Annotated in this window: 35 protein-coding genes, 1 tRNA gene and 1 riboswitch; of the genes, 22 read left to right on the forward strand and 14 right to left on the reverse strand. The window is 72.4% G+C overall.

Annotated features, from left to right (window positions below; translation table 11 throughout):
* The first annotated feature begins 344 nt into the window (after positions 1-344).
* Together ACFWGN_RS15180 and ACFWGN_RS15185 are read left to right on the forward strand one after the other, a co-directional pair.
* The gene (locus tag ACFWGN_RS15180; protein WP_377617907.1) at positions 345-5,813 is read left to right on the forward strand and encodes a GH92 family glycosyl hydrolase; all 5,469 of its coding nucleotides are present in this window, start codon (positions 345-347) and stop codon (positions 5,811-5,813) included.
* A 99-nt stretch (positions 5,814-5,912) separates the two neighbouring features.
* Positions 5,913-7,163: an AGE family epimerase/isomerase gene (locus ACFWGN_RS15185; RefSeq protein ID WP_377617908.1), complete on the forward strand. Its 1,251-nt coding sequence runs from the start codon at positions 5,913-5,915 to the stop codon at positions 7,161-7,163.
* Positions 7,164-7,213: 50 nt separating this feature from the next.
* Here the strand turns inward: ACFWGN_RS15185 and ACFWGN_RS15190 are convergent, their stop codons facing one another.
* The 3 genes from ACFWGN_RS15190 to ACFWGN_RS15200 all read right to left on the reverse strand — a co-directional run bounded on the left by ACFWGN_RS15190 (position 7,214) and on the right by ACFWGN_RS15200 (position 10,714).
* Positions 7,214-9,367 carry an ABC transporter permease gene (locus ACFWGN_RS15190; protein WP_377617910.1) on the reverse strand — a complete coding sequence of 718 codons (2,154 nt, stop codon included), beginning with the start codon at positions 9,365-9,367 and terminating at the stop codon, positions 7,214-7,216.
* Positions 9,368-9,455: 88 nt separating this feature from the next.
* On the reverse strand, positions 9,456-10,310 hold the full coding sequence (gene modA, locus ACFWGN_RS15195; RefSeq protein WP_377617912.1) for a molybdate ABC transporter substrate-binding protein: 855 nt from the start codon (positions 10,308-10,310) through the stop codon (positions 9,456-9,458).
* Positions 10,307-10,714 carry a molybdopterin-binding protein gene (locus ACFWGN_RS15200; protein ID WP_377618150.1) on the reverse strand — a complete coding sequence of 136 codons (408 nt, stop codon included), beginning with the start codon at positions 10,712-10,714 and terminating at the stop codon, positions 10,307-10,309. The genes modA and ACFWGN_RS15200 overlap by 4 nt, the downstream gene beginning before the upstream one ends.
* 154 nt (positions 10,715-10,868) lie before the next feature.
* Between ACFWGN_RS15200 and ACFWGN_RS15205 the strand changes: the two genes are divergently transcribed.
* Positions 10,869-11,054, forward strand: a complete 186-nt coding sequence (locus tag ACFWGN_RS15205; RefSeq protein WP_377617914.1) for a hypothetical protein — start codon at positions 10,869-10,871, stop codon at positions 11,052-11,054.
* Between the two features lie 60 nt (positions 11,055-11,114).
* Here the strand turns inward: ACFWGN_RS15205 and ACFWGN_RS15210 are convergent.
* A tRNA-Gly gene (locus tag ACFWGN_RS15210) sits at positions 11,115-11,188 on the reverse strand.
* A 135-nt stretch (positions 11,189-11,323) separates the two neighbouring features.
* On the opposite strand from ACFWGN_RS15210, the gene ACFWGN_RS15215 reads away from it, so the two are divergent.
* The 11 genes from ACFWGN_RS15215 to ACFWGN_RS15265 all read left to right on the forward strand — a co-directional run bounded on the left by ACFWGN_RS15215 (position 11,324) and on the right by ACFWGN_RS15265 (position 22,863).
* Positions 11,324-11,998 carry an NINE protein gene (locus ACFWGN_RS15215; RefSeq protein WP_377617915.1) on the forward strand — a complete coding sequence of 225 codons (675 nt, stop codon included), beginning with the start codon at positions 11,324-11,326 and terminating at the stop codon, positions 11,996-11,998.
* A 164-nt stretch (positions 11,999-12,162) separates the two neighbouring features.
* Entirely contained in the window at positions 12,163-12,738 is a 576-nt protein-coding gene (gene dcd / locus ACFWGN_RS15220; RefSeq protein ID WP_056652708.1) for a dCTP deaminase, read from the forward strand.
* A 65-nt stretch (positions 12,739-12,803) separates the two neighbouring features.
* Positions 12,804-13,895 carry a hypothetical protein gene (locus tag ACFWGN_RS15225; protein WP_377617916.1) on the forward strand — a complete coding sequence of 364 codons (1,092 nt, stop codon included), beginning with the start codon at positions 12,804-12,806 and terminating at the stop codon, positions 13,893-13,895.
* A 150-nt stretch (positions 13,896-14,045) separates the two neighbouring features.
* The gene (locus ACFWGN_RS15230) at positions 14,046-14,681 is read left to right on the forward strand and encodes a PadR family transcriptional regulator (protein WP_377617918.1); all 636 of its coding nucleotides are present in this window, start codon (positions 14,046-14,048) and stop codon (positions 14,679-14,681) included.
* A gap of 288 nt (positions 14,682-14,969) precedes the next feature.
* A complete protein-coding gene (locus ACFWGN_RS15235; RefSeq protein ID WP_377617920.1) occupies positions 14,970-18,008 on the forward strand; it encodes a Na+/H+ antiporter subunit A in 3,039 nt (1,012 codons plus the stop codon).
* Positions 18,009-18,097: 89 nt separating this feature from the next.
* Complete coding sequence (locus ACFWGN_RS15240) at positions 18,098-18,649, forward strand: Na(+)/H(+) antiporter subunit C (protein WP_377618152.1); 552 nt, start codon at positions 18,098-18,100, stop codon at positions 18,647-18,649.
* On the forward strand, positions 18,646-20,223 hold the full coding sequence (locus ACFWGN_RS15245; RefSeq protein WP_377617922.1) for a Na+/H+ antiporter subunit D: 1,578 nt from the start codon (positions 18,646-18,648) through the stop codon (positions 20,221-20,223). The genes ACFWGN_RS15240 and ACFWGN_RS15245 overlap by 4 nt, the downstream gene beginning before the upstream one ends.
* A complete protein-coding gene (locus ACFWGN_RS15250; RefSeq protein WP_377617923.1) occupies positions 20,220-20,903 on the forward strand; it encodes a Na+/H+ antiporter subunit E in 684 nt (227 codons plus the stop codon). The genes ACFWGN_RS15245 and ACFWGN_RS15250 overlap by 4 nt, the downstream gene beginning before the upstream one ends.
* Positions 20,900-21,355: a monovalent cation/H+ antiporter complex subunit F gene (locus tag ACFWGN_RS15255; RefSeq protein ID WP_377617925.1), complete on the forward strand. Its 456-nt coding sequence runs from the start codon at positions 20,900-20,902 to the stop codon at positions 21,353-21,355. Before ACFWGN_RS15250 ends, ACFWGN_RS15255 begins: the two co-directional genes overlap by 4 nt.
* Positions 21,352-21,786, forward strand: coding sequence for a monovalent cation/H(+) antiporter subunit G (gene mnhG, locus ACFWGN_RS15260; RefSeq protein WP_377617927.1), 435 nt, complete (start codon positions 21,352-21,354; stop codon positions 21,784-21,786). Before ACFWGN_RS15255 ends, mnhG begins: the two co-directional genes overlap by 4 nt.
* 66 nt (positions 21,787-21,852) lie before the next feature.
* Positions 21,853-22,863, forward strand: a complete 1,011-nt coding sequence (locus ACFWGN_RS15265) for a cation diffusion facilitator family transporter (protein WP_377617928.1) — start codon at positions 21,853-21,855, stop codon at positions 22,861-22,863.
* Between the two features lie 25 nt (positions 22,864-22,888).
* On the opposite strand, the gene ACFWGN_RS15270 is transcribed toward ACFWGN_RS15265, so the two are convergent.
* Complete coding sequence (locus ACFWGN_RS15270) at positions 22,889-23,848, reverse strand: alpha/beta hydrolase (RefSeq protein ID WP_377617930.1); 960 nt, start codon at positions 23,846-23,848, stop codon at positions 22,889-22,891.
* Positions 23,849-24,037: 189 nt separating this feature from the next.
* Entirely contained in the window at positions 24,038-24,628 is a 591-nt protein-coding gene (locus ACFWGN_RS15275; RefSeq protein ID WP_377617932.1) for a hypothetical protein, read from the reverse strand.
* A 285-nt stretch (positions 24,629-24,913) separates the two neighbouring features.
* Between ACFWGN_RS15275 and clpB the strand changes: the two genes are divergently transcribed.
* Positions 24,914-27,529 (forward strand): ATP-dependent chaperone ClpB, encoded by a 2,616-nt coding sequence (gene clpB, locus ACFWGN_RS15280; protein WP_377617934.1) that lies wholly within the window; start codon positions 24,914-24,916, stop codon positions 27,527-27,529.
* 158 nt (positions 27,530-27,687) lie between these two features.
* Here the strand turns inward: clpB and ACFWGN_RS15285 are convergent, their stop codons facing one another.
* Positions 27,688-28,293 carry a TetR/AcrR family transcriptional regulator gene (locus tag ACFWGN_RS15285; RefSeq protein ID WP_377617936.1) on the reverse strand — a complete coding sequence of 202 codons (606 nt, stop codon included), beginning with the start codon at positions 28,291-28,293 and terminating at the stop codon, positions 27,688-27,690.
* A gap of 94 nt (positions 28,294-28,387) precedes the next feature.
* Here ACFWGN_RS15285 and ACFWGN_RS15290 point away from each other — a divergent pair, with 94 nt between their 5' ends.
* From ACFWGN_RS15290 to thiC, 4 genes are all read left to right on the forward strand, one after another.
* On the forward strand, positions 28,388-29,497 hold the full coding sequence (locus tag ACFWGN_RS15290) for a YhgE/Pip domain-containing protein (protein ID WP_377617938.1): 1,110 nt from the start codon (positions 28,388-28,390) through the stop codon (positions 29,495-29,497).
* A gap of 170 nt (positions 29,498-29,667) precedes the next feature.
* Entirely contained in the window at positions 29,668-30,750 is a 1,083-nt protein-coding gene (locus tag ACFWGN_RS15295; RefSeq protein ID WP_377617940.1) for a CAP domain-containing protein, read from the forward strand.
* A 68-nt stretch (positions 30,751-30,818) separates the two neighbouring features.
* A complete protein-coding gene (locus ACFWGN_RS15300; protein WP_377617941.1) occupies positions 30,819-31,802 on the forward strand; it encodes a diacylglycerol/lipid kinase family protein in 984 nt (327 codons plus the stop codon).
* Between the two features lie 184 nt (positions 31,803-31,986).
* A riboswitch (TPP riboswitch) is annotated at positions 31,987-32,096 on the forward strand.
* Positions 32,087-33,799: a phosphomethylpyrimidine synthase ThiC gene (thiC, locus tag ACFWGN_RS15305; protein ID WP_377617942.1), complete on the forward strand. Its 1,713-nt coding sequence runs from the start codon at positions 32,087-32,089 to the stop codon at positions 33,797-33,799. It overlaps the preceding riboswitch by 10 nt.
* 65 nt (positions 33,800-33,864) lie before the next feature.
* Here the strand turns inward: thiC and ACFWGN_RS15310 are convergent, their stop codons facing one another.
* The 4 genes from ACFWGN_RS15310 to ACFWGN_RS15325 all read right to left on the reverse strand — a co-directional run bounded on the left by ACFWGN_RS15310 (position 33,865) and on the right by ACFWGN_RS15325 (position 37,729).
* Positions 33,865-34,527, reverse strand: a complete 663-nt coding sequence (locus ACFWGN_RS15310; RefSeq protein ID WP_191800991.1) for a response regulator transcription factor — start codon at positions 34,525-34,527, stop codon at positions 33,865-33,867.
* Entirely contained in the window at positions 34,524-35,930 is a 1,407-nt protein-coding gene (locus tag ACFWGN_RS15315; protein ID WP_377617944.1) for a sensor histidine kinase, read from the reverse strand. Before ACFWGN_RS15315 ends, ACFWGN_RS15310 begins: the two co-directional genes overlap by 4 nt.
* A 192-nt stretch (positions 35,931-36,122) precedes the next feature.
* Positions 36,123-37,016, reverse strand: coding sequence for a hypothetical protein (locus tag ACFWGN_RS15320; protein ID WP_377617945.1), 894 nt, complete (start codon positions 37,014-37,016; stop codon positions 36,123-36,125).
* Positions 37,016-37,729, reverse strand: a complete 714-nt coding sequence (locus ACFWGN_RS15325) for an ABC transporter ATP-binding protein (RefSeq protein WP_377617946.1) — start codon at positions 37,727-37,729, stop codon at positions 37,016-37,018. Before ACFWGN_RS15325 ends, ACFWGN_RS15320 begins: the two co-directional genes overlap by 1 nt.
* 317 nt (positions 37,730-38,046) lie before the next feature.
* Between ACFWGN_RS15325 and ACFWGN_RS15330 the strand changes: the two genes are divergently transcribed.
* Positions 38,047-38,796: a TetR/AcrR family transcriptional regulator gene (locus ACFWGN_RS15330; protein WP_377617947.1), complete on the forward strand. Its 750-nt coding sequence runs from the start codon at positions 38,047-38,049 to the stop codon at positions 38,794-38,796.
* 51 nt (positions 38,797-38,847) lie between these two features.
* Here the strand turns inward: ACFWGN_RS15330 and ACFWGN_RS15335 are convergent, their stop codons facing one another.
* The 3 genes from ACFWGN_RS15335 to ACFWGN_RS15345 all read right to left on the reverse strand — a co-directional run bounded on the left by ACFWGN_RS15335 (position 38,848) and on the right by ACFWGN_RS15345 (position 42,604).
* Positions 38,848-41,178 (reverse strand): glycoside hydrolase family 3 C-terminal domain-containing protein, encoded by a 2,331-nt coding sequence (locus tag ACFWGN_RS15335; protein ID WP_377617948.1) that lies wholly within the window; start codon positions 41,176-41,178, stop codon positions 38,848-38,850.
* Positions 41,179-41,288: 110 nt separating this feature from the next.
* Entirely contained in the window at positions 41,289-41,942 is a 654-nt protein-coding gene (locus ACFWGN_RS15340) for a septum formation family protein (RefSeq protein WP_377617950.1), read from the reverse strand.
* Positions 41,939-42,604, reverse strand: coding sequence for a DUF4190 domain-containing protein (locus tag ACFWGN_RS15345; RefSeq protein WP_377617952.1), 666 nt, complete (start codon positions 42,602-42,604; stop codon positions 41,939-41,941). Before ACFWGN_RS15345 ends, ACFWGN_RS15340 begins: the two co-directional genes overlap by 4 nt.
* Before the next feature lie 303 nt (positions 42,605-42,907).
* Between ACFWGN_RS15345 and ACFWGN_RS15350 the strand changes: the two genes are divergently transcribed.
* Complete coding sequence (locus tag ACFWGN_RS15350; RefSeq protein ID WP_377617954.1) at positions 42,908-45,130, forward strand: NTP transferase domain-containing protein; 2,223 nt, start codon at positions 42,908-42,910, stop codon at positions 45,128-45,130.
* 126 nt (positions 45,131-45,256) lie between these two features.
* A complete protein-coding gene (locus tag ACFWGN_RS15355) occupies positions 45,257-47,713 on the forward strand; it encodes a GH36-type glycosyl hydrolase domain-containing protein (protein ID WP_377617956.1) in 2,457 nt (818 codons plus the stop codon).
* Positions 47,714-47,835 lie beyond the last annotated feature (122 nt).

Here is a 47,835-nt window from a genome sequence, read left to right on the forward strand (position 1 = left end):
AACTCTGGGTCTCATTTTCTTTGTGGGGGGGCTTCTCGCCGGCCTGGTGTGGGGGCGCCCGCCGGGGGCCCCCCCCCCCCGGGCCCCCCCCGGGGCGGGCCGGCAGCCGCGCCGAGCCCCAGACTTCCGGTGTCCGACGCTGTGCACCGGGGAACGGCGCTCCCTCGTCGACCCTCTGAGAAGGGTCGACGAGGGAGTTGCTTGCACCAACCTGACAGCGCTGTCGGTTTCCCGGGGGGACGGGAGACCGAGACCCGCGGACCGCCACCCGGCGGCCCGCACCGCACGGAAGAAGACCCCGCTGCACCAACTGTGGCCGGAACGATCGAAGGAGATCGCACGACATGAGCTGGTACCCACCCACGCACGAACGCCCGACGGCGGATGCGCCGTCGGGCAGCAAGCCCACCTCTCCCGGCACACCCGCGGGCAAGGGCCGACGCCGCATCGCGGGCGTCCTCGCGGCCGGCCTCGCCCTGCCCATGCTCCCGCTGGGCGTCGGGACGGCCTCGGCCGCACCCGAGCCCGGCGACTTCTCGACGTCGTTCGAGACCGGTGACGCCGCAGCCCTCGACACGACCGTCGCCCAGCGCGACGGCGCGCCCTGGCAGTCCAACGTCACCGGACCCGTCTCCACGCTGCCCGGCAGCGCGCTCGGCAAGCTCGCGGGAGTGACCGCGAGCGGCGAGAACCTCCCCAACGAGGGCGCGGCCAAGCTCGCCGACGACAACTCGGGCACCAAGTGGCTCACCCGGACCACGACCGGCTGGGTCGCCTACGCGTTCACCGAGCCCGTACGGATCACGGGCTACTCGATGACGTCGGGCGACGACGCCGAGGGACGCGACCCCAAGAGCTGGACCCTCGAAGGGTCCACCGACGGCACCACGTGGGTCCCGCTCGACCAGCGGAGCAACGAGGACTTCCCCCAGCGCAAGCAGGCGCGGGTCTTCGAGGTCGCGACGCCCGGCACCTACCAGCACTACCGCCTCAACGTCACCGCCAACTCGGGCGAGTCGCTCACCCAGCTCGCGGACTGGAACCTCTCGACCGACCTGAACGCCGCCCCCGCGCAGACGCCCATGGTCACCAAGGTCGGCGCCGGCCCGTCGAGCGGCCCGACCATCAAGACCAACGTCGGCTTCACGGGCACCAAGGCCCTGCGCTACGCGGGCAGCCAGCTCGCCGACGGGCCGTCGAGCGCGACCAACCTCCTGTACGACGACGTCGACGTCGCCGTGGGCGAGGACACGCGCCTGAGCTACACGATCTTCCCCGAGCTGCTCAACGACCTCGCGTACCCCTCGACGTACGCGTCGGTCGACGTGAAGTTCACCGACGGCACGTACCTGTCCGAGCTCGGTGCGCGCGACCAGCACGACACCCCGTTCTCGCCCGAGGGCCAGGGCACGGGCAAGATCCTCTACGCCAACCAGTGGAACTCGATCCAGGTGGACCTGGGCGGCGTCGCGACCGGCAAGACGGTCGACGAGGTCCTGCTCGGTTACGACAACCCCACGGGCAAGGCCGGCACGCGCTTCCAGGGCTGGGTCGACGACATCGCTTTCACCGCGAGCCCCGAGCGGATCGACGGGTCGAGCCTGACCAACTACGTCGACACGCGCCGCGGCACGTTCGCGACCGGCGGGTTCTCGCGCGGCAACAACATCCCCGCGTCCGCGGTGCCCAACGGCTTCAACTTCTGGACGCCCATGACCGACGCGGCGTCCCAGAGCTGGCTCTACGCGTACCAGCAGCAGAACAACGCGAACAACAAGCCCCAGCTCCAGGGCATCGGGGTCTCGCACGAGCCCAGCCCCTGGATGGGGGACCGCAACCAGCTCGCGTTCCTGCCCGCGGCCGGCGGCGGCACGCCCAACGCCACGCTCGGCACGCGCGCGCTCGAGTTCACGCACGACGACGAGACCGCGCAGCCCGACTACTACGGGGTGCGGTTCACCAACGGCATCCAGGCCGAGGTCACCCCGACCGATCACGGCGCGGTGCTCCGCTTCTCCTACGCGACCGACCAGGGCCAGGTCCTCGTCGACAGCGTGAGCGGCGACGCCAAGCTGGCCTACGACGCCGCGAGCGGCACGCTCTCCGGCTGGGTCGACGGCGGCAGCGGCCTCTCGGCCGGACGGTCGCGCATGTTCATCTCCGGGACGTTCGACCGCCTGCCCAGCGCGGTCGGGACCGCCGCGGGCAACCGCGCCAACGCACGGTTCGCGACGTTCGACACCTCGTCGGACAAGACCGTCGAGCTCCGCGTGGCCACGTCCTTCATCAGCCAGGCGCAGGCCCGCAAGAACCTCGACCTCGAGGTCACGGGCCGGTCCTTCGAGGACGTGCGCTCCGCGGCGCAGTCCGCCTGGAACGACCGCCTGGAGGTCATCGAGGTCGAGGGCGCCAACGAGGACAAGCTCACGACGCTCTACTCCAACCTCTACCGCCTCAACCTGTACCCCAACTCGCAGTTCGAGAACACGGGCACGGCCGAGGCGCCGAAGTTCCAGTACGCGAGCCCCGTCGCGGCCAAGACCGGCAGCGCGAGCGACACCACGACGAACGCCAAGATCGTCGACGGCAAGATCTACGTCAACAACGGCTTCTGGGACACCTACCGCACGGCCTGGCCCGCCTACTCGCTCCTGTACCCGGAGCTGGCGGCCGAGCTCGTCGACGGGTTCGTCCAGCAGTACCGTGACGGTGGCTGGGTCGCTCGCTGGTCCTCCCCGGGCTACGCGGACCTCATGACCGGCACCAGCTCGGACGTGGCCTTCGCCGACGCGTACCTCAAGGGCGTCCCGCTCGCGGACCCGCTCGCGACGTACGACGCCGCGCTCAAGAACGCGACGGTCCTGCCGCCGAACAACGCCGTGGGCCGCAAGGGCCTCGACACGTCGCAGTTCCTCGGCTACACCCAGGCGTCCACGCACGAGTCCGTGTCGTGGGGCCTCGAGGGGCTCATCAACGACTTCGGCATCGGCAACATGGCCGCGGCCCTCGCCGAGGACCCCGCCACGCCCGACGAGCGCCGCGAGCAGCTGCGCGAGGAGTCCGAGTACTTCCTCGAGCGTGCGACGCACTACGTCAACCTGTTCGACCCGGCCACGGGCTTCTTCCAGGGCCGCAACGCCGACGGGACGTTCGAGAAGTCTCCCGAGACGTTCAACCCCGAGGACTGGGGCGGTCCCTACACCGAGACCAGCGGCTGGAACTTCGCGTTCCACGCCCCCCAGGACGGTCAGGGCCTCGCCAACCTCTACGGCGGGCAGGACGGCCTCGAGGCCAAGCTCGACCTCTTCTTCAGCACCCCGGAGAAGGCACCCAACGGCGGCATCCACGAGCGTCTCGAAGCACGTGACGTCCGCATGGGCCAGTGGGGCATGAGCAACCAGGTCTCGCACCACATCCCCTACCTCTACGACGCGGCCGGAGCCCCGGCCAAGGCGCAGGAGAAGGTCCGCGAGTCGCTGCGCCGCCTGTTCGTGGGGAGCGACATCGGCCAGGGCTACCCCGGTGACGAGGACAACGGCGAGATGTCGTCGTGGTGGATCCTGTCCTCGCTCGGCATCTACCCCCTGCAGGTCGGCTCGGAGGAGTACGCGATCGGCTCGCCGCAGTTCACCAAGGCGACCGTGCACCTCGAGAGCGGCGACCTGGTCGTCAACGCCCCGCAGAACAGCGTCGACAACGTCTACGTCCAGTCGCTCACGGTCGACGGCGAGGCGCACACCTCGACGTCGATCAAGCACTCCGACCTGGTCGGCGGCACCACGCTCGACTTCGAGATGGGCCCCGAGCCCTCCGCGTGGGGCACGGGCGAGGACGACGCACCGCCGTCCCTGACCACCGGTGACGAGGCGCCCGAGTCCGACACGGACGTGACGACGTCGGGCCTGGGGACGGTGACCGTCTCCGACGGCACGCCGGCCGCCCAGCTCGCGTCGCTCACCGACAACACGTCGCAGACCCGCACCACCTTCACGACGGGCACGCCTGTCGTCACCTGGAAGGCCGCAGGCCTCCAGCCGACGGTCACGTCCTACACGCTGACCTCGGGCGCGACCGGCACGGCAGCACCCAAGGCCTGGAAGGTCGAGGGGTCGAACGACGGCCAGACCTGGACGACGCTCGACGAGCGCACCGACCAGCAGTTCCGCTGGGCCGTCCAGACCCGGCCGTTCACGCTCGCCGAGCCCGCCGCGTACTCGCAGTACCGCGTGGCGGTCACGGCGACCTCGGGCGAGGGGGCGCTCGCGCTCGCCGAGCTCGAGCTGCTCGCCGACCCCAAGGCCTCGACCGGCGCCGAGCTCACGCTCACGGCCGGCCAGGACGTGGCGACCACGACCGGCACCGAGGTCAAGGCGTCGCTCGCGACGCTCGTCGGGGTCACGCCGGAGGAGGTCGCCGCAGGCGACGTCAGCGCGACCGTGACCTTCGGGGACGGCAGCGAGCCCGCCGCCGGGACCCTCACCAAGGTCCAGCTCGGCGGCTACACCGTCACCGCGCCGCACACCTTCGCCGCACCGGGCGTCTACCCGGTCACGGTCACGGTCACGCGCGGCGACAAGACGGTCACGGCCTCGCTCGACGTGTCCGTCGAGCTGGTCCGTGAGGGCTCGCTCGTCGCGGCCTACGACAACGTGTGCATCGGCGACGTCGGGACCACGTCCGGGAGCTGTGACGGCCAGGGCGTGTTCTTCGACCGGGCACAGCTCGCGGCCAAGGGCTTCGTGCAGGGCCAGCGCGGCACGGTGCCGGGCACGGACCTCGGGTTCGACGTCCCGGCGATCCCCGCCGGGCAGCCCGACAACGCGACGGGCGACGGCCAGACCATCGAGGTCGACGTCCCCGCGGACGCGCAGCAGCTCTCGGTGATCGGCACGGGCACGGAGAAGAACCAGGTGGCCTCCGGGACGCTGACGTTCGACGACGGCTCGTCGCAGCCCATCGACCTGAGCTTCGGCGACTGGTCGGGCGCGGCCCGCAACCCGGTGTCCGGCAACATCGCGGTCGCGGTGACCGACCACCGTCTGCGCGGCGGCAGCCCGCAGACCGGCACCCCCGCAGCGATCTTCGCGACGGCGCCGGTCACGCTCCCCGAGGGCAAGCGGCCCGTGAGCCTCACGCTCCCGGACCAGCCGGGTTCCCTCGCGAGCGACGGACGCATCCACGTCTTCGCGATCGCCTCCGACGGCACCCCGGTGGAGCACGCTCCGCTGGCCGCCGAGGCGGCAGCGGGCGTGAGCGTCGCCGCCGGGACCTCGCTCGAGGCCACGCTCGCCACCGTGACCGGTGGACGCGCGACGGCCGAGGCGCCGCTGCGGGCGGCGATCACGTGGGGAGACGGCAGCGACGTGGCCCCGGGGACGGTCGTCCCCGGTGGAACCTCGGTCACGGTCCAGGGGGCGCACACCTACGCGCAGCCCGGGACCTACACCGCGCACGTGACGGTCGACGACGGGTACGCGAGCACGAGCGTCCCCGTGACCGTCACGGTCACCGAGGCCGCTCCGGCTCTCGACGTCGCCACGACCGTCAAGACGCAGTGCACGGCCAAGAAGGTCACGCTGTCCGTCACGGCGGTCAACGGGGAGTCCTTCCCCGTGACGATCAAGGTCGTCACCCCGTTCGGCACCAAGACGTTCACGAACGTCGGGCCGGGCAAGAGCGCGCACCAGTCGTTCGCGACGCGTGCGGGCTCGATCGAGGCCGGCACCACGACGGTGACCGCCACCGCGACGGTCGACGGTGAGGAGGTCGTCGTGACCAGCGAGGTCGCGTACGGGGCCGCCACCTGCGGCTAGCCGCCAGAGGTACCTGATCGGGTGTCCCGCCGTCGGACGACCGGCCGCGGGGCACCCGCCCAGGGGAGCATCATCGACAGGTACGAGGAACGGGGAACCATGACCACCAGGGACGACGCAGCCGGAGCACCGGACGCTGCCACGTGGCGCCGGAGCCAGCTCGACGGGCTGCTCACCTTCGCGGAGGCGTCGCTGGGAGCGGACGGCGGGGCTCGCTGGCTCGACGACAAGGGCGCGCCGGACCCCCGCGAGCCCGTGCACACGTGGATCACGGCGCGCATGGCGCACATGTACTCGCTCGGTTCGCTGCTGGGCGTCCCGGGCGCCGACGAGCACGCCGACCTGGCGCTCGAGGGGCTGCGGACCTACCTCGCCGACCCCGCGGACGGCGGCTGGTTCGCGTCGCGAGGGCCGGGGGACGCGGTCGACGACACCAAGAGCGCCTACGCGCACGCGTTCGTCGTCCTCGCCGCGTCGAGCGGGACCGTGGCCGGACGGCCCGGAGCGCGCGAGCTGCTCGACGAGGCGCTGCGGGTCCTGGACCAGGAGTTCTGGGAGGCAGACCAGCAGATGCTGTGCGACGAGTGGGACCGCGCCTGGACGAGGTGCGTCCGCTACCGCGGTGCGAACGCGAACATGCACGGCGTCGAGGCGATGCTCGCCGCGCACTCGGCGACCGGCGACCCGCTCTGGCTCGAACGCGCGACGGCCGTCGCCGACCGGGTCGTGGCGGGGGCGGCCGAGCGCGAGTGGCGCGTCGTCGAGCACTTCGACGCGTCCTGGAACCCGGAGCCCGAGCTCAACGCCGAGCGCCCCAACGACCAGTTCAAGCCGTACGGCTCGACCCCGGGGCACGGGTTCGAGTGGGCGCGGCTCCTGCTGCAGCTCGACGCCGCGAGCGACTCCTCGGGGTCGGGGGCGTCCGCGGGCATCCCGGGGCCGAGGCTCGACGCGGCACGCCACCTGTTCGACCGGGCGCTCGACGACGGCTGGGACCCGGTCGAGGGCGGCTTCGTCTACACGGTCAACTGGCACGGCCGACCGATCGAGCAGCGCCGCTTCCACTGGGTCGCGGCCGAGGCGATCGGGGCCGCGGAGGTCCTCGCCAAGGTCACGGGCGAGGAGCGGTACGCGCGGCTCGCCCAGGAGTGGTGGGCGTACGCGCGGGCTCAACTGGTCGACGTCGAGCACGGCTCGTGGCACCACGAGCTCGACGTCCACAACCGCCCGTCGGGGGCCGTGTGGGACGGCAAGCCGGACATCTACCACGCGGGTCAGGCGCTGCTCCTGGCCGACGTGCCCGTGACGGGGAGCCTCGCGGAGTCGGTCGAGGCAGTGACGTCCCGCTGAGTGCGGACCCTCGTGCGACATGCCCGGCGCGTCGCACGAGGGCCCCGCGCTCAGCGGGTGCCGTAGACCTGCACCTCGGCCGCCTTGACGGCGAACCACACGTGCTCGCCCGGGGCGAGGCGCAGGTCGGCGACAGAGCGGGGGGTCAGGTCGGCGGCCAGGTGCCCGACGGCGTCCCGCACCTCGCGCGGACCCGTCACCTCTCCCCAGGCCCGGAAGAGCTGGCCGTGCGGCTCGATCGAGGTGATGGTCACCGCGAACGCGTTCCGCGGGCTGCCCGACGGCGCGTCGCGGTGGATCGCGACCGCACGGGGCTCGAACACCGCGACCGCGGGATCGCCGGCGACGAGGCTCGTCGCGTCGGCGACGACGCCCGCGACGGCGAGCCCCGGTCCGTCGAGCAGCAACCCACCGTCCTCGGCAGCGACGCCCGCGAGGAGGTTGATGCCCGCGAGCCGTGCCGCGAAGCGGGACCGGGGGCGGGTCAGGACCTCGCGCGCGGGCCCGTCCTCCACGACCCGGCCGCCCTCGAGCACGACCGCCCGGTCGGCGAGCAGGAGGACGTCGAGCAGGTCGTGCGTCACGAGCAGGGTCGTGCGGGGTCGGTCGCGCTGGGCGTCGTGCAGGACCCGGCGCACCTGCTGCGCGACCCCGACGTCGAGCGAGGCGAGCGGCTCGTCGAGCAGCAGGACGCGCGGGTCGGTCGCGAGCGCACGGGTGATCGAGACCCGTTGGGCCTGCCCGCCGGAGAGCGCCCCGGGCCGTCGCGCCATGAGCGGGCCGGCACCGAGCTCGTCGAGGCGCTCGCGGGCCTCGGCCCGGGCTGCGCGCCGGGGCACGCCACGGGCGCGCAGGCCGAACGCGACGTTGTCCGCCGCGTCGAGGTGCCCGAACAGCAGCGGACGTTGGGTCAGCCAACCGACCCCGCGCCGGCGCGGAGGGACCGAGAGGCCGCGCGACGTGTCGGTCAGGACCTCGCCGTCGACCGTGACACGGAGCTCGTCCTGCGCTGTGCCCGGCCGAGGCACGGGCGCAGGTGTGCTCGTCCGCGAACCGTGAGCGGCGCCGTCGGGTCCGGGGATCCCTGCGTCGCGGCGGGACCTCCCGCGACGCGAGGGGTGCCCGCGGTGGGGGAGCAGGCCCGTGACGGCCTGGAGGACGGTCGACTTCCCGGCGCCGTTGGGCCCGAGGATGGCGACGACCTGGCCGGGCTCGACCGTGAGGTCGAGGTCGACGCCGCGCTCGGCGAGGCGGACGCGCACGCCGAGCGTGACGGGCTCGCTCGCCGAGGGGGATGCACGTGTCGCTCGAGGGGGGCCGACGTCGTCGCTTCCGACGGGTCCCCGGACCCGGTCGGCGACCTCGGCGACCTCTCGGCGCCCCTCGGCCGACGACCCCGCACCCCGGACCTGAGGGTCCGCGCTCCCGAACGGCCCCCCGTGCACGGCCGCCGTGACGATCACGGCCACGACCACCAGCAGGAGCGAGAGCGCCACCGCGGCGTCGGGGTCGGCGCTGCGCTGCAGGTAGATCTCGAGCGGCAGGGTCTGGGTGACGCCCTGGAGCGCCCCGGCGAACGTGATGGTCGCGCCGAACTCCCCGAGGGCGCGCGCGAACGCGAGCACCGCCCCGGACACGAGCCCGGGCAGGACGAGCGGCAGGGTCACGCGACGCAGCACGGTCGTGGGGGAGGCGCCGAGCGTCGCGGCGACCTCCTCGTAGCGCGCGTCGTGCGTCCGCAGCGACCCCTCGAGGCTCAGCACGAGGAACGGCAGCGCGACGAAGGTCTGCGCCATGACCACCGCGGTGGTCGTGAACGCGACCTCGATCCCCAGGACGGACAGGTGCTGGCCGATCAGCCCGCGCCGGCCGAACGTGTAGAGCAGCGCGATGCCCCCCACGACGGGCGGCAGGACGAGCGGGAGCAGCACGAGCGCACGGGCGACACGCTGCCCGGGGAACGTGGTCCGTGCGAGGACCAGGGCCATGGGCGCGCCGAGCAGCACGCAGCACACGGTCGCGACGAGCGAGGTCCGCACCGAGAGCCACAGGGCGTCGGTCGCGGTGGGCGAGGTGAGCAGGTCCCAGATCCCGCCGAGCCCCCCGGACACGTCGAGTCGCGCGACCATCGCGACCACGGGCACGACGACGAACAGGGCGCCGAGCAGCGCGGGCGCGAGCACCCAGCGGGGGAGGCCGCGCATCAGATGGTTGTCCGAGGCGCACCGGGGCTGCGGTCCCGGGCGCGGTCGACGTCCGACCCGAGAACGGTTCCGCCCCCGCGTCCCGGCCTCACGGTGCCCCGAAGCCCGCCTTCGCGAGCGCTGCCTGGCCGACGGGCCCGGTCACGAGGTCGAGCCACTCCTGGGCCAGCGCGGCGTCCGCGGCTCCCGACGTCACCGCGATCGGGTAGGTGTTCACGACGGTCTTGGTCTCGGGGACGTCGATCACCTCGACGTCGTCGCCCGCGAGGGTCGCGTCGGTCACGTAGACGAGCCCGGCGTCGGCCTCCCCGGCGGTGACCTTGGCGAGGACGTCGGTCACGCTCGCCTCCTCGCTCACGCGGTGGACGGTGGTGCCGGCGGCGGCCTCGACCTTGGCGGTCGCGGACCCGCAGGGCACCTCGGCCGCGCACACGACGACCTTGAGGTCCTCGCGCGAGAGGTCGGCGAACGACGTGACGCCACCGGGGTTCCCGGCGGGGACGACGACCGTGAGCGTGTTGGTCGCGAAGACCACGGGGTCGGCCGCGTCGCCGCCCTCGACGACGCGGTCCATGTTCTTGGTGTCGGCCGAGGCGAACACGTCGCCCGGGCTCCCGGCGAGGAGCTGGTCGGCGAGGTCGGCCGACCCGGCGAACGACAGCGCGACGGTCACGCCGTCGTGCTCGGCCTCGAAGCCCTCGGCGAGCTCGGCGAACACGTCGCGCAGCGACGCGGCGGCGAGGACCGTGAGGGTCTGCTCCTCGACGGCCGCGTCCGGTGCGGAGGAGGCGGCGGGGGTCTCGCTGCCCGACGACGTCCCGCAGGCCGCGAGGGCGACCGTCAGCAGGGCCGTGGTCATCACGGCGACCGTGCGCCTCGCGGCTCGGGTGCGGGACGCGGGGGACGACGGTGCGGTCCGGGGAGCGGGGGTGGTGCTGTTCACGCGATGCCTCCTGGCGTCTCGACGATCACGGTGGTGGCCTTGACGACGGCGACGGCGAGGCTGCCGGGCTCGAGCCCGAGCTCACGGACCGCCTCGGTGCTCATGAGCGACACGACGCGCTGGCCGCCGCACAGCATCTCGACCTGGGACATGACGGTGTCGCTCACGACGTGGGTCACGATCCCGACGAACCGGTTCCGGGCCGAGCGGGCGACGCCGGACGGGTCGCTCGTGGGGGACTGGGCGTTCTGGGTCGCGAAGCGCGCGAGCTGCGCGCCGTCGACGACCTTGCGGCCCGAGTCGTCGAGGGCGACGTCGAGGTCGCCCGCGTCGACCCAGCGGCGGACGGTGTCGTCACTGACGCCGAGCAGGTCGGCGGCTTCGCGTATCCGATAGTGCGGCATGAGAGCGAGCATAGTGCCGCAGATGCGGAACTGTTGCGACACGATGTCATGATACGGGCCGGTTGGCGGCGATATGCCTGATTCCGTGTCGCGGGCGTGGCATGCTCCGAGAGGCGTGCGGCGCGTGCGCCGAGGACGGGGAGGAGGACGTGTCGTGAGTCGCTACTGGAGCTCGCTGGCCCTGGTCGTGATCGGGGTGATCTGGGCCGTCGGAGGAGTCGTCACTGCGATCACAGGAGGGGACGAGCCCGGGTCGCCGATGCTCTGGGCCGTGCTCGGCCTGGTCGCGGTCGTCGCCGGTGTCGCGAGCTACGTGGTGCGGTCGCGACGGGACGCCTGACGGCCCCGCACATCGGGGGACGCGAGAGGCCCCGCACCAGCTGGTGCGGGGCCTCTCGGGTGGAGCGGATGACGGGAATCGAACCCGCGCTATCAGCTTGGGAAGCTGAAGTTCTACCATTGAACTACATCCGCATGACGTGGATCCTTGCGGTTCGCAGGCCGTCTCCGGCGGTGCGAGCCGATCAGGAACCGGTGTGCGTCCACGATCATACCCAACGCGGGCCATGATGCCAGCATCGAAGCCCGCGCTACGCCTGAGGAGGCGCCTTGTCCGAGAACCCGTACCAGCAGCAGCCCACTGATCCTGCGGCTGGAGCGGACCCGTACGCGGCGCAGCAGCCCGCGTACGGCCAGCCTGCCCAGCCGGGTTACGGCACACCGGATGCTGCCGGTGCGCAGGGCTACCCGCCGGTCGACCCGGCTGCGGGCCGGCAGGGCGGCTACGGCTACGGCGCCCCGACGGACCCTTACGGCCAGCAGCCCGGCTACGGCCAGCCTGCCCAGCCCGGCTACGGCGCGCCCGCGGACCCGTACGGTCAGCAGGCCCAGCCCGGCTACGGCGCGCCCGCGGACCCGTACGGTCAGCAGACGCAGCCCGGCTACGGCTACGGGGCCCCGACGGACCCGTACGGCCAGCAGCCCGGCTACCAGCAGCCCTACGGCGCGTACGGTGCCCAGCAGACCGGCTACTACGAGGACCCGAACGCCAAGTCGCGTCTCGCGGCGGGTCTGCTCGGGATCTTCCTGGGCAGCCTCGGGATCCACCGCTTCTACCTCGGGTACACCGGGGTCGGCGTGACCATGCTGCTCATCTCGGTGCTGTCGCTGGGCTTCCTCAGCTGGGCCGTCGCGATCTGGGGCCTGGTCGAGGGCATCCTCTACCTGACGTCCAAGTCGGGGCAGTACTCGGTCGACTCGACGGGCCGACCGCTGCGGAGCTGATGCCGTGCCCACCCGAGGTCGGTCAGGCTCAGCCCGTCTGACCGGCCGGCCTCGGGTCCGGCGTCCGGGGCGCCGGCCCACACCGGCCCGACCCTCGGCCGTGTCCGCGATGACCTCGCCGGACCATCTCTCGGCGCCCGCCCGGCGCGGAGTACCGTTGCCCCGTGCTCCTCTCCGACCGCGACATCACTGCCGAGATCGACGCCCAGCGGGTCCGCCTCGACCCCTACGACCCCGCGATGCTCCAGCCGTCGAGCATCGACGTGCGGCTGGACAAGTTCTTCCGGCTGTTCGACAACCACAAGTACCCGTTCATCGACCCGTCGACGGACCAGCCGGACCTGACGCGCCTCGTCGAGGTCGAGCCGGGCGAGCCGTTCATCCTGCACCCGGGCGAGTTCGTCCTGGGCGCGACCTACGAGCAGGTGTCCCTGCCCGACGACGTCGCGGCCCGCCTCGAGGGCAAGTCCTCCCTGGGCCGCCTCGGGCTCCTCACGCACTCCACGGCCGGTTTCATCGACCCTGGTTTCAGCGGTCACGTGACGCTCGAGCTGAGCAACGTCGCGACGCTCCCCATCACGTTGTGGCCGGGCATGAAGATCGGCCAGCTGTGCTTCTTCCGGCTGTCGTCGGCGTCGGAGCACCCGTACGGCTCGTCGATCTATGGTTCTCGGTACCAGGGTCAGCGGGGCCCCACGGCCTCGCGTTCCTGGCAGAACTTCCACCGCACCGACGTGTGATCCCCAGCCGGCTCACCCGAGCCCGCCAGATCGGACGTTCTCACCGCAGAGAGGCTGACACCACCGTGTCCCAGGCGCCCAGCTCGACCCTCCAACCGTTCCCCGCGTCGTCGGCGCAGGGCCACCAGGCGCGGCACCTGCTCGCGCTGCCGGGGGACGTCGAGATCGACGAGGTCGAGACCCTTGCCGTGTCCAGGTTCGCCGGGGCGCGGTGGGACGTGGCGCCGTCGGGCACGGATCCTCTGACGCCGGCGCCCCGCACGGCCAAGCCGGGGGAGCCCGGGGTCCTGCGCACCTCGCGGCACTCGACGCTCACGGGGCCCTACTCCCCGTGGTCGGCGGACGGGAGCAACCCGGGTCTGCCGCCCGGCACGGAGCAGGTGTACGACGTCGTGTGCCCGCGCGAGCGCGGCGACGTCCCGTTCCCCGGTGGTGGGGACCGCGACGGCGTCGGGCGTGCTTTCCCCGCGGGCCTGCCCACCCGCGAGGAGGAGCGCGTCATCGCGTGGCTCGTCGAGGTCGCGCGCCGCCTGGGCGGCTCGATCCGGGTGGACGCCGGCAACCCGGCGGCGCCCGCGGTCGTGCTGACCCCCGACCCGGGGGTCGCTGTCGACATGTCCGTGTTCTCGGACGTGTGGCTCGACCCGGAGGCCGCGCTCGCGGTCGTCTCGAACGTCCACCCGCGCGTGGTGCTCGCGACCGAGGGGCGCTCGTACGGGGGCCCGCCCCAGGGCATCGGCGAGCTGCCGCTGTACCGGGGCGAGAAGATGGACCCCGAGCTGCGGCGCGCGCTGCACGCCCAGGCCGACGACATCGACATCGCGGCGCTGACGAGCGGCAAGGTGCTCGACGGCTACGGCCTGATCATCGACATGGGGGTCGACGGCCTGGTGGCCGTGGAGATCGGCGGCGAGGAGCAGCTCCCGCTCCTGCTGCGCAACCTCCCGTGGGCCTCGCAGGGCGCGGTCGCCTACCGGTTGCGCTGGGAGCCGCGCGACCTGGTCGAGGCGCAGACGGAGTCGCCGTCGTTCGAGCTGAAGATCGCGCGCAAGCGCGCGGCCGAGCTGATCGCGAACGTGACGCGTGCGCTCTATGCCGCGGTCGGTGGCGAGATCGCCGACGAGGCCGACTTCCTCGTGGACCCGCAGGACATCTGAGCAGGGGGTGCGGGCCGGGTGGGCCCGCACCCGCCACCGACCCGCCCGCTCGCGGGCCCGGAGCGTGGTTGCGCTCCCAGAGGGGCCGCGAATACTCTGTGCCGAGTAGTCGAAGACGGGCGAGAACGGGCGAGAACGGGCGAGGCGGACATGGCAGACGACGCAGCGTCCGGCGACGCCGCCACGGCACGGCGCCGTGCGAACGCCCTGGCGCTCGCGGTCCTCGCGCAGCTCGCGGAGCGCCCCATGCACCCGTACGAGATCGCGCGCACGCTCAAGGACCGTCGCAAGGACGAGTCCGTGCGACTCAACTACGGCTCGCTCTACTCGGTCATCACGGCGCTCGTGCGCGACGGGTTCATCGAGCCGGCGGGCACCGAGCAGGACGGGAACCGTCCGCAGCGCACCGTCTACCGGTTGACCGGCGCGGGGCGCACCGAGGTCGACGACTGGATGCGCGCCCTCCTGGGCACGCCCGTCAAGGAGTACCCGCAGTTCATGGCGGCGCTCAGCTTCCTCCCGCTCCTGGGGCCCGACGACGTCACGGACCTCCTGCGCACCCGTCTGGTCGCGCTGCGGGTCAAGGTCCGCAGGATCGAGGACGACCTGGAGGACCTCGACCTCTCCGGCGCGGACCGGCCCGAGGTGTCCGAGCTCGCCGTCGCGGACTCGCGCTACGAGCTGGCGATCCTGCGCGCCGAGCTCGCGTACACCGAGGTGCTCGTGCGGCGCATCGCCGACGGGACCCTCGGAGGGATCGATGCGTGGCGGTCGGCGACCCGCTGACCGCCGCTCCGCAGGGGTTCTGCGGCTCGCCGCGTCGTGGTCCGCTCGTGTGTTCCCGCTGAACCTGTGACATCACCCACCGATCCTCGGGGCGCCGAGTGGTCACCAAGGCCTCGTTGAACGGTAAAATACTTACCGGACCCGGTGTGTCTCCGGGCCGTCCTCTGCATGCGCGCTGTCGCGTCGTCCTGGTCGGTCCTGACGACAGCCCCTGGTCCACGTTCTCGCCCACCCGCCCCCGACCAGGACGGAGCGGACGTGCTCTATCTGCTCGTTGCGCATCTGGCAATGGCACTCGGCGCGCCCGCACTCGTCTCGGTGCTGGGCCGCAAGGCGTTCTTGGTGATGGCCCTCGCGCCCGCCTCCGCCGCTGTCTACGCCCTCAGCTGGACCACGCGCGTCATGGACGGCGTGCACCCCACCGAGGTCACCCAGTGGGTGCCCGGACTGGGGCTCGAGCTCGCCTTCCGCATGGACACCCTGTCCTGGCTCATGCTGCTGCTCGTGGGCGGCGTCGGGGCCCTGGTCCTCGTCTACTGCTCGGCCTACTTCTCTCCCGCCGCGTCCGGTCTCGGGCGCTTCGGCGCCGTGCTCACGGCGTTCGCGGGAGCCATGGTCGGTCTCGTCACGGCCGACGACATGCTGCTCCTGTTCATCTTCTGGGAGCTCACGACGGTCTTCTCGTACCTGCTGATCGGCCACTACGCCGACCGCAAGGCGAGCCGAAGAGCCGCGATGCAGGCCATCATCGTCACGACCGCAGGCGGCCTGGCGATGCTCGTGGGCGTCGTGATCCTGGGCGTCCAGGGCGGCACCTTCCGGCTCTCGGAGATCATCGCGGACCCCCCGACGGGCGGAGCGGTGACCGCCGCGATCGTGTGCCTCCTGGCCGGCGCGGCGAGCAAGGCCGCGCTCATCCCGCTGCACTTCTGGCTCCCCGCGGCCATGGCCGCGCCCACCCCGGTCAGCGCCTACCTGCACGCCGCAGCCATGGTCAAGGCCGGCGTCTACCTCGTCGCGCGCTTCGCCCCCGCGTACTCCGACACCACGGTCTGGCGCACGATCGTCATCGTCCTGGGCGTGGGCACGCTGCTCGTGGGCGGCTACCGGGCGCTGCGCCAGCACGACCTCAAGCTCGTCCTGGCGTTCGGCACCGTGAGCCAGCTCGGCCTGATCGTCCTGCTCGTGGGGCTCGGGACGCGGTCCGCCGCGCTCGCCGGCCTGGCCATGATCGGCGCGCACGCCATGTTCAAGGCCTCGCTCTTCCTCGTGGTCGGCGTGGTCGACGCCGCGACGGGGACCCGTGACCTGCGCCGGTTGACGGGCGTCGGGCGAGCGCTGCCCCTGACGGCGCTCGCCGGCGCCCTCGCGACCGCCTCCATGATCGGGCTGCCGCCGCTCGCGGGCTACGTCGCCAAGGAGGCCGCGCTCGAGGCCCTCCTGCACGGCGAGGGGCCCACGTGGGTCGACGCCGTCGTCCTGATCGGCGTGGTCGTGGGCTCGATGTTCACGGTCGCCTACGGTCTCCGGTTCTTCTGGGGCGCGTTCGCGACCAAGAAGCACGTCGCCGCGGCAGTGGCCCGCGCCAACGAGCACGTCCGCCTCAACGCGACCGGCAAGCAGCTCGTCGCCCAGCGCGGCGCGGGGCTGCCGCTGCCGGACGAAGCCCCGATCGACCCCGCACGCATCCACCGCCAGCCCGCGCTCCTCGTGTGGCCCGCCCTCGTGCTGGCGCTGCTCGGCCTCGCGGCCGCACTCGTCCCGCACTTCGGGGAGAACCTCCTCGCGCCCTACGCCGACACCTATCCCGCGGGCGAGCCGGGGCACCTGACCCTGTGGGCCGGGTTCACGCCGGCGCTGGGGCTCACGGTCCTCATCCTCGCGGTCGGCGCCCTGCTGTTCTGGCAGCGCAAGGCCGTCGAGCGGTTCCAGGCGTCGCTCTGGACCGGTCCGGAGGCCGACCGCACCTACCGGCGGATCATGCGCCGCCTCGACGAGGTGGCGGCCGACGTCACCGCGGTCACGCAGCGTGGTTCGCTGCCGTTCTACCTCGGCGCGATCCTCGTCGTGCTCGTCGTCGGGCCCGGCCTCCTGATGTTCATCGGAGGGCAGTGGCCCGAGCAGGTCAAGGCGTGGGACCGCCCGGCCCAGGTCGCCGCGGTCGCGGCCATCTGCGTCGCGTCCATCCTCGCGGCGCGCTCGCGCCGTCGCCTCAAGGCCGTGATCCTCGTGGGCATCGCGGGCTACGGCAACGCCATGCTGTTCCTGCTGCACGGTGCGCCCGACCTCGCGCTCACGCAGGTGCTCGTCGAGACCATCACCCTCGTGGTCATGGTCCTGGTGCTCCGCAGGCTCCCCCCGTACTTCTCCAACCGGCCGCTCGCGACGTCGCGCTGGGTGCGCCTGGTCCTGGGCGTCGCGGTGGGCGTGGTCATGATGGGCTTCGCCCTCACGGTCCCGCTCGCCCGCGTGGCCAGCCCCATCTCGCTCGACTTCCCGGCCGAGGCGTTCATCCACGGCTACGGCAAGAACATCGTCAACGTGACCCTCGTGGACATCCGCGCCTGGGACACCATGGGCGAGATCTCGGTGCTGCTCGTCGCGGCGACCGGAGTCGCGTCCCTGGTCTTCCTGCGGACCCGCAGCGGCGAGATCCTGCGCGAGCGCAACGCGACGTCGTCGGGCGCCGCGACCCCCGGCATCTGGGCCAACGAGGAGGACCCGGGCGCCGCGCTGCGCCGCCGCGGCGTCGACGAGGCGGCCGCCGAGGGCAAGCAGCCACGCATGCTCGTGTGGCTGAGCGCAGGGCGCACGCTCGCCCCGCAGCGACGCTCGGTCATCTTCGAGGTCGTCACGCGCGTGCTCTTCCACTCGATGATCGTGTTCGCGATCTTCCTGCTCTTCTCGGGGCACAACGCCCCCGGTGGCGGGTTCGCGGCCGGCCTCGTGGTCGGGATCGCGCTCATCGTGCGCTACCTCGCGGGCGGACGCTACGAGCTCGGCGAGGCCGCACCGGTCCACCCGGGCCTGCTGCTGGGCACGGGGTTGTTCCTGTCCGTGGGGGTGGGGCTGATCGGCCTGATCATGGGCGGCAGCGTGCTGCAGAGCGTCGCGATCGACCTGACGCTCCCGCTCGTCGGGACGATCCACCTGGTCACGTCGCTGTTCTTCGACATCGGGGTGTTCCTCGTCGTCGTCGGCCTGGTGCTCGACATCCTGCGCACGCTCGGTGCCGAGATCGACCGCCACGGAGAGGCCGCGGCCCGGGAGGACGCGGGGCCCATGGAAGCGATGGAACCGGACCAGATCGGAGGGGGGCGACGATGAGCTCGACGAACCACCTGCTCGCGCCGCTCCTGCTGCCGGCCGCCGACATCGACCCGGCGGAGGTCGCACGGACCACCGACAGCATCGACATGACCCCGAGCCTCATCCTTGTCCTGGCGATCGGCGTCCTGTTCGCGACGGGCGTCTACCTGCTCCTCGAGCGCAGCCTGACGCGCGTGCTCATCGGCTTCATCCTCATCGGCAACGGCGCGAACCTCATGTTCCTCGTCGCCGGAGGGCGGGCCGGAGGAGCGCCGATCATCGGGCAGACCGAGCCGGCCCAGATGAGCGACCCGCTCGTCCAGGCCATGGTCCTGACCGCGATCGTCATCACCCTGGGCCTCACGGCCTTCGTGCTCGCCATGGCCTACCGGTCGTGGCAGCTGCACGGTCACGACGAGGTGCAGGACGACCTCGAGGACCGCCGCGTCGCGCGCCATGCCGCGCGCAACGCCCCGGCGTTCGAGGACAGCGACACCGAGGAGAGCGGAGCAACCCTGGACGACGAGGCCGCCGAGGTCTACGACGAGACCGACGGCGACGGCGACGGGGAGACCGACGCGCGCGACGGGAACCGTCCCGCGCCGGACAAGGCACGCAGACCACGCAGACCCGGCGCCGGAGGAGGTGAGGACCGATGAGCTTCCCCTACAGCTTCGCGACCCTCGTCCCGCTGCCGGTCGTCCTGCCGCTCTTCGCGGCAGGCCTCGCCCTCGCGCTGTGGCGCCACCCGCGCGCCCAGCACATCATCTCGGTCGCCGCGCTGGCCCTGGTGCTGGCCGCGTCGATCGGACTGCTCATCGGCGCCGACAGCGGCCCCATCGTGGTCGACGTCGGGGAGTGGGCGGCGCCCGTCGGCATCGACCTGGTCGCGGACCGGCTCTCGGCGCTCATGCTCACGGTCTCGAGCTTCGTGCTGCTGTGCGTCCTGCTCTACTCGCTGGGGCAGGGCGTGGCCGACGGGCACGACAAGGCGCCCGTCTCGATCTACCACCCGACCTACCTGGTCCTGGCAGCGGGCGTCGCCAACGCGTTCCTGTCGGGCGACCTCTTCAACCTGTACGTGGGCTTCGAGATCCTGCTCGCCGCGTCCTACGTCCTGCTGACGCTGGGCGGGACGGGTGAACGCATCCGCGCGGGGTCCATCTACGTGGTCGTGGCGCTGCTGTCGTCGGTCATCTTCCTCGTGGCGATCGCCCTCACCTACGCCGCCACGGGCACGGTCAACCTGGCGCAGCTCGCCGAGCGGCTCCCCGACGTGGACCCCGGGGTCCGCATGACGCTGCAGCTCCTGCTGCTGCTCGCGTTCGGGATCAAGGCGGCGATCTTCCCGCTCTCGGCCTGGCTCCCCGACTCCTACCCGACCGCGCCCGCCCCGGTCACCGCGGTGTTCGCGGGGTTGCTCACCAAGGTCGGCGTCTACGCGATCATCCGCACCCAGACGCTCCTGTTCCCGGACAACCGGCTCGACACCGTGCTCATGTGGCTCGCGCTGGCGACCATGGTGATCGGGATCCTGGGCGCCGTGGCGCAGAACGACATCAAACGTCTGCTGTCGTTCACCCTGGTCAGCCACATCGGGTACATGATCTTCGGCATCGCGATGGCCTCGGAGGCCGGGATGGCGGCGTCGATCTTCTACGTCGTGCACCACATCACCGTCCAGACGACGCTGTTCCTCGTCGTCGGGCTCATCGAGCGGCGGGGCGGGTCCACGTCGCTCGACAAGCTGGGCGGCCTCGCGAAGATCGCGCCGGGGCTCGCGATCCTGTTCTTCGTCCCCGCGATGAACCTCGCGGGCATCCCGCCGTTGTCGGGCTTCCTCGGCAAGGTCGGTCTGCTCCAGGAAGGCGTCGCCCAGGGCACGCCGCTCACGTGGGCGCTCGTGGTGGGCAGCGTCGTGACCTCGCTCCTGACGCTCTACGCGATCGTCAAGGCCTGGAACAAGGCGTTCTGGCAGACGGCCCCGGTCGAGCTCCCGTCGACGGGCACCCCGCGCGGCATGGTCGGGCCCACGACGGCGCTCGTCGCGTTCGGTCTGGCCCTCACGTTCGCCGCGGGCCCGCTCTACTCGTACGCCGAGAGGGCGGCGGGGAACCTCATGCAGCCCTCGACGTACGTCGACGCCGTCTTCCCGGACGACTCGGGGCGTGGACAGGGAGTGTCGAGCGACCTCGTCGAAGAGGAGCAGCAGCAGGGAGGTGAGGACTCATGAGCCTGCACCGCAGGAGAGGACCGCTCGCGGGCGGCTGGTTCGGCCGCCTCACCGCGCAGTGGCGCACCGTCCTCTGGCTGACCGTCGTCTGGGTCATGCTCTGGGGCGACCTGTCGTGGGGCAACGTCATCGCGGGCGTCATCATCGCGAGCCTGCTCATCACCTTCATGCCGCTGCCGTCGATCGCGACGAGCGGGACCGTCCGGCCCTGGCCCCTGCTCGTGCTGATGTCCCGGTTCGTCGCCGACCTCGTGGTCGCCTCGTTCCAGGTGAGCATGCAGGCCTTCCGGTTCCGCCACACCCCGCACGGGGCAGTGGTGGGGGTCAGGCTCCGCAACCCCTCGGACATCTACATGACCATCACGGCCGAGCTCAGCTCGCTCGTGCCCGGCTCGCTCGTCATCGAGGCGCACCGGCTCACGGGCATGCTCTACCTGCACGTGCTCGACCTCGACGCCGCGGGCGGCGCGGACAAGGTGCGTCAGGACACGCTCGACCTCGAGGCGCGCGTGCTGCGCGCGTTCGCGTCCAACGAGGAGCTCCAGTCCGCGGGGCTGTACCACCTCCCGGGCGAGGCGCCCGTGCCCGCGGGAGCGGCGCCGTCGGGCACCTCGACCACGGCGGGCTCCGGGGAGCGCCGAGCCGACCGACGCACCGACCGACGGGAGGGGAAGCGATGATCGTCGTCGTCCTGATCTGCGCAGTGCTCCTCGCCTCCGCCGCGACGCTCGCCGTCGTCCGGGCCGAGAAGGGCCCGTCGATGCTCGACCGCACCATCGCGCTCGACGTCTTCACGACCACGCTCGTCGGGACCATCGCGCTCGAGGCCGCCTGGTCCCGGCGCACCGAGACCATCCCGATCCTCGTCGTGCTCTCGCTCGTGGGCTTCGTCGGGTCCGTGACCATCGCGCGCTTCGCGTCCGTCGAGCCCGAGGGCGAGCGGCGCATCAAGACCCGCGAGGAGATCGCGGCCGAGGAGGCCGAGCGGCTCGCTGCCGAGGACGACGAGCGGGGCATGGCGGCCGACCCCGAGCACGGCGCGGAGCACGAGCCCGACGACCCCGCGGAGGCAGATGCCGCCGCGGCCCCCGAGGTCGACGGCACGACCGGACCCGAGGAGGCACGCTCATGAGCTGGACCGTGGTGGCCGACGTCGTGGCGGCGATCTTCCTCCTGTGCGGGGCCTTCCTGGCGTTCGCCGCGGGCGTGGGCGTCGTGCGGTTCCCGGACCTGCTCGCGCGCATGCACGCCGCGACCAAGCCCCAGGTCCTGGGCCTGATCCTGGTCCTCATCGCGCTCGCGCTGCGGCTGCGCAGCTGGTCGGCCGTGGGCATGCTCGTGCTCGTCGTGATCTTCCAGCTCATGACGTCGCCCGTCGCCGCGCACATGGTCGGTCGCGCGGGCTACCGGACAGGGAAGGTTCGCCCGGACCTTCTGGTGCTCGACGACCTCACGGCCGACCAGCAGGCCGCCGACCGCGAGAAGGACGAGGCCGACCGGGACGCGGCCCGGACCGCGACGGAGCCGCCCGCCGAGGGGGACGCGAACGCTCCCCGGGGGTGACGCGTCGGCCCGCCGCGGGCGACGCGTCCCCGCGCGCTGCTCGGGGTCCGGTGATAGACCCGCTACATGACCTCGTCGACCCAGCCGCCCTCGTCGTCCCCCGTCGCCGACAGTCCCCGCGTCGTCAAGACCGAGGAGCACGCCGAGAGCGCACTCACGGTGATCGTCGCGTTCGGCGCGAACCTGCTCATCGCGGTGGCCAAGTCGGGGGCTGCGGTCATCACGGGCTCGGCGTCGATGGTCGCCGAGGCAGTGCACTCGTGGGCCGACACGGGCAACGAGGTGTTCCTGCTCCTCGCGAACAAGCGCTCGCGCAAGCCTGCGGACCACGACCACCCGCTGGGGTTCGGGCGGGAGGCGTACGTGTGGTCGATGTTCGCGGCGCTCGGGCTGTTCGCCGTGGGCGCGGGAGTCTCGATCACGCACGGCATCCAGGAGCTCGTCCACCCGGAACCGGCCGACGACTTCGGGGTCGCGTACGCGGTCCTGGCGCTCGCGTTCGTGCTCGAGGGGACGTCGTTCCTCCAGGCGAACCGTCAGGCGCGCAAGGAGGCGAAGGCGGCCGAGCGCGACCTGCTCCAGCACGTCCTGGTCACGTCCGACCCGACGCTGCGGGCCGTGTTCGCCGAGGACGCCGCGGCGCTCATGGGGCTCGTCGTGGCGTTCGTCGGCATCTTCCTCCACCAGGTCACGGGGTCACCGATCCCGGACGCGATCGGCTCGATCGTCGTCGGGCTGATCCTCGGGGTCATCTCGTGGATCCTCATCGACCGCAACCGGCGCTTCCTCGTGGGGGAGCCTGCGGGGGCCGCGACGCGCGACGCGGCTCTGCGCGAGCTGCTCGCCGACCCCGAGGTCGAACGGGTGACCTACCTGCGTCTCGAGTACGTGGGTCCGCGCTCGCTCTACCTGGTCGCGAGCGTCGACCTCGTGGGTGACGCCGACGAGCACGTGGTCGCCGAGCGCATCGACGCGCTCGAGCGTCGTGCGACCGCGGCCCCGGTGATCGCCGGGGCCGTCATCTCGGTGTCCCCGGCGAGCGAGCGGTCGTTGGTGCCGTCGGACGAGCCGAGCTAGCGCGCGAGGCGCGCAGCGCGCCTCGTCAGGCGGGCAGCCGCGCGTCGAGCCAGCCGAGCACCTCGTCGAGGAACGCGCTGCGCGCGGGCTCGGGGGACAGGACCAGGTCGTGCGCGCCGCCCTCGATCTCCACGAGCGTCACGTCGTCGCCGAGCCCGGGGGCGCGGTCCTTGATGTGCTGGACGTCCAGGACGCTGTCCGTCGTGATGACCTCGGGGTGCCAGCCCTTGTTCGGTCCGGACCGCGTCGAGGTCAGGACGAGCACGGGGCACTCGATGTGCAGACCGCGCGCGACCTGCGCGTGCCCGCGACGGATCTCGCGCAGCCAGCCGGCCCGGACGGGGAAGCCCTCGTGGGGCTTCCAGCCGAGCTCGTAGTCCCACTCGCCCCCGGTCCCGGTGTGCAACGCCTGCCCGTAGGCGTCGTCGAGCGACCCGACCTTCAGGCGAGGGGCGAAGCGCCCGACGACGTCGATCACCCGGGTCGAGACCACACGGTCGAACCAGCTCGAGTTGAGGTCGAACCACGGGCTGTTGAGGACGAGGGCGGCGACCTTTCCCGGCCGTGCGTTGGCCCACAGGCTCGTGACGAGGCCGCCCGTCGAGTGCCCCACGACGACGAGCTCGTCGTGCCCCTCGGCCCGGATCGTGGCGGCCGCGGCGTCGAGGTCCTGGGCGTAGACGCTCAGGTCGTCGACCATGTTGGGGTCCTTGCCCGCCTCGGTCCAGTGCGCGAGCGAGCGGCCGTAGCCCCGCAGGTCGATCGCGTAGAACGCGTAGCCGTGGTCCTCGAACGCGTCCCCGAGATGGGCCTGGAAGAAGTAGTCGACGAACCCGTGGACGTACAGCACGGCCCGACGGCGTCGCTCACCTCCCGCGGGGGGCGTCGCCTTGCGGACGAGCGTCGCGGTGTCGCCGTCGGGGAGGTCGAGCGTGCGGGCGACCCACTCGGGGCCGAGGACGTCCTGGTGCCAGCCGTTCGTCATGGTGCAGCCCTTCGCCCGCGTACTCGGGCGGTATCGCGGTGCCGCCATTGTGCCCCCCGCGGGGGGGCCTGTCAGGACGAGCGGGACCTCGAGGTCCCGCTCGTCCCGGCACGGCCGGGTGGTCACCGCGCCGTCGCCCGCGGAGCCGTGTCAGGGCGCCCGTCCTGGCGCGCGGGCGAGGACCGCCGATCAGGCGGGAGGTGCAGGGCTCGCGGGAGGAGCGGGCGGGCCGGCGGGGGCCGGGGGCGCCGCCGCCGGGGCCGGGCGCAGGTCCTCGCGCAGGCGCGTGGTCTCGTCGAGCTCGGAGTCGTCGGCCTGCTCGGTCCCGGGCTCGGTGACCTCTGCCGTCCAGGTCTGCACGGGCTGCGGAGGGGCGGCCGGAGGCGCGTGCTGCGCGGGCGCGGCGGGAACCTGCGGAGCGGGTGCGTGCGGCGGGGCGAACTGCTGTCCGGCAGCCGGCGCCGGAGGTGCCGGCGGGGTCTGCTGGGGTGCGTACTGGTCGACCGGGACGGCCTGGGCCCCGGCCTCGACCGCGTGCGGAGGTTGCGGCGGATACGGCGGCTGACCCGTGAGCGCGGGCTGCCCGGGGTACGCCGGCTGGGCCGGGTATGCCGACTGCCCAGGGTACGGAGGCTGGGCCGGGTGTCCCTCGGGGGCGCCGTACCCGTACGGCTGGGCTGCGGGTGCCTTGCGGGGACGCAGGAGCAGCCAGGTGACGAGCCCGATGACGACGAGCCCGAGGAGCACGATCACCACGATCGCGACGAGGGTGATGTTCACAGGGCACCCCCGGCGGTCGGGTCGGAGGGGCGCGGGGCCATCGGGCGGGCCGGTGCCGTCGTGCGGTCGCCACGGTCGGGTGCGAAGGTGGCAGAAGGTTCGAGCCGTCGTGTAGTCACGCCCCCAGCATCCCGTGGATCACGGGACGAGAAAAGGGGAACCACCCGTTGGGACGGCAGCCGTCGTGCCCGGCTGCCGACATGACGGACAGGCTTGAGTGGAATAGGCTCAAGTTTGGTCGCGTTGATCCAGGTAGACCCAGACCCCAGAAGTACCGGAGACCCCATGGACACCAAGTTCACCACCATGTCCCAGCAGGCCATCGGCGAGGCGATCCAGACCGCCTCGGCCGCGGGCAACCCCCAGCTCGAACCCGTCCACCTGCTCGCCGCGCTGCTCACGCAGGAGGGGGGCGTCGCCGTCGGGCTCCTCGACGCCGTGGGTGCGAACGCCCAGGCCATCGGCCAGAAGGTGCGCGCGGCGCTCGTCGCGCTGCCCACCGCGAGCGGCTCGGCGGTCGCGCAGCCGACGGCGTCGCGAGCGACGTCGACCGCCCTCGACCTGGCCTCGAAGGAGGCCCAGGGCATGGGGGACGAGTACGTCTCGACCGAGCACCTGCTCATCGGCATCGCCGCAGGTTCCTCGCCCGCCGCGCAGATCCTCACGGACGCCGGGGCGAGCGCGGACGCGCTGCGCTCGGCCCTGCCCGCGGTCCGCGGCTCGGGCCGCGTCACCAGCCCCAACCCCGAGGGCACCTACAAGGCCCTCGAGCAGTACGGCCAGGACCTCACCGCTGCCGCAGCCGAGGGCAAGCTCGACCCCGTGATCGGGCGTGACTCGGAGATCCGCCGCGTCGTGCAGGTGCTGTCGCGGCGCACCAAGAACAACCCTGTCCTGATCGGTGAGCCCGGTGTCGGCAAGACGGCCGTCGTCGAGGGTCTCGCCCAGCGCATCGTCGCGGGCGACGTCCCCGACTCGCTCAAGGGCAAGAAGCTCATCTCGCTCGACCTCGCGGCCATGGTCGCGGGAGCCAAGTACCGCGGTGAGTTCGAGGAGCGGCTCAAGGCCGTCCTGGAGGAGATCAAGTCCTCCGACGGCGAGGTCGTGACCTTCATCGACGAGCTCCACACCGTGGTCGGTGCGGGGGCCGGCGGCGAGGGCGCCATGGACGCGGGCAACATGCTCAAGCCCATGCTCGCGCGCGGCGAGCTGCGCCTGGTCGGCGCCACGACCCTCGACGAGTACCGCGAGCACATCGAGAAGGACCCGGCCCTCGAGCGCCGCTTCCAGCAGGTCTTCGTGGGCGAGCCCTCGGTCGAGGACACGGTCGCGATCCTGCGCGGGCTCAAGGAGCGCTACGAGGCGCACCACAAGGTGACGATCGCCGACTCGGCGCTCGTGGCCGCCGCCGCGCTCTCCGACCGCTACATCACGGGCCGCCAGCTCCCCGACAAGGCGATCGACCTGGTCGACGAGGCCGCGTCGCGCCTGCGCATGGAGCTCGACTCCTCGCCCGTCGAGATCGACGAGCTCCAGCGGGCCGTCACGCGCCTCGAGATGGAGGAGGTCGTGCTCTCCGAGTCCGACGACCCCGCGTCGCGCGAACGCCTCGAGAAGCTGCGCGCCGACCTGGCCGACCGCCGCGAGGAGCTGTCCGCGCTGACCGCACGCTGGGACGCCGAGAAGGCGGGCCACAACCGCGTCGGTGACCTGCGCGCCAAGCTCGACGAGCTGCGCGTCCAGGTCGAGCGGGCCATCCGCGAGGGCGACCTCGAGACCGCGGGTCGCATCCAGTACGGCGAGATCCCGCAGCTCCAGGAGCAGCTCCAGGCCGCCGAGCAGGAGGAGGCGTCGATCGACAGCGACGAGGCCGCCACGGCACCGCAGGCGCCGATGATCGCCGACAAGGTCGGCGCGGACGAGATCGCCGAGGTCGTGTCCGCGTGGACCGGCATCCCGGCGGGCCGCATGCTCCAGGGCGAGTCCGAGAAGCTCCTCCACATGGAGGACGTGATCGGCAAGCGCCTGATCGGGCAGAAGGCCGCGGTGGCCGCGGTGTCGGACGCCGTACGACGTTCGCGCGCGGGAGTGGCGGACCCCGACCGCCCCACGGGCTCGTTCCTGTTCCTCGGGCCCACGGGCGTCGGCAAGACCGAGCTCGCGAAGGCGCTCGCGGACTTCCTGTTCGACGACGAGCGAGCCATGGTGCGCATCGACATGTCGGAGTACAGCGAGAAGCACAGCGTCTCGCGCCTGGTCGGCGCCCCTCCGGGCTACGTCGGCTACGAGGAGGGCGGCCAGCTCACCGAGGCCGTGCGGCGCAGGCCGTACTCGGTCGTGCTGCTCGACGAGGTCGAGAAGGCGCACCCGGAGGTCTTCGACATCCTGCTCCAGGTCCTCGACGACGGCCGGTTGACCGACGGCCAGGGCCGCACGGTCGACTTCCGCAACGTCATCCTGGTGCTCACGTCGAACCTGGGCTCGCAGTTCCTCGTGGACCCGCTGCTCGACGACGCGGCCAAGCGCGAGGGCGTCATGTCGGCCGTGCGGGCGAGCTTCAAGCCCGAGTTCATCAACCGGCTCGACGACGTCGTGATCTTCGACGCGCTCAACCTCGACGAGCTGGGACGGATCGTGGACATCGCGGTCGACCGGCTCGGCGAGCGGCTCGCGGACCGTCGCCTGACGCTCGAGGTCACGGCCGGAGCGCGCGAGTGGCTAGCGCTCGAAGGATTCGACCCCGCGTACGGGGCGCGCCCGCTGCGCCGTCTGGTGCAGCGCGAGATCGGCGACCGCCTCGCGCGCAAGCTGCTCGCGGGCGAGATCGCGGACGGCGACACGATCGTCGTCGAGCGTTCGCAGGCCGAGGGCGAGGGGCTCGAGCTGAGCGTCCGGCAGTGACGCACCGGTGAGGCGCGCGTCGTCGGGCGGGGGACCTGCCTGCCCGACGACGGCGCTCACCCCGTGCGCGGAAGGCCCGGTCCCGGAGGGGGCCGGGCCTTCGCGCGTCCCCGGACAGACTGCTGGGCGACGGGCCGGACGCTCGGGTGGTCGGTCTCTCAGCGGCTGCGGCCCGCGGTCATCAGGGGGAGGCACACGGTGTCGACCATGTCGACGAGGGCGGCGTCGTCGATGTGTCCCTGGAAGAGCAGCTCGTGGCGGACGAGGACGAGGGGGATCTGCAGGACGCGTGGCGGCAGGGGCTCTGGCCCGATCTCGCCGCGTCGGCGCGCGGCGTCGATCGCCGCGCCCAGGATCTCCTGCGCGGAGGCGGTGGCCACCTGGTCGAGGTGCGGGAGGAAGTCCTCGTCGACCTCGGCCATGAGTCCGCGCAGGGTGCCCAGCCCGATCCGCTCGAACCGGACCACGAACGCGCGGCCGAGGGCGAGCAGGTCCTCGCGGAGGCTCCCGGTGGTCTGTGTCGGCAGGTCGGCCGGTGCGTGGCGGATCCAGGCGTCGACCACCATGAGCGCACGCGAGGGGTAGCGGCGGTAGATCACGGGCTTGGACGTCCGTGCTCTGCGGGCGACGCCTTCGAACGTCAGGCCGGCGTAGCCGCGCTCGGCGAGCTCCTCGCGGACGGCCTCGCGGATCGCCTCGTCGAGCTCCTCGCCACCCCTGCGCGCCGGAGGCGCCGCGGTGGGCGCCTTGGCGGACTCTGCCACCGCGTCCTCCTGAGTACGTTGCGTTTCTTCGGTCGTGAGCCTACCGTAGGTGCAAGATACGGTACGTATCGTGTGCTGAAAAAGGAGTGGGCTCATGCCGCGTTGGATCAGGCCGTTCGTGGTCCTGCTGGTCGCCCTGGGGGCGGGTGCCCTGCTGATGGCACCCATGGTGTCGATGGAACCCCGGGACCTGCCGGTCGCGGTCGTCGACCTCGACGAGGGGATCGAGACCGCCGCGGGGCAGGTGAACGCCGGCAGGCAGGTGGCGGCGGCCGTCCAGGAGAACGACGGCGACGGGATGATCGAGTGGGTCTCCCTGAGCTCGCAGACGGAGCTCGACGCGGCCCTCGCGGACGGCGACGTCTACGCGGCGCTCGTGATCCCGGCGGACTTCACCGCGTCGCAGGCCGCGGCGCAGCAGGGGGCGGGCGAGGTGAGTGCGCTGCGGCTCGTGATCAACGAGGGCAAGAACCCCATGGTGACCAGTCAGCTGTCGGGCTCTCTGGCCGCGCTGGCCCCGGGGGCCGAGGTGCCGGTGCAGACCGAGTACTACGACGAGGTGCCCGAGTCGCTGGGCATGCTCGCCAGCTTCCTGCCCATGGTCTTCATGATCCTGACCTACATCTCGTCCTACGCGACCGGCATCGTCATCCGTGCGACGTTCCCTCTGGCGAGCACCGGTCGAGGGCGGACGGTGCTCGTGCAGCTCGGGCTGGCGGCCGCGGCCGCAGCCGTCGTCGGGGTGGCTGCGTCGTGGGTCCTGTCGACCATGGCCCCCGCGGCGGGTCTGCCGGTCGGCGACTCGGCGGTCTTCCTCGCGATCTCGTCGTTCGCCCTCATGACGCTCGTGATCGGGTCGGTGAACTGGCTCGGCACGGCAGGGATGGTCGTGCCGGTCGCGATGCTGGTGCTGGGCATGGGGACCGCCGACCTGCCGTACGAGTTCCTGCCCGCCTTCTGGCAGGACTTCGTCCACCCGTGGAACCCCTTGAGGTTCCTCGCGGACGGTGGGCGGGCCCTGCTGTTCCAGGGCGCCGGGTGGTGGAACGCGGCCACGCCGGGCATGGTGATCACGGCCGTCGTCGGCGCTGTCCTCGTCGGGACGTCGGTGCTGACCCGTCGCGGTCGCGTCCGGGAGACCTCGCCCGACCTGGCCGGGGTCGCGCCGTCCGAGCACGCCCTGAGCGGGAGCGGCGGCCGATGAGCCAGGTCGTGATCGAGCCCAGCAGGCGGGACAAGAGCTCCGGCCGGGCACGGACCTGAGCAGGTCCCGCCCAGGTCTGCGAACCTGGCCACGCTCCCACGGAACGGGCATACTGGACGATCAGCCCACGTTCCACTGACGGAAGGTCCCTCGTGCCGCTGGATTCCCCCGTGCCCGACCACCTTCCGCAGACCCGGGCCGAGCGTCGTCGCGCCGAGCAGATCGCGTCGCCGCCGTCCGGCGCCGCCCGGCGCCGACGCCGGGCCGAGGCCGTCCGCCACGCCCGTGCGGGGGGCGAGGGGCGTCGCGCGACCGCGCTGCCCCAGGTCATGGTGGTCACGCTCGGCCTCGTGGGCGGCCTGCTCGCGGTCCCGGCCGTCCAGGAGGTCGGCGGCCAGGGACCGGGGCTCGAGCCGATCGGCGCGCGCTGGGACGCCGCGCTCGGCCGCGACGTCGACCGCGCGAGCCGGAGCGACGCCTCGCGCGGGCCGGTCCTCGCCGAGGGCGGTACGGCACGGCAGCCGACCTCGCCGCAGACCGCGCCGGACGCACAGGTGACCACCCCGGTCCCCGACGCGCCCGCGGCGGCGTCCCCGGAGCCGACTCCAGAGCCCGCGCCCGAGGCGACCGCCCCCGCAGGCCCGCCGCAGCTCGGCGCGACCGGACCCGAGGTCCAGGCGATCCAGGAGCGGCTTCAGGTGCACGGGGCCACGGTCCTGGCCGACGGCGAGTTCGGTGCGGGGACCGACCGCGCCCTGCGCACGTTCCAGGCGGCGCAGGGCCTCGAGCCCGACGGCGTGGCGGGCGCCGTGACCCAGGCCGCGCTGCTCGCGGACCCCGCCCCCTCGACGGGCGGAACCGGTTCGACCGGGGGAGCCCCGTCGTCGGGCACGGGAGACATGGCCGCCGTGCTGGACCTCGTCAACACGCACCGTGCGGCCGCGAGCTGCCCGGCCCTGCGCGCCGACGACCAGCTCGCCCGCGCCGCGACCCTGCACGCGCAGGACATGGTCGACCAGGGGTACTTCAGCCACACGAGCCTCGACGGGCGGACCTTCGGCGACCGCGTGACCGCCCAGGGGTACGCACAGCCCGGCGGCGAGAACATCGCGGCCGGTCAGCAGACCGCCCAGGCCGTGGTCGACGCGTGGATGGCGTCCGAGGGGCACCGCGCGAACATCCTCAACTGCGACTTCACGGCGATGGGACTGGGGCGCGCGGGAAACACCTGGGTGCAGGTCTTCGGGTACTGAGGACGCCCGGAAGGGTCCGAGGTGTCCGCTTGCCGGGCGAGCCGGTGCACGCCGCGACATACTCAGGTGTGAACCCGTCCCCCGAAGCAACGCCCGAGCCCGCCGCCCAGCAACGTCTCGACCACGCCCCGCTCCGCTCGGCGGTCATCGTCAACCCGAACCGGGTCGATGGGCTCGACGAGCTCCGTCGGACCATCGAGTCCCAGCTCGCCGACGCGGGCTGGCCCGCCCCCGCCTGGCTCGAGACGACCGCCGAGGATCCCGGCACCGGCCAGGCCCGGCAGGCCGTCGACGACGGCGCCGAGGTCGTGTTCGTCAGCGGCGGTGACGGCACCGTGCGAGCCTGCATCGAGGGGCTCGTCGGGACCGACGCGGCGCTCGCGGTCCTGCCCGGCGGCACGGGCAACCTCCTCGCGACCAACCTCGGCATCCCGCCGAGCCCGGAGGACGGCATCCGCCTCGCGCTCGACCGCGGGCGCCGCGCCGTGGACGTCGGCGAGGTCGACGGTCAGGCGTTCGCCGTCATGGCGGGCATGGGGCTCGACGCCGCGATGATGGAGGACGCACCGACAGCGCTCAAGGCCAAGGCGGGTGCTCTCGCCTACGTCGTCTCGGCGTTCAAGCACCTCGCCGACGACGAGATGAAGGTCGAGGTGCGCGTGGACGACCGGCCGGTGCTGCGCCGTCGGGCGCGCAGCGTGCTCGTGGGGAACGTCGGCAAGCTCCAGGCGGGCGTCAACCTGCTGCCCGACGCCGTGCCCGACAACGGGCAGATGGACGTCGCGATCCTCGCGCCCCGCAACCTGGGCCACTGGGTCCAGCTCCTCGTCGGGGTGCTGCGTGGACGCAGGCGCGTCCCCAACATGGAGGTGCTGCGCGGGTCACGGATCTCGGTGATCTCCGACCGGCCGCAGCCACGCCAGCTCGACGGCGACGTGATCGAGCCGTCGAGGAAGCTCGAGGTCAGCGTGCGCGCCGGGGCGCTGTGGGTGTGCGTGTACCAGCCCGACACGTCCGACGACATCGCGGAGGGCGCGCCCACGGGCGGGTGATCCAGGCCAGTCGCTGAGTGCGGAGCTCTTGTGCGACACGCCCGGCGTTTCTCGCAAGAACTCCGCACTCACGGGGAGAGGGGCGGTCGTGGGACGCGCGCGCCGGCGCCCAGCGCCGTGCGCTACGGTGGCCGCGCACCACCCAGCACACCGCACCACCGCACCACCAGCACGACCCACAACTCCACACACCCACGGGAGCTCGCAGCAGCGAGCTGAGAGGGCGGCTCAGCGCCGCCGACCGTTCGAACCTGTTCGGATCATGCCGACGTAGGGAGAGAGCAATGAGCTCTGAGACCGCTGTGCCCGCGCACACCATCACGACCGGACCCATCGCGGGGTCCGCCAAGGTCCACCACCCCGTCCCGGGCGCCGCGCACCTGCGCGTCCCCGAGCGCCGCGTGCACCTGAGCAACGGCGAGCACCTGGACCTGTACGACACCTCGGGCCCGTACACCGCGTCGGACGACCCCGCGGCGTTCGACCTCGCGGGGGGCCTGCCCGCCCTGCGTGCGTCCTGGCTCCGGCCCAACGCCGCCACCACCGAGCGCGGCACGGGTGGCGCCCGGACGCAGCTCGCCTGGGCGCGGGCCGGGGTCGTGACCGACGAGATGCGCTTCGTCGCGGCCCGCGAGGGCGTCGACGTCGAGCTCGTGCGCGACGAGGTCGCGCGGGGCAGGGCCGTGATCCCGGCCAACCGCCGCCACCCCGAGATCGAGCCCATGATCATCGGCAAGGCGTTCGGCGTGAAGATCAACGCGAACATCGGCAACTCGGCCGTGACGTCCTCGATCGAGGAGGAGGTCGAGAAGATGGTGTGGGCCGCCCGCTGGGGCGCGGACACCCTCATGGATCTCTCGACGGGCAAGGACATCCACGAGACCCGCGAGTGGGTGCTGCGCAACTCCCCGATCCCCGTGGGGACCGTGCCGCTCTACCAGGCGCTCGAGAAGGTCAAGGGCGATCCCTCACAGCTCACGTGGGAGATCTACCGCGACACCGTGATCGAGCAGGCCGAGCAGGGCGTCGACTACATGACCGTGCACGCGGGCGTCCTCCTGCGCTACGTCCCGCTGACCGCTCGCCGCGTCACGGGCATCGTGTCCCGCGGCGGCTCGATCATGGCTGCCTGGTGCCTCGCGCACCACCAGGAGTCGTTCCTGTACACGCACTTCGCGGAGCTGTGCGAGATCCTGCGCGACTACGACGTGACGTTCTCGCTGGGCGACGGCCTGCGCCCGGGCTCGATCGCGGACGCCAACGACGCGGCCCAGTTCGCCGAGCTGCGCACGCTGGGCGAGCTGACCAAGGTCGCGAAGTCCTACGGCGTGCAGGTCATGATCGAGGGCCCGGGGCACGTCCCCATGCACAAGATCGTCGAGAACGTGCGCCTCGAGGAGGAGCTGTGCGAGGAGGCGCCGTTCTACACGCTCGGCCCGCTCGCGACCGACATCGCGCCCGCGTACGACCACATCACGTCCGCGATCGGGGCCGCGATCATCGCGCAGGCCGGGACCGCGATGCTCTGCTACGTCACGCCCAAGGAGCACCTGGGGCTGCCCGACCGCGACGACGTCAAGACGGGGGTCATCACGTACAGGATCGCGGCGCACTCGGCCGACCTCGCAAAGGGCCACCCGCGCGCGCAGCTCCGGGACGACGCGCTGTCCCGTGCCCGGTTCGAGTTCCGCTGGCACGACCAGTTCGCGCTCTCGCTCGACCCGGACACGGCCCGCGCGTTCCACGACGAGACCCTGCCGGCCGAGCCCGCCAAGACCGCGCACTTCTGCTCGATGTGCGGGCCCAAGTTCTGCTCGATGCGGATCTCGGCGGACGTGCGCGAGTACGCCGAGGAGAACGGGCTGACGTCGGTCGAGGCGATCGAGGCCGGCATGGCGGAGAAGTCGAGCGAGTTCGCGGACGCGGGCGGCCGGGTGTACCTCCCCGTGACTCCCGCCCAGCCCGTGGCGCCGAGCGAGCCCGTGGCGCCGAGGTAGAACGTCCTGCGCGAGATAGGACGCAGCGCGCACTACCTCGCGCAGGACGTCCTACCTGGGCCGGGTCACCGTGCCGACGGCGCCGCGATCCCGTGCTCGTACGCCCACACCACGAGCTGGACACGGTCGCGCATGCCCGTCTTGGTCATGATCCGGCTCAGGTGCGACTTCACGGTGCTCGCCTCGAGGAACAGCGTCGCGGCGATCTCGGCGTTCGACTGCCCGCGGCACAGCAGCGCCAGGATGTCGTGCTCGCGCGCGGTGAGCAGTCCCGAGGCGGTCTCGTCCGGCGCGGCGGGGGACCGTCGTCGGGCGAACTCGTCGATCACGCGGCGCGTGAGCGTCTGGTCGACGAGACCCTCGCCCGACGCCACGCGCCGCACCGCGTCGACCAGCACGTCGGGCTCGGCGTCCTTGAGCAGGAACCCGCTCGCCCCGGCCTCCAGGGCACCGAACACGTAGTCGTCCAGGTCGAACGTGCTCACCACGAGCACCGGCACGGGGTCGACGACGCCCGGTCCCGCGAGCGCGCGCGTCGCCGTGATGCCGTCCCCGCCGGGCATGCGGACGTCCATGCACACGACGTCGGGGCGCTCCCGGCGCGCGACGCGCACGGCGTCCGTGCCGTTCGCCGCCTCGCCCACGACCTCGAAGCCCTCGCTCTCGAGGATCACGGTGAAGCCTGCGCGGACGACGGCCTGGTCGTCGACCAGCACCACTCTGGTCATGGGGCCTCCTGCCCGACGGCGGGGCCCGGCTCGTCCGCGGACGTCGCCGAGCGCACGGGGATGGTGGGGGACACGGCGTCGGCCGGCCGGGGGACCGTGAGCCGGACCCGCCAGCCGTCTCCGGGGACCGGTCCCGCGCTGAGGGTCCCGCCGACGAGGGCCGCTCGTTCGGTCATGCCGATGAGGCCGTGACCGGGAGGGGTCGGGTCGCTGGACGGGTCGGAAGGCCTGGCCGGACCCATGGTGCTGATCGCCGCGACCGGCAACCGGTTGGTCACCGTGAGGACGAGCGCGGCCTGCTGGTAGTCGGTCACGACCTCGATCGCGCGCCCCGGCGCGTGGCGGCGCGCGTTGGTCAGCGCCTCCTGGAGCACGCGGTACACCGTGAGCTGCGCCGCGGGGGACAGGAGGAACGGCTCGCCCAGCCGCGCGTCGCGCACCTCGGCGCCCGCGCTGCGTGCGAGGTCGATCAGCTCGTCCGCGTCGTCGAGCGTGGGTTGCGGCGCGGCCGGCGCCTCCTCGCCCGGCTCGCCGGGCCCGGCCTGCGACGAGCTGCGCAGGATGCCGACGACCAGGCGGAGGTTGTCGAGCGTCTCGCGTCCCTGGGTGCGGATCCAGCGCATCGACTCCTTGGCGCGCTCGGGGTCGCGGTCGACCAGGCGCTCGGCCGCGGCCGCCTGGACGACGATCCCCGACAGGTGGTGCGCGGCGACGTCGTGCAGCTCGCGGGCCATGCGACCGCGCTCCTCCAGGACGGCCTGCGCCGCGAGCATGTCGCGCTCGCGCTCGGCCTGGGCCACGCGCCCCTGGAGCTGGGCGAACAGCTCACGGCGCGTGCCGACGTACGCGCCCACGAGCGCCGAGGCCACGTACGTCAGGAGCGCGGACGCCAGCCCGCCCCAGACCTGGACCGCGACGGGCGTGGGACCCGTCGACGTGATCGGCACGGGTCCGCCGAGCACGAAGCTCAGCAGCACCTGCACGCCCGCCGCGGCCCCGGCCGCCCACAGGGCCGTGCGGCGCGGTGCGTACGCGCCGACCGAGTAGGCCGCGACGAGCGTCGCGGGCGCCTGGAACGAGACGAACGCGGGGAGCACCGGCACGAGCGCGACCTGGCCCACCACGGTCAGGGCGAGCGCGAGCAGCGGTGCCCGACGGCGCAGCGTGAGCGCCATGGCCTGCGCGACGACGATCACGATCGCTGCGACCCGTCCCCCGGTCGAGAACTGCAGGGAGTCGGGCGCGCCGTCGACCACGATGCCGAGGTCCGTCAGCGCGACCCGCTCGACGGCCAGCAGGAAGCCGACCGTGAGGACCGCGACGACCGCGCCGAGCAGGGCGTCGCGACCCGTCGCGGTGCGGATGCCGACCGCGGCGAGCCGGCGGTGCAGGGCGTCGAGCACGAGGGCTCCTCTCGGGTCGAGCGGTCGATGTCCGGTAGTCGGTCGGGCGGGCCGGTGCGTGAGGCTGCCGGTACGGGCGGGCCCGGGCTCGGGTGCCCCGACCCCGGGCGACACGCCCACCCGGGTGAGCGGCGCCGTCGGGCACCACGGTACGTGGCCGTGGCCCCCGACGGCGCCGCCGCGAGAGGACCGTCAGACGAGGTCGCGGCGACGGAACGTCACCGCGCCCGACCCGAGCGCGACCGCGACCCACGCGACCAGGCCCAGGATCGCGGCCCCGACGCCCAGGGGGGCGAGGCCGCCCAGGACCGACGTCGCGCTCTGGCCGGTCGACGCGAGCGACCCCAGCCCCAGCGGCAGCCACGCCGCCGCGCTCGACGTGCCGCCCGAGAGCAGCACGACCGCGGCCTGGATCAACGGCTCGACCACCACGAGCCCCACGACGACCAGGATCGCGGCGACCTGCCCCCGGATCAGCGTCCCGATGCCCAGCCCCAGCCACGCGAACAGCACCAGGACCACGAGCCCGCGCCCCCACACGCCCAGGACGTCGCCCGCGCCGACCATGAGCTGCGCGCCCGGCGACGACGCGACGGCCACGAACAGGCCCAGTGCCGTGAGCACCGCGAGGGCGGCGCCGATCACGAGCGCGACGACCGCGGTCGCGCCCGCCTTGCTCCCGAGGATGCGTAGGCGCGACGGGACCACGAGGGCCGTGGGGACGATCCCGCCGGTGCGGAAGTCGGTCGTGATCGCGAGGACGCCCAGCAGCAGCATGCAGATGACCGAGATCCCCGCCGAGCCCGAGCCCGCGGGGCCGTTGCCCAGCAGGTCCAGCATGGCGCGCTGGACGGCGGCCGAACCCAGGTCGGTGAGGCCCGTGAGGTCGGGAGCGAGGTCGGCGGTCAGCTCGGGCGAGGCCTGGAGGCCCACGGTGGCCCCGCCGCCCATGCCCTCGAGCCCGGCCAGGATGCGCGGCAGGGCGATCGTCAGGACCTGGACCAGGACCATGCCCGCGAGGGCGACGATCCCGAGGATCCAGGGCGTGCGGGTCGTGCGTAGCTTGAGCAGCTCGGCGCGGAACATCAGCGCACTCCTTCGGTCTCGGCGGTCAGGTTCAGGTAGAAGTCCTCGAGCGACTCGCCCCGGACGAGGTCCTCGAGCGGGCCGTCGGCGATGACCTGGCCCTGGCCGATCACGACCAGGTCGTCGGCCACCTGCGTGACCTCGGCCAGGACGTGGCTCGCGAGCAGCACCGCCCCGCCGCCGTCCGCGAACGAACGCAGGACCTCGCGCATCCACCGCATGCCCGCAGGGTCCAGGCCGTTCGCCGGCTCGTCGAGCACCAGGACCTGCGGGTCTCCCAGCAGGGCTGCGGCGAGCCCGACGCGCTGGCGCATGCCCAGCGAGTACGTGCGGACGCGCCGGTCGGCCGCCCGGTCCATCCCGACGAGCGCGAGCACCTCGTCGACCCGGCGGCCCTCGATCCCGGCAGCGGTCGCGAGGACCCGCAGGTGGTCGCGGCCGCTGCGGCCCGGGTGCAGGCCGCCCGCGTCGAGCAGCGCGCCGACGACGCGGCCGGGGTGCTCCAGGGCCGCGTACGGGCTGCCCTGGATCGTCGCGGTGCCGGCGCTCGCGGACGCGAGCCCCAGCAGGACGTCGAGCGTGGTGGTCTTGCCCGCGCCGTTGGGGCCGAGCAGCCCCACGACCCTCCCGGGCTCGACGGCGAAGCTCACGTCGCGGACGGCGTCGAACGTCCCGTAGGACTTGCGCAGGCCCACGATCTCGATGGCTGGCATCGGGGATCCCTTCTCCTCCGGCCACGCTGCCGAGGTGCCGCGCGCCGTGCCTCCAGCCTGTCTTCCGGGCCGTGGCGGGCGCTTCTGGCGGAGGGAGGAAGGTGGGTTGCGACTTGCGGCGGAGGGCCCGGCGTCCGTCGGTGGGAGGTGGGCCGCATCCTGTCCCCGACAGCGGCCCCTCTGCGCCGAGGGCGGTCGCCGGGGCGTCCCGCGGAGGCCATCCTCCGGACGCGCGCCTACCTGCGGGCGATAGGGTCACGTGATCGGCGCACGACCACGTGTCGCACCGGTGACGACCGACAGACAGGGGAGGGCTCATGCCCAGTACAGCGGCAGGCACCGCGCACACCGACGGCCCGACGGCGGAGCGAACCCGGCCAGGGACGCCCGGCAGGGCAGCACCCGCCCAGGCGTCCGACATCGCCCCGCGCGGGTACGCGAAGGGTCGCGCCAAGCGCGACGAGATCCTCGAGGCCGCGATGCGGCTCTTCGGTGAGGTCGGCTACCACTCGGCGTCGTTGCGCGAGATCTCCTCGCGCGTCGGGATCTCCCACCCGGGCCTCCTCCACCACTTCCCGACCAAGTCGGGCCTCCTCCAGGCGGTGCTCGAGCACCGTGACGAGGTCGATCTCGCGGTCTTCTACGCCGACCTCGAGGAGGGTGGGGACTACTTCGAGTCGCTGATCCGGCTGGTCGAGCGCAACGCGGCCCGGCCCGGGATCATCGAGCTCTACTGCATCCTGTCGGCCGAGGCGACGTCTCCCGAGCACCCCGCGCACGAGTTCTTCCAGCACCGGTACGACGAGGTGCTCGCGCGCAGCCGTCGCGAGCTCGCGCAACGGGCCGCCGAGGGGCGGCTGCGGCCGGGGACCGACATCCCGTCGACGGCTCGCGCCCTGATCGCGCTCATGGACGGCCTCCAGGTCCAGTTCCTGCTCGAGCGCGGGGGTGCCCGCCCGCCCGTGGACATGGCGGCCGGCCTGCGGTCCTACGTCGCGCTGGTCCTGGCCGACGACGGCACGACGGCGCGTGCCACGGCTCCCGGACCGGAAGCACACCAGGTGTGACGCGGGGCGCCTCCGGACCGATCGGTCCGGAGGCGCCCCGCGGTGGGCAGGTCAGCCCGCGTCGGCCGCCGCGAGGAGCTGCTCGAGCTGCGACTGGTCGAACATCATGCCGTCGAAGGCCGCGATGACCCGGAGCGGCATGTCGCCGGCCATGGCCAGCATGCTCTCGTCGATCGCCATGGCCGACGACCCGTCGTCGCCCGCCGCCATGGCGTCGCGCAGGATCGCCCCGGCCACCGGGTGGGCCAGGGCCTCGCTCAGCGTCGACGACGGCGTCAGGGGCAGGGTGACGTCCTCGCCGACCACCGTGACGGTGGCCGAACCGCGCAGGTCGCGCGACGAGGCGCCCACGGACACCACGAACTCGCCGCCCTCGACGACCCAGCGCCGCAGCACCGGGTGCCAGTACGACAGGTCGCGTGCGTCGAGCTCGAACGTGAGCGTGCGCGTCCCGCCGGGTGCGAGTGAGACCTTCCCGAACGCCTTGAGCTCGCGCTCGGGGCGCTCGACCGCGGACTGCGGGTCGCCCACGTAGACCTGGACGACCTCGGCGCCCGCGACGTCCCCCGTGTTGGTGACGGTCACGTCCACGGTGAGCGACGCCGTCGTGCCCTCGCCCGAGACCGCGACCGACAGGTCGTCGTACGCGAACGTCGTGTACGACAGGCCGTGGCCGAACGGGAAGGCGACGTCCATGCGCTTGGCGTCGTAGTAGCGGTACCCGACCAGCACTCCCTCGCCGTAGCGGACGTGCCCGAGCTCGCCCGGGAAGTTCCCGTACGACGCGTTGTCCTCGAGGCGGACCGGGACGGTCTCGGTGAGCTTGCCCGACGGGTTGCGGACGCCGAACAGCAGGTCGGCGATCGCCCCGCCGCCGGCCTGGCCGCCGAGCCAACCCTCGAGGATCGCCGCGGCGCGGTCCTGCCAGGGCGCGATCGCGACGGCCGAGCCGTTCGCGAGGACCACGACGACGCGCGCGCACACGGCCGAGACGGCCTCGAGGAGCGCGATCTGGTTCGCGGGCAGGTCCATGTCGTCGCGGTCGAAGCCCTCGGACTCGTGGCTCGCGGGCAGCCCCAGGAAGAGGACGACCGTCCCGGCGTCCCGGGCCAGTGCGACGGCCTCCTCGCGGAGGGCCGCGTCGTCGGCGTCGGACACCTCGGCCGTGATGCCGAAACCGGCCGCGAAGGAGACCTCGGAGCCGGTGATCGCGTTGATCTGCGTCAGAGCGTCGTCGAGGCGGGTCGGCTGGACCTGGCTCGACCCGGCGCCCTGGTAGCGCGGGGTGCGTGCGAACTCGCCGATGACGGCGATCGACGCCGCGGGGGTGGGGTCGAGCGGGAGGACGGTGGCGCCGTCCACGGGCTCGTTGCGCAGGAGGACCGCGCCCTCGGCGGCGGCCTCGCGGGCGAGGGCGTGGTGCTCGGCGACGTCGTAGGTCCCGGGCTCGGCGAGCGCGGGCAGGGCCCGGTTCAGGAGCGTGAGGTGGCGGCGTACGGCCTGGTCGAGGATCGCCTCGCCGAGCTCGCCCGCGCGGACCGCCGCGACGACCTCGGCGTCGGTGCGCCCGCCGGTCGCAGGCATCTCGAGGTCGAGCCCCGCGGCGAGCGCGGGCACGCGGTTCGAGACCGCTCCCCAGTCGGAGACCACGACGCCGTCGTAGCCCCACTCGTCGCGCAGGACCTCGGTGAGGAGCCAGTGGTCCTCGGACGCGTACGTGCCGTTGATCTTGTTGTACGAGCACATGACGGTCCAGGGCGAGGCCTTGGTGACGGCCCGCTCGAACCCGGTCAGGTAGATCTCGCGAAGCGTGCGCTCGTCGACGTCGGCCGAGACGCGCATGCGGTCGGTCTCCTGGTTGTTGGCCGCGAAGTGCTTGAGCGAGGTGCCCACGCCCTGGCTCTGCACGCCGTTGATGAGCGCCGCGCCCAGGTCGCCCGAGACCACGGGGTCCTCGGAGAAGTACTCGAAGTTGCGACCGCACAGCGGCGAGCGCTTGATGTTGATGCCCGGACCGAGGAGCACCGCGACGTCGTTCGCGCGGGTCTCGCGGCCGAGAGCCCGTCCGACGCGCTCGAGCAGCTCGACGTTCCACGTGGAACCGAGCGCCGCGGCCGTGGGGAAGCACGTCGCGGGGACCGAGTTCGCGAGGCCCAGGTGGTCCGCGGAGCCGCTCTGCTTGCGCAGCCCGTGCGGACCGTCGGTGACCATGACCGCAGGAACCTCTGCGCCGACGCGGTCGACGGGCTGCGTGTGCCAGAAGTCCAGCCCTGACGTCAACGACGCCTTCTCCTCGAGCGTGAGCTCCTGGATGAGCCGCTCGACGTCGAGCGGTCCGGCGGCACGTGCCGTGGTGGGGCTGGCGGGGTTCTCGTTGCTCACGGTGCACTTCCTCAGGGTTCGCGGCCAAGCCGCTCTGCTTGTTCGTCCGAGACTATCCGAGAAACCTACCGACTGGTAGGCATGTGGTCCGGGGTGTGCCGATCGACGGCTCAGTCGATGAGCGACCCCTCGGTCAGCACGGGCGTCGCGGCCAGGCAGAGACCGGTCCGGTCGCCCTCGGCCCAGGAGTCCTCGGAGGGGGTCCAGACCGAGAGCTCGATCCCCGCAGGGTCGACGTCGTCCGCCAGGACCGCGGGCACGCACACGCGCGAGACCTTTGCGTCCGCGCCGTCCTGGCCCGGCCACACGGAGTCGGTCGAGAAGTCCGTGCGCGCCACGACCTGCGCCTCGTGCGGGTCCCCGCACGGGACGACGCGCACCGTGGTGACGGCGCCGTCGTCGGGCAGCTCGGCGAGGCAGTTCCCCAGGACGAGCTGCCGCGCGTGCGCGTCCTGCGGTGCGCTCACGTCGGCGGGCAGCGCGCGCGTCGCCGCGCCGCCCAGCAGCAGGGCGACCGTCACGGCGATGGCCGTCAGCGACGTGGCCAGGCCCAGGGCGATGCCCGCCCACGCGAGGCCCACGCCTCGCGTGCCGTCCCGCCGGATCCGGGCGAGCGCCGCCGCTCCGACGCCCACCCCGACCGGCCCCAGCAGCAGGCCCGTCGGGATCGCGGCCACGGCGAGGGGCTCGGTCCGGGCGGCGGCCGGCTGCCAGCCCGGCGCGTAGTAGACGGCCTGGTCGTACCCGGGGGGCGGCGTGCTCATGCGGAGCTCGCCGCGATGCCGATGAACCAGAGCGCGAGGAGCGCCGTCATGACCGCTCCCACCGTGATCCCGGTGATCGCGTACCCGCGTCCCGTCGTCCCGTCGCGCGAGATCTGCTGGAGGGCCACGATGCCCAGGACCAGGCCGACGACCCCGGGGAAGAAGCACAGCGCCAGTCCGGCGAGCGACGTGATCATCGACGCGAGGGCCAGGCCGTTCTGTCGGGGAGGAGGCGCGAACGACGCCGTCCACGCCGGCCCCTGCTGCCATGCCGGGGGCTGGCCCTGAGGGGCGCCGGGGTACGGAGCGTTCGCCCCAGGTGGCCACTGCCCCTGGGGGTACGGCCCGGGCGCATGTCCGGGCGCGGGCGGGTAGGGGGATCCGTAGGGGCTCCCGTGGACCGGTGTCCCCGGCGCGCCGTACGGAGGGTGGGCCGGGCTGCCCACCGGCGGAGGCGTCGTCGGGAACCCGGCCCCCGCGGGGCCCGCGGGAGGGAAGTACGGGTCGGGCTCGACGGGGGCGTCCTCGATACCCGCCGCGGGCGGCTGGTACGGGACGAGCGGAGGCTGGCGCGTGGGTCCGCCGGGGGCGAGGTAGGGGTTCGGCGGGGGCGTCGGATCCTGGTCCGGCGCGCCGGGACCCTGCGGCGGGTAGGAGGTCATGGGAGAACCGTAGCGACGCGGCGCGGACCTCGGTGGAACTCCCCACAGGACTCGCCCCGCGGTGGCCTGTCGGGGCCGCGGCAGGGCACTCGCGATTATTTTGTGAGGATTCCACCCCAAACCGCCCTCAGCCCCTCGACACGGCCTTCCGCGTGTCTATGATCGTGGTGGTACCGGGCATCCGCGGTCTCTCGTACGAGGGATTTGGAAGGAGTCGTGCTTTTTTCGCTCGGCTCTCCGGTGCCCTACCGAGCGCGGCCGGCACAGGTCGCGCACGACGCATCACCGAGCAGTGAGGACGTCATGACCCTGCCACAGGCCGCACAGGCTCCCGCCACCACGAACGATCGAGCGGCGGTGGTTCTCGCTGCCGGTCACGACGACGCGTCGCGCGAGCTCATCACCCGACCGCTCGGCGAAGCGACCGTGGTCGAGCTCGCCGTCGCCAACGTCCGCAAGGTCGTCGCCGACGACCGCATCGTGGTCGTCGTCGCCCCCGGCGACACCACGGTCCGAGGGCTCCTGGGCGACGACCTCACGTACGTCGAGCAGCAGGACCTGCCGGGGACCGGCGGTGCGGTGCTCGCGGCGCGTGCCGAGATCGAGGCCTTCGCGATCCCCGCGCGCGAGGTCCTCGTCGCCTACGCCGACACGCCGCTCCTGCGCTCCGAGTCGTTGCTGGGCCTCCTGACCCGCCACACGCTCAAGGGCGCCGACCTCTCGCTGCTCGCGGCCGTCGTGACCGAGGACCTGCCCACCTACGGGCGGATCGTCCGCGAGGACGGCGAGATCACCGCGATCCTCGAGGAGGAGGACCGCCCGGCCGACGCCGGGAGCGGAGGCACCCCCACCGAGGTCAACGTGGGCGCCTACGTCGCGTCCCCCGGCCTGCTGTTCGCCGAGCTCGAGGCGATGCTGGCCGGTGGCGAGCACCGGCTCACCGAGCTCGCCCGCCGCGTCATCGCCAAGCACAAGAGCATCTCGTCGTACCGGATCTACGACACCGACGAGGTCCGGGGCATCAACACCCCCGAGGAGCTCCAGGAGGCCGCGGACATCCTCCTCAAGCGGCTCTTCATGCCCAAGAAGAACACCGACACCAAGATCGTGTTCGGCACCGGCGGGTGGCGCGCCATCATCGGTGAGGGATACACGCTCGCGAACGTGCGCCGCCTGTGCCAGGCGATCGCGAACGAGACCGTCCGCAAGGGCATCGACGGGCTGGGCGTCGTGATCGGCGGGGACCGTCGCTTCCTCTCGCGCGAGTCCGCCGTCGCGGCGGCCGAGGTCTTCGCGGGCAACAACATCCCGGTCACCCTCCTGCCCGACGACGTCCCCACACCCCTCGTGACGTTCGCGGCGCCGTACCTCGGTGCGGCCTACGGCATCATCGTCACCTCGAGCCACAACCCGCCCGAGTGGAACGGCATGAAGGTCTTCCGCCAGGACGGATCGCTGCCCCTCGACGACGAGACCGACCGCTACCAGGACGAGGCCAACGCACTGAGCGTCGACGACGTCATCACGCTCGACCTCGCGGTCGCCCGCAAGGCGGGCCTGGTCGTGGACAAGGTCCTCACCGAGCCCTACGTCGACGCGATCGAGAAGATCGTCGACGTCGACGCCGTCCGCGGCTCGGACCTGCGCGTCATCGTCGACCCGATGTACGGCACGAGCCAGCTCACGCTCGGCACGATCCTCAACGACATGCGCGTGCGCTCCGAGTTCATCCACGCCTCGCACAACCCGTTGTTCGGCGGGATCGCGCCCGCGCCGGACCTGCAGCGCCTGTCGACCCTGATCTCGATGATCAAGCAGGGCGACGGCCGCTACGACCTGGGCATGGCCACCGACGGCGACTCCGACCGGATCGGCATCGTCGACGAGACCGGCGAGTACATCTCGACCAACGACCTCCTGCTCCTCCTCTACTGGTACCTGCACGAGTTCCGCGGCGAGAAGGGCGGCGTCGTACGCAACCTCGCGACGACGCACCTGCTCGACCGGCTGGCCGCGCACTTCGGCGAGGAGTCGCGCGAGGTCAAGGTCGGCTTCAAGCACGTGACGGCCGGCATGGAGGAGATCGGCGCGGTCCTCGGCGGAGAGTCCTCGGGTGGCCTCACGGTCCGCGGCTGGATCCTCGGCAAGGACGGCATCTTCGCGTGCGCCCTGGTCGTCGAGATGCTCGCCCGCACGGGCAAGAAGATCTCCGAGCTGCGCGAGATGATCTACGAGATCACGGGTCGCCTCTACACCCTCGAGGCGGGCGTCGACTCGACGCCGGAGATGCGCGTCGCCGTGCCGCGTCGCCTCGAGGCGGACCCGCTCACGCACGTCGGGCCCTACCCGGTCGTGAGCATCTCCCACCTCGACGGCACCAAGATCGTCCTCGAGAACGACAACTGGGCGCTCCTGCGGTTCTCCGGGACCGAGCCGGTGCTGCGCATGTTCGTCGAGGCCGACTCCCCGGAGAAGGCCACCGAGCTGCTCGACTGGCTCAAGGGCTTCGTCACAGCGGGCGTCTGAGCCTCCCGCCCCCAGGGTCCCGCGACCTCGGAGGCTCGGACACGGGTCCGCGGCGCCACGACGCGCCGCGGACCGACCCACCTCACCACCTCCCACCCCACCTCACCGACAGGAACCGACCCGACGATGCGTTACGGCCATTTCGACACAGCTCGCGACGAGTACGTCATCGAGCGCCCCGACGTCCCCGTCTCGTGGACGAACTACCTGGGCACCAAGGACTTCTGCACCGTGCTCTCGCACAACGGCGGCGGATACTCGTACTACAAGTCGGCGCAGACCGGCCGCATCTCGCGGTTCCGCCAGAACGGCGTCCCGCTCGACCGCCCGGGGCACTACGTCTACCTGCGCGACGAGGCCGACGGCGACTACTGGTCGGTGTCGTGGCAGCCGGTGGGCAAGCCGCTCGCGGCCGACGGCGACCCGATCGACCCTGCGGGCGGTGCCGGTCGGTGGACGACGCGCCACGGCCTGAGCTACTCGACGTTCGAGGCGCAGTACAAGGGCATCGACGCCCAGCAGACGATCTTCATCCCCCTCGACGACGACGTCGAGATCTGGGACGTGCGCCTGACCAACACGACCGACGAGGTCCGTGAGCTGACCGTCGGGTCGTACGTGGAGTTCTCCTTCCACACGATCACGATCGACAACCAGAACCTCCAGATGTCGCTCTACTCGACGGGGTCGTCCTACGAGGACGGCATCATCGAGTACGACGCGTACTACGAGCCGTGGACGTTCCACTACTTCGCGTCGAGCGAGACGCCGTCGTCGTACGACTCGCTCCGCGACAACTTCATCGGCCCCTACCGGTCCGAGGCCAACCCGATCGCGATCGAGCGCGGGCACGGCTCGAACGAGAGCGCGACGACGCAGAACCACTGCGGTGCGCTCCAGCACAAGATCACGCTCCAGCCGGGGGAGACCAAGCGGCTCGTCTACATGCTCGGCTACGGCTCGCGCGCCGAGGCCGGCCGGGCGATGCAGGCCAAGTACGCGGACGTCGCGACGGTCGACACCGAGCGCGCCCGCCTGGCCGCCTTCTGGAAGGCCAAGCAGGACAAGCTGCGCATCCGCACGCCCCACGAGGGCATGAACACGATGATCAACTCGTGGACGCTGCTCCAGGCGGAGACCTGTGTCGTGTGGTCGCGCTTCGCGTCGTTCGTCGAGGTCGGCGGGCGCAGCGGCCTGGGCTTCCGGGACACGGCTCAGGACGTCATGAGCGTCATCCACACCAACCCGACCAAGACGCACCAGCGCATCGTGGAGCTCCTGCGGGCCCAGACGGAGGCCGGCTACGGCCTGCACCTGTTCGAGCCCAAGGCGTTCGACCCCGACGCGCCCAAGCTGCCGAACGTCCCGTCCCCGACGATCGTCCCGACGCCGGACCCCAAGGACCTCATCCACGGTCTCGAGGACACGTGCTCGGACGACCACCTGTGGCTCGTGCCGTCGGTCGTCGAGTTCGTCAAGGAGACCGGTCGCCTGGAGTTCCTCGACGAGGTGATCCCGTTCGCCGAGGGCACGCCCGCCACGGTGTACGAGCACCTCACGCGCGCGCTCGACTTCTCGAGCCAGCAGGTCGGTCAGAACGGCGTGGCCCTGGGGCTGCGTGCCGACTGGAACGACTGCCTCAACCTGGGTGGCGGCGAGACCTCGCTCGTGACGTTCCTGCACGCGTGGGCCATCCAGGCGTTCCTGGAGCTCGCGCGGCACCGTGCTGCGGCCGGGGACGAGAGCGCGGCAGCGGACGTCGCCAAGTACGAGGCCGAGCTCGAGCGCATCGCGAAGGTCGCGGACTCCCAGCTGTGGGACGGCGCCTGGTGGATCCGCGGCTACACGCGCGACGGCGTGAAGATCGGCTCGAACGACAACGACGAGGGCAAGATCTTCCTCGAGCACCAGGCGTGGCCCGTCATCGCGGGCATCACCACCCAGGAGCGTGGCGAGGCGTCGATGGACTCGGTGCGCGAGCTCCTGGGCTCGGAGTACGGCAACCACCTGAACTGGCCGGCGTTCACCAAGGTCGACGACACGGTCGGGTTCGTGACGCGCGTGTACCCGGGCATCAAGGAGAACGCGGCGATCTTCTCGCACCCGAACGCGTGGCCCATCATCGCCGAGGCCATGCTGGGCCGCGGTGACGAGGCCGTGCAGTTCTACGACGCGATCCTGCCGTACAACCAGAACGACAACATCGAGGTCCGCGGGGCCGAGCCCTACGCCTACGTGCAGTTCCTGTACGGCCGCGACCACGAGTGGTTCGGCAAGGCGCAGAACCCGTGGCTCACGGGCACCGCGGGCTGGATGTACACGGCGGCCACCAAGTACATCCTCGGTGTGCGCCTGGCCCTCGACGGCCTGGTCGTGGACCCGTCGATCCCCAAGGACTGGGACGGCTTCGAGGTGCGCCGTGAGTGGCGCGGCGCGGTCTACGAGATCGAGGTCCGCAACCCCGACCACGTCTCGAAGGGCGTGCGGTCGGTGACGCTCGACGGCGTCGAGCTCGACCCGACGCAGCCGATCCCGGTCCAGCCGGAGGGCTCCGAGGTCACGGTCGTCGTGACGCTGGGCTGAGTCGCCCTCAGCTGCCGAGAACGGGGTTGTGGGGGGGTGATAATTGAAAAAAAAGACAAACACCAATATGACGACCCGGGGGGTAACTTTGACCTGTAGCTCGCGTGTCGACAACGGTGGAG

Source organism: Oerskovia sp. NPDC060338, from assembly GCF_042726295.1.
Lineage (GTDB): Bacteria > Actinomycetota > Actinomycetes > Actinomycetales > Cellulomonadaceae > Oerskovia > Oerskovia merdavium.

Coding starts and splice junctions, on each gene's coding strand:
- ACFWGN_RS15185 (WP_377617908.1), top strand. CDS start 5,913: ATGACCACCAGGGACGACGCAGCCGGAGCACCGGACGCTGCCACGTGG.
- ACFWGN_RS15255 (WP_377617925.1), top strand. CDS start 20,900: ATGATCGTCGTCGTCCTGATCTGCGCAGTGCTCCTCGCCTCCGCCGCG.
- ACFWGN_RS15350 (WP_377617954.1), top strand. CDS start 42,908: ATGACCCTGCCACAGGCCGCACAGGCTCCCGCCACCACGAACGATCGA.
- ACFWGN_RS15340 (WP_377617950.1), bottom strand. CDS start 41,942: ATGAGCACGCCGCCCCCCGGGTACGACCAGGCCGTCTACTACGCGCCG.
- ACFWGN_RS15180 (WP_377617907.1), top strand. CDS start 345: ATGAGCTGGTACCCACCCACGCACGAACGCCCGACGGCGGATGCGCCG.
- mnhG (WP_377617927.1), top strand. CDS start 21,352: ATGAGCTGGACCGTGGTGGCCGACGTCGTGGCGGCGATCTTCCTCCTG.
- ACFWGN_RS15190 (WP_377617910.1), bottom strand. CDS start 9,367: ATGCGCGGCCTCCCCCGCTGGGTGCTCGCGCCCGCGCTGCTCGGCGCC.
- ACFWGN_RS15265 (WP_377617928.1), top strand. CDS start 21,853: ATGACCTCGTCGACCCAGCCGCCCTCGTCGTCCCCCGTCGCCGACAGT.
- ACFWGN_RS15290 (WP_377617938.1), top strand. CDS start 28,388: ATGCCGCGTTGGATCAGGCCGTTCGTGGTCCTGCTGGTCGCCCTGGGG.
- thiC (WP_377617942.1), top strand. CDS start 32,087: ATGAGCTCTGAGACCGCTGTGCCCGCGCACACCATCACGACCGGACCC.
- ACFWGN_RS15245 (WP_377617922.1), top strand. CDS start 18,646: ATGAGCTTCCCCTACAGCTTCGCGACCCTCGTCCCGCTGCCGGTCGTC.
- ACFWGN_RS15250 (WP_377617923.1), top strand. CDS start 20,220: ATGAGCCTGCACCGCAGGAGAGGACCGCTCGCGGGCGGCTGGTTCGGC.
- ACFWGN_RS15230 (WP_377617918.1), top strand. CDS start 14,046: ATGGCAGACGACGCAGCGTCCGGCGACGCCGCCACGGCACGGCGCCGT.
- ACFWGN_RS15270 (WP_377617930.1), bottom strand. CDS start 23,848: ATGACGAACGGCTGGCACCAGGACGTCCTCGGCCCCGAGTGGGTCGCC.
- ACFWGN_RS15345 (WP_377617952.1), bottom strand. CDS start 42,604: ATGACCTCCTACCCGCCGCAGGGTCCCGGCGCGCCGGACCAGGATCCG.
- ACFWGN_RS15310 (WP_191800991.1), bottom strand. CDS start 34,527: ATGACCAGAGTGGTGCTGGTCGACGACCAGGCCGTCGTCCGCGCAGGC.
- ACFWGN_RS15235 (WP_377617920.1), top strand. CDS start 14,970: ATGGCACTCGGCGCGCCCGCACTCGTCTCGGTGCTGGGCCGCAAGGCG.
- ACFWGN_RS15200 (WP_377618150.1), bottom strand. CDS start 10,714: ATGCCGCACTATCGGATACGCGAAGCCGCCGACCTGCTCGGCGTCAGT.
- clpB (WP_377617934.1), top strand. CDS start 24,914: ATGGACACCAAGTTCACCACCATGTCCCAGCAGGCCATCGGCGAGGCG.
- ACFWGN_RS15325 (WP_377617946.1), bottom strand. CDS start 37,729: ATGCCAGCCATCGAGATCGTGGGCCTGCGCAAGTCCTACGGGACGTTC.
- ACFWGN_RS15240 (WP_377618152.1), top strand. CDS start 18,098: ATGACCCCGAGCCTCATCCTTGTCCTGGCGATCGGCGTCCTGTTCGCG.
- ACFWGN_RS15330 (WP_377617947.1), top strand. CDS start 38,047: ATGCCCAGTACAGCGGCAGGCACCGCGCACACCGACGGCCCGACGGCG.
- ACFWGN_RS15355 (WP_377617956.1), top strand. CDS start 45,257: ATGCGTTACGGCCATTTCGACACAGCTCGCGACGAGTACGTCATCGAG.
- ACFWGN_RS15320 (WP_377617945.1), bottom strand. CDS start 37,016: ATGTTCCGCGCCGAGCTGCTCAAGCTACGCACGACCCGCACGCCCTGG.